This is a genomic window from Sphingomonas eleionomae (genome assembly GCF_049889035.1).
Taxonomy (GTDB): domain Bacteria; phylum Pseudomonadota; class Alphaproteobacteria; order Sphingomonadales; family Sphingomonadaceae; genus Sphingomonas.
The window spans coordinates 726,217-782,931 of sequence record NZ_JBLTWP010000002.1; the positions used below are offsets into that span (position 1 = coordinate 726,217).

Genomic DNA, 56,715 nt, shown 5'->3' on the forward strand with positions numbered 1-56,715 from the left:
ACACCTTGTATAACCAGTATTTCAAGCAGGCGGTCAATTCGCGGACCGATTACCTGTACAGCCTGCACGGCGATTTCGAGCTGACCCCCGGATTTACGTTCAGCCCGACGCTCTATTACGAGGACAAGCAGGGATATGGCGTGTCGCCAGAGGCCTATGCCACTTCGCTCAGCGCGTATAACGCGCAGCGGCTGATCGTACCCGGCCTGACCGCGCCGAAGGGGTTGCAATACGGCCTGTCGACGATCGAGGGCGAGCGGTACGGCATGGTCGGCAATTTCAATGCAGAGCTGGGCGTTCATGCGCTGCAATTCGGTTTCTGGGCCGAGAATGACGATTATCACCGGACGCAGGACCGGTTCAATCACGCCGACGGCAATCCCGATGGTGACCCGTTGCTGAACGAGCCCGTCCATCGCCAGCGCGATTACCGGTCAAAGCGCGAGACGTTCCAATATCATGCCAAGCTGACGTTCAAGCTGCTGGACGAGGCGCTGAAGCTCGACATGGGGTTCAAGGGCACGATGATCGATTATGCCATCGCCGGATATCGCAACCCCGGCGATTATATCGCCCGCCGGACGCCGCGGATTACCGACAATTACGAGGACCTGTTCCTGCCGCAGGTTGGCCTGGTGTTCGATATCACCGACCGCGAACAGATCTTTGCCAGCTATTCCGAGAACCTGGCGTTACCGCGCGGCGCGGACGACATCTTTTCCGCCGCCAGCCCGCTGGCCCCCGGCCCGTTGCCGGAAACCGCAAAGAACGCGGAACTGGGGTTCCGCACCAACCGGCAGATGTTCAACGCATCGCTGGCGCTGTTCTATACCCGGTTCGACAATCGGCTGCAGTCCTTTGCAGCGCCAGTGCCGGGATCGCCGCAGCTGGAGACGTTTTTCCAGAATGTCGGCGCAGTCGAAAGCTATGGCGCGGAGCTTTCCGGCATCGTGAAGCCGTCGAGCTTTTTCTATGTCAACGCCAACGTCACGTATAACATCGCCAAGTTCAAGGACAGCTATTCAAGCCTGGCCATCGCGGGCAACCGGGTGCCGGACAATGCCGACTGGCTGATCCAGGCGGGCGTGACGGTGGAGCCTGCCGACTGGATCGTCGCCAATTTCAGCGGGCGTTATCTGTCCAGTCGCTACACCAACTTCATCAACACACAGGAACTGCCCGGCTACACGATCTTCAACGCCTATGTTGACTTGGGCGAGGGCATCGATGTCGGGCCGTTCAAGGCGATCCGGTTGCGCGCCAATGTCGATAACATCTTCAACAAGGATTATCTGGGCACGATCAACGTATCGACCAACGGGCTGGCGACGTTCCGGCCCGGCCCCGACCGGACGTGGCAGCTGAGCTTGCGCGCCGCAATCTGACCCATCATGCTGGCAGTCGGGGGAGCGATCCTCCGGCTGCCCGATGTTTTCCGGAGGTTCCCCGATGCCACCCATTCGCGCGCTTGCCCTGTTCCTGCTGGCCGGCACGGCGGTGCCGCTGCATGCGCAGGACGCGCCCCGTGTCGATCGCAAGGCGGCGGCGTTGCACCAGCGCATCCTGACGCTCGATTCGCACCTGGATACGCCCGCCAGCCTCGACCTGCCCGGCTGGTCGATCCTGGACGAGCATGAGGTGCATGACGATTATACCCAGGTCGATCTGCCGCGGATGAAGGCGGGCGGCCTGGATGGCGGGTTGTGGGCGATCTATACCCCGCAAGGGCCGCTGACGCCGGAGGGGTATCAGCAATCGCGCAATTTCGCGGTGATGCGCGGGCTTTCAATTCACAAGATGGTCGCGGCCAGCCCCGGCGATTTTGCGCTGGCGATCAAGGCCTCCGATGCCGCGCCGATCACGAAGGCCGGCAAGCGCGTCGTCTATCTGTCGATGGAAAACGCCTATCCGCTGGGCGAGGACCTGAGCCTCATTGACCTGTTCCAGAAGATGGACGTGCGGGTGATCGGGTTCACCCATTTCGCGCACAACCAGTTCGGCGACAGTTCCACTGATCCGTCCAGGGCGCCCAAATGGGGCGGGCTGTCACCGCTGGGCAAGCAGCTGCTGGCGGAAATGAACAGGCGCGGGATCGTGCCCGACCTGTCGCACAGCGCCGATTCGACGCTGGACGATGCGCTGGCCCTGTCGACCACGCCGCTGATCCTGACCCATTCGGGGTGCAAGGCGATTTACGATCATCCCCGCAATGTCGACGATGCGCGGCTGAAGGCGCTGGCGGCCAAGGGCGGGGTCATTCAGATGAACGCTTATGGCGGGTATCTGCGCGCGCTGAAGCCCAATCCTGAGCGGGACGCGGCGCTCCGCGCGCTGCGGGAGGCGATGCCGCGCGGCGAGATGACGGCGGCGCAGCGGACGGAGATGCTGGCCAAGCGGCGGGAGATCGACGCGAAATATCCGGCGGATGAGGCGAGTTTCGAGGATTTCCTGGCGCATCTGTTCCACGCGTTGAAGCTGGTTGGGCCGGACCATGTCGGCATCGGCCTCGACTGGGACGGGGGCGGCGGCACCAGGGGGATGGAGGATATCCGCGCGCTGCCCCGCATTACCGAGGCGCTGGTCAAGGCCGGTTACGGCGAGGCGGATATCGAGAAGATCTGGTCGGGCAACATGCTGCGCGTGCTGAAGGCGGCCGAGGACGCGGCGGCAAAATGACCGGTCAGGGGTGCAGGGCGGCCCAGGCTGCCCGCACCTGATCGGCGAACCACGCCTCGCCGCCCAGCGTGCCGAACACCGGCTGAATGGCGAGCGCAGCGGCGACCGGATCGGCGCTGGTCCCGGCATCGCGAAGCTGATCCGCCAGCGGATCGTTGACGAACGGGCCGGACAGATGGGCGATCCATGCCGCGACGCCCAGCGAACAGGCGGGAGAGGGCTGGCCCGCATCGCGGCGATCCACGATGGTGCCGACCAGCCGCTGGGGCAGTTTCTGCGATCCGTCCATCGCGATCTGCGCCAGCCGGTGCTGAAGCGCGCTGTTGTCGAACCGGTCCCGCAATGCGGCGGCATAGGCGACGGGATCAAGGCTGGGCACGGCGCCGATGGTCGCTGCCGCTTCTGCCATCTGCGCCTCCACCGTCGCGCGGATCGTGGGGTCGGCCATCGCCTCGTGAACGAACGTCAGCCCCTTGGCTAGGCCCAGATAGGCCAGGGTCGAATGTGCGCCGTTCAGCATCCGCAGCTTGGCGAACTCGAACGGGCGGACATCGACGACCATTTGTGCGCCATGCGCTTCATAAGGCGGGCGGCCCGCGGCGAACGCATCTTCGATCACCCATTGGGTAAAGGGTTCCGCCTTCACCATCGCGCGGTCATCGGCGCCGATCCGGTCGGCCAGTGCCGCGATGTCGGCATCGGTCGTTGCCGGCACGATGCGGTCGACCATCGTCGCTGGAAACGCGCAGGTTCCGGCGATCCAGTCGGCAAGCGCGGGATCGGTCAGCGCGGCCAGGGCCGTTACCGCACCGCGCAGCACCGCGCCATTATGCGGCAGATTGTCGCAGCTCATCAGCGTGAGCGGCCCCGTCCCTGCGGCACAGCGGCGGGCCAGGCCAGCCACGATGAAACCGATGGCGCTGCGCGGCCGGTCCGGATGCGCCAGGTCATGGACGATATCGGGATGATCGCGGTTGAGTTCGCCAGAGGCGGGATCGTGGCAATAGCCCTTTTCCGTGATGGTCAGGCTGACGATTCGCGTGGCGGGTGCGGCGATGGCGGCGATGACCGATTCGGGGTCCTCCGGCGCGACGAGCACGCCTGCGACCGATCCGACGATGCGATCCGCCGTCCGGTCCCCATCCCGCACCACCAGGGTGAACAGGCCGTCCTGCGGCGCCAGTTGATCCCTGACGCCTGCCGAGCGGAGCGAAACGCCAAGGATGCGCCAGTCACCGGCACCGGCGGCGATGGCATCATCGGCATAGACCGCCTGATGCGCCCGGTGGAACGCACCGATGCCCAGATGGACGATGCCGACCCCGATGGTGCCGGGATCATAGCCGGGGCGGCGAACGGCGGCGGGCAGGGTGGCAAGCGCGGCGAGCGACAGACGGCTGGTCATACCACGCGCTTAGTCAGCATGGTTTGGCATTACCAGCAAGGATGGGGCAAAAATGGTGCCCGAGGGCGGGATCGAACCACCGACACTACGATTTTCAGTCGTATGCTCTACCAACTGAGCTACTCGGGCACGCCGGGCTTTCGACCGGAGAGCGGGCCTCTTAGTCGGGGTCGTCGCCCCTGTCCAGCCCGCTTCGTTCATTCGCGATTTCATCCGGATCGGCAAGGCGGCCGGGCAGGCGATACCCTTCGCCCAACCAGTTGAGCAGATCGCGGTCCTTGCATCCGCGCGAGCAGAACGGCCCGTGTGCGCGGGTGAGGACAGGCTTGCCGCAAAGCGGGCAGGGATCAGGCGTGGCGGGGCTGGACATGGCCGCCGGATATGCGCAGCGCCGGATCGGGTTGCAAGGTCACCGGCGCGCCCAGCCGCGCGGCGAGGCGGTCGGTCCAGCCCGGATTGGCGGCGATGGCGGCCACGACATCGGGATGCGCGGCGATCAGCCGTTCGCCATGGCCGATGCTGCGTTCGGCACGGCGAATCAGCGCGCGCGCAGCCCAGGCGGCAGGATCGAGCGCGTAAAGTTCGGGCAGGGACAGCCGCTCGCGCCGCCGGACGATCTGGACAAAGCCGAACCCGTTGACGGCGGTTCGTTCGAACGGCGGGGGTACGGATTGATCCAGCGCCTCTGCCATGGCGATGCGGGCGGCCTTGTCCTCGACAGTGGGCAGGTCGATGCCGATTGACCCGGCGATGTCGAGCCGCCGGATCGCCGCGCCGGCGGCGCGCGCAGCGGCCATGCCAAGGTCAAGCGGGGCAAGTTCACCATCGGCATCGAACAGCGTCATGGCAGGGGTCGGGTGGATCGACAGGGACCCGCCGGCAAAGCGGATCAGGCCGGTTTCCGCTTCCTCCAGCACCTCGCTCCAGCCCGCCTGCTCGAACGGGTCCGGCCCGAATCGGGGCGGCACGCGCGCGCCGGGCAGCCGATCGGCAAGGGCGGGGGCGGGGCCGATCACGGCGTCATGGGCCGCCGGGCGCGCACGGGCACGCTTTGGCTTGCCGGGTTCGGGCGTGGCGGGGCGCGTGATTTCGATGCGGCACATCGCGCCCTGTGTGATGCCGGGGGGCAGTGGGCTGACCAGCGCCTGACCATCCGCCAATTCGACGATCCCCTGATTGCGGGCGGTGATGCGGCGGACCAGCCGGGCGTCGAGCACCGTCCCGGCGGTCAGCCCGCCGTCCGGTTCGATGCGTGCTTCTAGGATGCGGTCGCCGCCGATCAGGATCGCGCGGGTTTCCCCGATCCCGCGTTCGACCCACCAGTCAGCCAAAGCGATAGCCGCTGGCTTCCAGCAAGGCGCGGGTTTCGAACAGGGGCAGGCCGACGACGCCGGAATGGCTGCCCGACAGGAAGCGGACCAGCGCCTCTGCCCGTCCCTGAATGGCGTAGCCACCTGCCTTGCCCCAGCCTTCCCCACTGGCGAGATACCAGTCGATTTCGGCTGCGCTCAGCCGCTTGAAGGCAACGATGCTGTCGGTCAGCCGCGTGCGGGCGCGGCCGTCGCGGTCGATCACGCAGACGCCCGACCAGACATGATGGCGGCGGCCGGACATCAATTCCAGCATCCGGCGATGATCGTCGGCATCGGCAGGCTTGTTAAGGATGCGGCGACCGACGGAGACGGTGGTGTCGCCGGCGATGACGATTTCATCCGCCTCACGCGGGACGGCGCGGGCCTTTTCCTCGGCAAGACGGGTTGCATAGACGCGAGGAAGCTCGCCCTTTCGCGGTTCCTCGTCAATATCGGGTCCGACGACCCGGTCCGGCGTCACGCCGATGCGCTCAAGCAGCTGCAACCGGCGGGGCGAAGTGGAGGCGAGCACAAGCCGCACGGGACCGAAGCCTCAGGCGGAAATCAGGAGGACGGGCCGGGGCCGCCGCGACCGGGCATGAAGCGATAGGTGATGCGGCCCTTGGTCAGGTCATACGGCGTCAGTTCGACCAGCACCTCGTCACCGACCAGCACGCGGATGCGATTCTTGCGCATCTTGCCGGCGGTGTGGCCCAGAATCTCGTGATCGTTTTCCAGGCGGACCCGGAACATGGCGTTGGGCAACAGCTCAACGACCTGTCCGCGCATCTCAAGCAGTTCTTCCTTGGCCAAAAATCGTCCTCAGTCGTTCGAAAATAAAGGTGGACGGCCCATAAGCCCGAATCGGGCAAAAGGAAAGCCGTCCACCGGGCGGTTTGCCTCAAGCCATTCGAACCCGCCGCCAGAGCGGCAGCGCCAGTCGGTCGATCAGCGCCAGCACGACCAGCGATGCGCCGAGCAGCGGCAGAAAGATTGCCAGCACCAGCGTGATGGCAGCGACGCCGCGCATCCGCACCGGATTGCGCGGGGCGGGCGGCGCGCCAAGCTGGCCCGTCGGGCGCCTGCGCCACCACATCAGCGTGCCGGATACCGCCAGCACGATCAGGGCAAGCGCGGTCAGGACGCCGATCGCCTGGTTGATCCAGCCCAGCCATTGCCCCTCATGCCAGGCGATGCCGATGCTGACCGCGCGGTCGATGGGGTGCTGATCGGCAAAGTCGCTGTGCGCGACGACCGTGCCGGTGGCGGCATCATATTCGACGGTGCGGATTTCCGGCCGATCCTGCGTTTCGCTGGTCAGGCGCCAGTTGGGGCCGTTGGGCGGGCCAAAGCGCATCGGCGCGTTGGGGGGCAACAGGATGGCGGGATGGGGCATCCCCTCCCCCCGGGCGCGGGCGACGATGGCGGTCAGCGATTGCTGTTTGACAGGGGCCTTTGCCGGGGCCGCGGCGGCGCGCAGCATCGCTTCATGGTCATGATCGCCGTGCAGGTCCGCGCCCCCTTCCCATTGCTGGGCCTGTTTCACCCATCCCATTTCCGCCCGCACCGCCCGGAACGCCGTCGCCCAGGCCTCTGTCCAGGGCAGGGCAGTGAACAGGAGGATGAGGGCAAGGCCAGCCACCCAGAATCCGGTAACAGCGTGCAGATCGCGCAGCAGCGTGCGGCCGCCCAGATGCAGGCGCGGCCAGACGACGCCCGCCGCTCCGCGTCCGCGCGGCCACCACAGGTAGAGGCCCGTCAGGACCATGACGATTGCCCAGCTGCCCGCCAGTTCGACGAGCAGCCGGCCGCCCGTGCCGATCATCAGCGTGCCGTGAATGCGCGACACGATGGCGCTGATCCGGTCGGCCGGGGCCATCGCGCCCGCCACGCGTCCGTCCGGCGCGACATAGACGTTGCGGATGCCGCCGCCCGCCAGGTCGATCTGGATCATGGCAGCATCGCCCGGTGTCTGGGGCAGGCGATAATGGCGGATCCGCGCGCCCGGATTGGCGGCCAGCGCGGCGCGGGCCTGATCGTCCGGGCTGGCGGTTTGCGGGACCGGCATCGCCAGCCATTCGCGTTCCTGCCACCGGTCCAGCTGCGGCTTGAACAGAAAGACCGCGCCCGTGACCGACAGCATCAGGATGAAGGGCACGACGAACAGCCCGGCATAGAAATGCCAGCGCCAGATCGTGCGATAGAGGCCCGCGCCCATCAGAAGCGGGTCCGGATGCCGCCGAACAGGGCGCGCCGCTCAACCGGCTGATAGATGGCCGACCCGGAAGTTGCCAGCACGACCGCACTGATATCGCCGATCGCGCGCTTGTTCGTCAGGTTGCGGGCATCGAGAAACACATCGACGCCGCGCGTTACGCTGGCCCCCGCCGTCACGCCCAGCAGAGCATAGGCCGGTGCGCGGGTGGTGTTGCGATAATCGGCGAACGCGCCCCTTGGCACCCATTCGACATTGGGTGCGACATGCAGCGCATCGGTTCCGATCCGCACCTCCCCGCGCAGCATATGGACGGGCACCACGGGCAGGCGGTTGTCGCCGTATTGACGATCGCCATCGAAGCGGAAATCCGACCACAAATAGGTGCCGCGCAGGCGCAACCAGTCGCTGGGCGCGATGGTCAGCCCCGCCTCAACCCCCTGATGCACGGTCTGGTCGGCGTTGAACGTGCTGGCCGGGATGCTTTGATCCACCGTGAATTGCAGCAGTTCGCCGGTCAGGTCGGCGCGATAATAGCTGACGTCCCATTCGACGCCGTTCAGGTTGCCACGAGTGCCCACTTCCTTGGTCCAGCCGCGCTGGGCATCCAGATTGACGAAGGTTGTGATCTGACCCAGCTCGCTGAACCCCGGCAATTCGGCCGAGCGGCTGATGTTGCCATAGAGCTGGATACCCTCGCCGACATCGAACAGGACGCCCAGCTTTGGGCTGACCTGGCTGAATTCGGCCCGGCCGAACTGGCTGGTGAACCCGCGGCTGAAGTTGATCTGCTGTTCGCGCCAGCCATCCGTCCAGACGACCCCGGCGATCAGGCTGAGCGGATCGACGGGGCGGAAGCGCAGCTCGCCATAGACATTGCTGGTCCGCGCCCGCTGATCCGCCTGGAACGTCGGCGCGCCGCGACGGCCATTGACGTTGACGTATCGTTTGGCGTCCGTGTCGCCGATGCGGAACTCGCCGCCGATGGTCAGTTCGAACGGCCCGCGCGCCCATTCCATGCGGGCATAGGCACCGCGATCGAAGCTGTCGTTGTCGATCACTTCGAAGATGGGGTGATACAGTTGCTTGTCGTTCATGAAGATGCCGACATTCAGCTCGCCATCGGGCAGCGTCAGCGTGGTGCGGTTCTGGATGCGGATCGACGCAATGTCGCGGCGCTGGTCGCCGACGAAATTGCCGCGCGTCGGATCGGTCAGCGCAACCGAGCGGGTCAGCGCGCCGGGCAGCTGCTGGTAAATGGCATTGGCCGAACCATAGAAGCGAGTAGTCAGGCCGGGTGCGACCTCGATCCCCGCATTGCCGTTGAACCGGACGGATCGCCGCCGGGCATGATCGCGGTCGCCGTCCGATGTGTCGCCGCTGACCCCTACCCAGAAGTCGCCGGGGCCGGACGTGCCGCCAGCGGTCAGCAGCAGGCGCGCGGTATTGAAGCTGCCGCCATCGGCGCGGGCATAAAAGCCCTGCGTCTGCGTGCCGCGCGGCGTGATGCCGTTGACCGCGCCGCCCAGCGTGGAAGCGCCATAGCGCAGCGCGTTCGATCCGCGAAACACCTGAAGGCTGGAAAAGAACACCGGGTCCAGTTCCTGGAAATCGCCATTGTCGTCGGCAAGGTTGATTGGCACGCCGTCCTGAAGCAGCGTCAGCCCGCGCATGTGAAAGCCGCGCGAGATGCCCGAGCCGCGGATGCTGATCCGCACTTCCTGGCCATAGCGCGGCTGAAGATAGACGCCGGGCGAAAAGGCGAGCGCATCGCGCAGCGAGATGACCGTCCGGTCGGCATAATCCTGATAGCCGACGGTATCCGCGCCGCCGGGCGTGCGGGCGGTTTCGCGCTCGGCCTGATCACGGGCATCTGGCGCGGTGACGATGATGACCTGAGTGTCGGTATTTTCGACCGCGACGGGATCTGTGGCGGGCGCGGCCAGCGCGGCCGCCAGCGCAAGGGTGGAGAAGGACATTGGGTGTTCCTGAACTGAAAAAGCCAGTGGCTTCGTTCATGCCGCGCCCGGGCGTGCCCGATGGTGCGGCATGGAAATCCGCCCTGCCGGATGCCGCCTGGCAGCACCCGGAGGACAAGCGATAAGGGCTCAGTTCAGGATGGGCGGTGCGTGGCTGGGCGGCAGGACGCGCGGACTTGCGGCAAGGCGCAGGACCGGAAGCGCGGCAAAGCCCAGGGCGATGATGAATGCGATGGCCAGCGCAAGCTGAACGGGATCGGTGCCCGGCAGCATCGGCTGGCCCAGCCCGGCAAAGGCGCAGGGCTTGTCCGCGGTCGTACCGTCCTGATCCGAGGGGTGCGGTTCGTCCATCGGGATCGTGACGGTCAGCGTCGATGGCCCCATGGCGTTGCAGACGCCGACGCTGAACGACAGGGCGCCCGCCTGTGACGGCATCACCATGTACCCGGCGGGGACCAGCAGCTTTGCGCCGAGCACAGCCAGCATCAGCGCGAGAAGGACGCGCGGGCTGGACGAAAAAAGGGCGCGAAGCGTTGCCACGTCCGCGCCCATAATTGTTTCGCCCCGGCTTGTCACCGTGGCGAAGCAACTCCACCGAACCGGGATTGTCATTGCGAGCCGCCAGGGGCGGCGCGGCAATCCATGGTCGGGACGTCCGCCGGATTGCCGCGCGCCTGCGCCGCTCGCAATGACGGGCCGATCAGGCGCCGCCGCCCGCCAGTGCCGCCAGCAGCAGCAGGGCGACGATATTGGTGATCTTGATCATCGGATTGACCGCCGGACCTGCCGTATCCTTGTACGGATCGCCCACCGTGTCGCCGGTCACCGCTGCCTTGTGCGCTTCGGAACCCTTGCCGCCATAATGGCCGTCCTCGATATATTTCTTGGCATTGTCCCATGCCCCGCCGCCCGAAGTCATCGAAATGGCGACGAACAGGCCGGACACGATCACGCCCAGCAGCATCGCGCCCAGCGAGGCAAAGCCGTTGGCCTGTCCGGCGACGGCGGTGATGATGAAATAGACCGCGATCGGGGACAGGACGGGCAACAGCGACGGGACGATCATCTCCTTGATCGCCGCACGCGTCACGATATCGACCGTGCGGGCATAATTGGGTCGGCTGGTCCCCGCCATGATGCCCGGATCCCGGGCGAACTGATCCCGCACATCCTCGACCACGCTGCCTGCCGCGCGGCCCACCGCCGTCATGCCGAACGCCCCGAACAGATAGGGCAGCAGCGCGCCGAGCAGCAGCCCGACGATGACATACGGGTTGGACAGGCTGAAATCGACCTCAACACCGCTGAAGTACCGCTTCAGATCCTCGGTATAGGCACCGAACAGCACCAGCGCGGCGAGGGCAGCGGAGCCGATGGCGTAGCCTTTGGTCACTGCCTTGGTCGTGTTGCCGACCGCGTCCAGCGCGTCCGTCCTTTCCCGCACGCTGTCGTCCAGGCCCGCCATTTCGGCGATGCCGCCGGCATTGTCGGTGACGGGGCCATAGGCATCGAGCGCGACGACCATGCCCGCCAGCGCCAGCAGCGAGGTGGCGGCAAAGGCGACGCCGATGATCCCGGCCAACTGATAGGTGGCGATGACCGCCACGACGATGACGAGCGTTGGCAGCGCGGTCGATTCAAGGCTGATGGCCAGCCCCTGAATGACGTTGGTGCCATGGCCGGTCTGGCTGGCATGGGCGATGGATTTGACCGGGCGGAAATTGGTGCCGGTGTAATATTCGGTGATCCAGACGAGTAGGCCGGTGACGGCCAGCCCGATCATCATGCACCAGAACAGGTCCCATCCGGTGAAGCTGGCGCCCGCATCCGCGACGCTGGTGCCCAGCGGTTCGGACGACAGCGTGTCGCTGGCCGCATCAAGGAATCCGGCGCTGCCGATGGTGGCGTTGAGGTCGCCCAGCGCATAGCTGGTGATCCACCAGATGGCGGGGACGGCCAGGATCGCGGTGGTCCAGAACCCCTTGTACAGCGCGCCCATGATATTGGTGCCGCCGCCCAACCGGACGGCATAGGTGCCAATGATCGAGGTGATGATGCACACCCCGCCGACGCCCAGGGGCAGGCTCATCAACGCGGTCAGCTCGGCATCGCTGCCCGTCACCAGCAGCGCGATCGACACCATGGTCAGGCCAAGGGTGACGACATAGGTTTCGAACAAATCGGCCGCCATGCCGGCGCAATCGCCGACATTGTCGCCCACATTGTCCGCGATGACGGCGGGGTTGCGGGGATCGTCCTCCGGAATGCCCGCCTCCACCTTGCCGACCAGGTCGGCGCCGACATCGGCGGCCTTGGTAAAGATGCCGCCCCCCAGCCGGGCAAAGATCGAGATGAGCGATGCGCCAAAGGCAAGCGCGGTCAGCGCCTCGATGATCTCGCGGTCATTGGGCGCATGGCCGCCGGGGCCGGTCAGATACCAGAAGATGCCGGTGATCGAGAGCAGCCCCAGCCCCGCGACCAGCATCCCCGTAATCGCGCCGGAACGGAAGGCGAGCGTCAACCCGCCCTGAAGGCTGCTGCGCGCCGCCTCTGCCGTGCGGACATTGGCGCGGACCGAGATGTTCATGCCGACATAGCCCGCGACGCCCGACAGGACCGCGCCGATGACAAAGCCGATGGCGGAAAGCGGCCCAAGGGCCGGAACAAGGATCACCGCGACGATCACGCCGACGATGGCAATGGTTCGATATTGCCGGCCCAGATAAGCCTGCGCCCCCTCCTGAATGGCGGCGGCAATATCGCGCATCCTGTCGTTGCCCGCCGATGCCCTGAGCACCTGCTGGCTGGTCAAAACCCCATAGAGTACGGCAATGACGCCGCACGTCAGGGCAATCATCACGATTGTCATTGGCATCCTTCCCCTGCTGTCCGGCCTGCCGGACTCTGTCGGTCCGTGCAGGGCCAGGAAGGGAAAAGGTATAGGCCGACGTCAGTGGCGTGCAAGCTGGGGTTTTAGGGGGTTATTCCGCCGCAGGGACGGTGTCGTATACGACGACCTTGCGCCACAGCGAGGCATTGTCCTTCACAAACTGAAGATGGACCGGATCGACCTGATAGGCGTCCTGATCCGCGGCGCTGGCAAAGCTGACGGTCCAGCTGACCTGATAGCTGTTGTCGACGACGTCGCGCGGCGTGCCGGCGGGCTGGCCGATCTGCCAGCTTTTGATCGTGGCGATGCCCGTCATCTTGCGCAGACCGGCGACCAGCTTCGCCTTGTCCTCGGCACTGTCGGGATTGTTCAGCCAGAAATAGACGTGATGGATGAACGGCGCCTGCGCCGGTGCGTCCGCCGATGCTGCGGCGGGAAACAGGGTGGCAGCAGCCAGTGCGGCGACGCCGGGCAGGGGGGATTTGGCCATGAAACGCTCCATCGTTCGGATGTGAGCGATCGCATAGCATTCCCCCCGTCCGGATAGCCAGCACTGTCACCAGCGCTGGCTGCCGACCGGATCAGCCTTGGGCGCGCTGCGGACGGCCGCCACCGCCGCCACGACGGCGATTGCCGCCGGGGCGACCGCCGCGATTGTCCCCCGCAGGCTTTGAACCCGCCGGCCGGGCGGCGTGGGTCGCCCGCGGACGGCGCGGCCCCTGTTCCTGGCGCGGACGCATCGGGCGATCGGGGCGTTCCGCAGGAACCGGGCCGACGCGGCTCGACTTGATCCGCTCCACCTCGGCCATGAAATTGGCAGGCAGCGGCACGATTTCGATCTTCTGACGGGTCAGCTTCTCGATACCGCGCAGATACGCCTTTTCATCATCGGCGACGAAGCTGAACGCAACGCCGTCCGCCCCGGCACGCGCGGTGCGCCCGATGCGGTGGACATATTGCTCCGCCACGTTGGGCAGTTCGAAATTGATGACATGGCTGACCCCGGAGACGTCGATGCCGCGTGCCGCGATATCGGTTGCGATCAGGATCTTGACTCGGCCGGCGCGGAAATCGGCCAGTGCCTTTTCCCGCTGCGGCTGGCTCTTGTTGCCGTGGATGGCGTGCGAAACGATGCCGTTCGATGCCAGCAACTTTACCACGCGGTCGGCGCCATGCTTGGTGCGGGTGAACACCAGCGCGCGGTCGATCTCGTTCTTCTGAAAGAACAGGGTCAGCAGCGCCTGCTTTTCCTGCTGATTGACGAAAGTGACGAACTGTTCGACGCGTTCGGCGGTGGAGGCGACTGGCGTCACCTGAACCGTGACCGGATCGGTCAGGAAGCCATCGGCAAGCGCCTTGATTTCCTTCGGCATGGTGGCCGAAAAGAACAGCGACTGGCGATCGACCGGCAGCATCTTGATGATGCGCTTCAGCGTGTGGATAAAGCCCAGGTCGAGCATCTGGTCCGCCTCGTCCAGGACGAGGATTTCCAGATCGGCCAAGCTCATGCACCGCTGATCGATCAGGTCCATCAGGCGGCCCGGCGTTGCGACCAGGATGTCGACACCGGCGGCGGTATCGCGGCGGTTACGGCCGATCGGCACGCCGCCGAACACGGTGGCGACGGTCAACTTGGTATGCTTGGCATAGGCGCGGGCGCTGTCGGCAATCTGGCTGGCCAGTTCGCGGGTCGGCGCAAGGACCAGCATCCGGCAGCGCATCGGCTTGCGACGGATGTTCGCCTTAACCAGATTGTCGATCGACGGCAGCATGAAGGCCGCCGTCTTGCCGGTGCCGGTCTGTGCGATGCCGAGCAGGTCGTTGCCATCGAGCAGGGCAGGAATGGCCTGTTGCTGGATCGGGGTCGGGGTGTCGTAATTCTTCTGCGCAAGCGCGTCGAGAACGGACCGCGAAAGCCCGAGCGATTGGAATGTCATGGGAATCCTAAAACAAGTTCGGCTTCCTTTCGCGTACGGCGCACGCAAAAGGGGCTGGGTCAAAAATGACGACCCGCGTGATTAGGGAAGCCGGTGGGGCAGCCGGGGCGAGCCAGGACGCCACACATGAACCCATGTCGACGGCCGATCACGCTGCAAAAAGCCTCGCTGCGAAGCGCGATATGGCAGGACTGCTGCCCGAAGTCAAGGACGACGCCCCGGATTTCCTTGACATTCCGGGCAAGGCGGCCTAGCCACCCGGCTTTCCCGAGACTCTAGATACAGGAAGCGTCCATGGCGCGCGTTACCGTCGAAGATTGCGTCGACAAGGTTCCGAACCGGTTCGATCTGGTGCTGCTTGCCGCTCAGCGCGCCCGCCAGATTTCGGGCGGTGCGGAGCTGACCCTGGATCGCGACCGCGATAAAAACCCGGTCGTCGCCCTGCGTGAAATTGCCGAGGAGACGGTGCGTCCGGATCATCTGGAAGATGCGCTGGTCGGTTCGCTGCAGCGCGTTCAGATCGACGATGAGGAAGCGCCGGACGAAATCGGCAACCTGGCCAGCACGGCAGAGGCGCTGCGCCTGACCGCCGCTGCCCCGGCGCGCAACCAAAATGTCGGCGGCGATTACGACGGCTGATTGCTGTCGATCGGGTCGAGACGCGAAGAACCCCCGCTCCGGCGGGGGTTTTTTGTTGGCCGGGCGGCCGGGCGGCAGGGCGGGCGGCGGGGCGGCGTCAGCCCTCCGCCGGATCGTCCCCGGCTTCCGTCCGTCCCTTGAACCCCTGCGCTACCAGATACCATTCGACCGATCCCTTGCGGCTGGCCGGGGGCTTGGCGTGTTTCACCGTGGCAAAGTTGCGCTTCATTTCCGCGACCAGCGACGAATCGGCACCGCCCGCAAACACCTTGGCAATGAACGCGCCGCCCGGTTCCAGCGTGCGGATCGCGAAATCGGCCGCCGCCTCGACCAGCGCCATCGTGCGGAGCGCATCCGTTTGCGGATGGCCGACAGTATTCGCCGCCATGTCGGAAACGATCAGATCGGGCGCGCCGCCCAGTGATTCGACCAGCCGGTCGGGCGCGGCATCGTCCATGAAATCCATCTGAAGGATGATCGCGCCATCGATCGGATCGACGGGCAGCAGGTCGATGCCGACCACGGCGGCCTTTGGCAGGCGCCGGCGCACGACCTGAGTCCAGCCGCCCGGCGCGATGCCCAGATCGACGACGCGTCGCGCGCCCTTCAGAAAGTCGAACTTTTCATCCAGCTCGATCAGCTTGTAGGCCGCGCGGCTGCGATAGCCCTCTGCCTTGGCGCGGCGGACATATGGGTCGTTGAGCTGCCGTTCCAGCCAGCGCGTGGACTGGGCCGACCGCCCGCGCGCGGTGCGAACCCGCTGATGACCGCCCCGTGATCCCCCGCGGCTCATGCCCGGTCTCCATCCATCAATCGCCGCAAGATGCCCTCGCGGATGCCGCGATCGGCAATGCCCAGTCGGGGCGCGGGCCACAAGTCTAGGATTGCCTCCAGAATCGCGCAGCCCGCCACGACCAGATCGGCCCGTTCCTGTCCGATACAGGGGACGGTCGCGCGCGCCGCCATGTCCATGTCGGCCAATCGCGCGCTAATCCCGCGCATGGCGGGCGCAGGAACGATCAGGCCGTCGACCTGTGCCCGGTCATAGGCGACAAGGCCCAGATGCACGCTGGCCAATGTGGTCACGGTGCCGCTGGTGCCGAGCAGCCGGACATCGGTATCGCCGGGCGGCATCCCGCGTTCCGCCAGCCGCCGGGCAAAAGCGTCGAAGCTTTCCGTCGCAACCGCGTACATCCGGTCATAGGCTGCGCGGTGCCCGCCGCCCGCCCGCTCGCCATGCGCCTCGGTCAGCGACACCACGCCCCAGGGGGCGGAATGCCAGTCAAGCACGCGGGGCACCGGTTCCGTCGCGTCGATCAGCACCAGTTCGGTCGATCCGCCGCCAATGTCGAACACCAGCGCGGGGCCTTCGCCCGGTTCCAGCAGCGCATGGCAGCCGAGCACCGCCAGCCGCGCCTCTTCCTCAGCAGAGATAATGTCCAGCCGGATGCCGGTTTCGGCGCGGACCCGGGCGATGAACTCGCTGCCATTGCTGGCGCGGCGGCACGCCTCTGTCGCGACGGATCGGGCCAGCGTGACCTGACGCCGTTTCAGCTTGTCCGCACAGACCCGAAGGGCGGCAATGGTGCGTTCAATCGCGGCATCGGACAGGCGGCCGCTCGCCGCCAGTCCCTCGCCCAGCCGGACGATCCGCGAAAAGGCGTCGACAACGGCAAACCCGTCGCCCTGCGGGCGGGCGATCAGCAGGCGACAGTTGTTGGTGCCAAGGTCAAGCGCGGCATACAGCCGGGGCTGGCCGCCCCGGCCACGCGCTTTGCCGGCATTGCGCGGCCCGGGCGGGCGTCGACGCGTCGCCATCTCCGGGGCACTTTGATCCCCCATGTAAACCCACTCGCTTATCGTTCTTCCGTCGCGGCGACACGCCGTTCGGTGCTTGGCGTTCAGGGTAGCGAAGCCGGGACAGGGCGGCAAGCCGGGCAGGTGAGTGCCGGGAAGGCGTTGACAGGCATGAACGCTGAACCTATCTGCCCCACACCATTGCCCGATCCTCTAATGGTAAGAGAGCGGACTCTGACTCCGTCAATCAAGGTTCGAATCCTTGTCGGGCATCCAATTCCCTCATCGTCAGCGCAAGTCTACTCGGCCTTAAGGGGCCATCGGGTGCGGACGTGCTTCGGCCAGGATCAGGCCGAACCAGCCGCGATCGTCCTGCCATTCGGCCATCGGGGTCCAGCCGCCGGCCAGCAACAGGGTGCGGGCATCGCGCGCGCCGTATTTGTGGCTGTTTTCCGTGTGGATCGTTTCGCCCGCCGTCATGTTGAACCGGCGGCCGGCGACGTGGAACGCCAGATCGTCCAGCGCCTCCAGATGCATTTCGATGCGGGCCAGCGAATCATTCCAGATCGCCCGGTGGCGGAACCGGTCGACGGGCAGCGTGCCGTCCAGTTCCCGGTTGATCCGCGTCAGCAAGTTGAGGTTAAAGTCGGCCGTGACGCCTGCGGCATCGTCATAGGCGGGGACAAGGACCGATTCGTCCTTGATCCGGTCAATCCCGATCAGCAGCCGCGCGCCGTCGCCCAACGACTGGCGCATGGTGCGCAGCAGGTCGGTGGCGGCCAGCGGGGTCAGATTGCCAATCGTGGAACCCGGGAAAAATCCCAATTTCGGCCTGCCCTGCACGGCGGAAGGCAGCGGCACGGGCGCCATGAAGTTCGCCTCGACCGGAAACACCGCCATGCCCGGAAAGGCGGAGGCGATGCCGCGCGCCGATTCGCGCAGGAAATCGCCGGAAATGTCGATCGGCACATAAGCCGCCGGTTCGATATGGCGCAGCAGGGTCGGCGTCTTGGCCGACGAGCCGGAGCCAAATTCGATCACCGCGCAGCCGGGATCGCATAGACCCGCAAGGTCATCGCCCGCGCATTCCAGCAGGGCCGCTTCGGTGCGGGTGGGATAATATTCGGGTAGGGCGGTAATCGCCTCGAACAGTTCCGAGCCGCGCCGGTCATAGAACCAGCGCGCCGGAATGGCCTTTGGACTGGCGGCAAGCCCGGCCAGCACATCGGCGAGAAACGCCGGATCGGCGTCCAGCGTCGAGATGGCGGGGGCGGCGACTGCCTGTTCCTGATCGGTCCACATGCGCTTACAGGTCCTTTGCGAGGCGGAGGCCGGTGAACTGCCAACGCTGATGCGGATGAAAGAAGTTGCGATAGCTTGCCCGGACATGGCCGCGCGGCGTCGCGCAGCTGCCGCCGCGCAGGACGAACTGCCCGCTCATGAACTTGCCATTATATTCGCCGACGGCCCCCTCGGCCGTGCGAAAGCCGGGATAGGGGCGATAGGCGCTGCCAGTCCATTCCCAGACATCGCCGAAAAAGGCGGGTCCCCCGCGTGCCGGGCGCGGTTCGACCGATCCGGCCCGGTCCAGGAAATTGCCCGCATGGGCATCGTGGCGCGCGGCAGCGGCCTCCCATTCGAACTCGGTTGGCAGGCGTGCGCCCGCCCATGCGGCATAGGCGTCCGCTTCGTACAAGCTGATATGCGTGACCGGCGCTGCGGGATCGAGCGGACGGCGGCCGTCCAGACCGAACCGGGTCCAGGTCCGCCTGTCGCGCCGCCAGTAGAGGGGGCCTTCGATCCGTTCAGCCTGCACCCACGCCCAGCCGTCGGACAGCCACCAGCGCGGCGTTGCATAGCCGCCATCGGCGATGAAATCGGCCCATTCGCCATTGGTGACCGTGCGGTCGGCCAGCGCATGGGGCGCCAGCAGGGCGGCATGGCGCGGCCCTTCGCAGTCAAAGCCAAATCCGGTGCCGTCATGGCCGATATCGATCGGGCCGGATGCACCCTCGATCCAGCGGACCGGGTCGGGCATGGCCACGGGCTGTTTCGGCTCACCGGGCCAGATCGCCGGTTCCAGCGGATTTTGCGCGAACAGGTGGAGGATATCGGTCAGCAGCAGCTCCTGATGCTGCTGTTCGTGATGACAGCCGAGTTCGATCAGTGCCCGTGCCTCGTCGGACAACATGTGCAGCGCATCGGCCAGCGCGGCATCGACGGCGCGGCGCCATTCGATGACCTGATCCAGTGTCGGACGCGTGACCATGCCGCGCCGGGGCCGGGCGTGCCGTTGGCCCTCCGCCTCGTAATAGCTGTTGAACAGATAGGGCAGGCGATCATCGTACAGGCGGTAGCCGGGCAGGTGATCGCGCAGGATGAATGTTTCGAAAAACCATGTCGTGTGCGCCAGATGCCATTTGGCAGGGCTGGCATCGTCCATCGACTGAACGGTGGCGTCCGCATCGCTGAGGCGCTCGACCAGCGCCTCGCTCAACCGGCGAACCCGAAGATAGTGATCGGTCAGATCCCGATCGTTGTTCTTGACCGCCCGTTCGTCGCGCATCGGCATTCCCCCTGACGGCTGGGGTTCGTTCGTGCCGGCCACGGTGTTACGGCCGGCATCGGGAAATGATGCGGCCGGTCGTCAGGTCGCCCGCGATGCCCCTGGTTGCCATAGAACGTCGCCGGACCCGTTTTGGTTCACTGTCCGGCACAGAACAAAAAGCAGGTCCGACAGCCGGTTCAGGTAACGGAGCGCATCAGGATTGATCGCGCAGTCGGCTGCGGCGGCAACAGCCGCGCGTTCGGCCCGGCGCGAAATCGCCCGTGCCAGGTGCAATGCCGCAGCAGCCGGCGTGCCGCCGGGCAGGATGAAGCTGGTCAGCGGGGCCAGATCGTCGTTCAGCCGGTCGATCCTGTCCTCGATCCACGATACCTGGTCCGGCACGATCCGCAGCGCAGCCGATGGCGCCTCATCGGCGACAATCGGTGTGGCAAGATCGGCACCCAGATCGAACAGGTCGTTCTGGATTCGGGTCAGCATCGCCTGAACCGGGGCGGACAGGCCGGGTGCGGCCAGAGCGACGCCGATCGCGCTGTTCGCCTCGTCCACCTCGCCGATCGCGTGAAGGCGCGGATCATGCTTGGCGACCCGCGAACCATCGACCAGCCCGGTCGTGCCGTCATCGCCGGTGCGGGTATAGATGCGGTTCAGCTTGACCATCGCAATGCCCCCGAAGCGCGGATCAGGTGCGCCCGGCGGCGAACAGGATCACGACGACGATCAGGATGGCCAGCGCCTGAAACATCACGCGCGCCTGCATCATCTTGTTCGATTTGACGCTGGATGCGGCAGGACCCTCCCCCTTCAGCTCCGCTTCCGTGGTCTGCAGGAATGCGATGATGCCGCGGATCAGCGCCACCAGCGTGGCGATCATGGCGGCGACGAGCAGGATGATGAGGAAGGTCTGCATGATGCTTATCTAGGGTGCGACCAGGCGAAATCCAAGCGGCAGTTGCCCCTGTCGCAACCCGTCGGCCAACACCGTGCCATCCATGCCGGCGGCGCGCAGATCGGCCAGCGATGCCGCCCGGTCCCGCTTGGCAAGCCGGTGCCCGTCCGCATCCCCGATCAGCGCGTGATGATGATAGTCCGGCACCGGCAGGCCGAGCAGCGATTGCAGCAGACGGTGGACATGGGTGGCGTGAAACAGGTCCTGTCCGCGCACCACCATCGTCACCCCCTGTGCCGCGTCATCCACCGTTACCGCCAGGTGATAGCTGGCCGGCGCATCCTTTCGCGCCAGCACGACGTCGCCGAACAGGTCGGGTCGGGCGTCGATCCTTCCCGTCCGGGCATCGCGCCACGTCAATGGGCCGGCACGGGCAATGGCGGCGGCCATGTCCAGCCGCCAACTGTGCGCATCGCCCGCGGCTAGGCGGGCGTGCCGTTCAGCGTCCGGCAGCGCACGGCACGTGCCGGGGTAGAGCGGACCATCCGGCCCATGCGGGGCGGACAGGCTGGCCGCAACCTCGCGCGCAATGTCGGCCCGGGTGCAGAAACAGGGATAGACCAGCCCATCGGTGCGCAGCCGGTCGAGCGCCGCGCCATAGGCAGTGTGCCGGCTCGACTGGAACCAGACGGGCAGCTCCCATTCAAGGCCGAGCCAGTCGAGATCGGCAAAGATCGCGTCAACGAATTCCGGCCGACTTCGCCCGGCGTCCAGATCCTCGATCCGCACCAGAAACCGGCCGCCCGCTTCCGCCGCCAACCGTGCCGCCGTCACCGCCGACAGCGCATGGCCCAGGTGGAGCGGCCCGGTGGGGCTGGGCGCAAAGCGGGTGACCACAAACTTATCCACAGATTCCTCAACATGTTCGGGTTGACCCGGCCAAAGCGGCCATGCTGTCATAGTGCCGTCATCCTTTCCGGCGAAAGGGTGGCGCGCATGGTGAGGGAGACAGGATGTTTCATCCCGATCTGATCCGGCATCCCGACGGGTGCCCCGCGCTGGTGCTGAATGCGGACTATACACCGCTCAGCTATTATCCGCTGAGCGTCTGGCCGTGGCAGACAGCGATCAAGGCCGTGTTCCTGGAACGCGTCGATATCGTCGCCCATTACGAGCGCGAGATTCGCAGCCCGACGGCGCGGATCAAGCTTCCCTCCGTCATTGCGCTCAAGCAATATGTGCGGCCGTCGCAATTCCCGGCGTTCACGCGGTTCAACCTGTTCCTGCGCGACAAGTTCGCCTGTCAGTATTGCGGCAGCCCGCGCGACCTGACGTTCGATCATGTCGTGCCGCGCGCCCAAGGTGGCCGGACCACTTGGGAAAATGTCGTCACCGCCTGTGCGCCGTGCAACCTGAAAAAAGGGGGGCGCACCCCGAAACAGGCCGCAATGCCGTTGCACATCGCGCCCATTCGCCCGACCAACTGGCAGTTGCAGGAACATGGGCGGCGGTTCCCGCCCAATTACCTGCACGATACATGGCACGACTGGCTGTACTGGGACATCGAACTGGAAGCATGACCCGCGCATGGCCGCGGTTGCGCCATCGTTTATTGCAGCGACAGGGTGTCGGGGATATCGATGCCCATGGCCCAGCCGTCCGTGCTTGCCGACGGCGTATTAGATAAGTAAAACACCACATCATGTTCAAATGGTTTCGCAAGGCGCCGACGCCCGATCCCCTTGCCCCCGGCGCGGAGTTCATGCCCGCCGGCCGCAGCGGTGCGGAGGCGGCGCTGCCCGCGATTGCGAAGCGGCGCTGGCTAACCTGGCGGATGGCCTCGCGGGTGACAGGCATCCTTCTGGTGCTGTTGATCCTGGCGATCGGCTGGCTGGCGCTGACGGCGCCGCTGTCCAAATCGCTGGAACCGCCCGTGCCGCCGTCGATCACGCTGCTGTCCGCAGAGGGCACGCCGATTGCCCGATCCGGTGCGCGGATCGAGGATCCGGTGGATGCCGCCAAGCTGCCCGACCATGTTGTCGAGGCGTTCCTGGCTATCGAGGATCGCCGGTTCCACTCGCACTGGGGCGTCGATCCGCGCGGCATCCTGCGCGCGGTATTCCACAACAGCTTCAGCGATGGCCGGTCGCAGGGCGCGAGCACGATCACGCAACAGCTGGCCAAGAACGCCTTCCTCAATTCCGACCGCACCTTTACCCGCAAGGCGCGGGAGGTACTGATCGCCTTCTGGCTGGAAGCGTGGCTGACCAAGGATGAGATCCTGTCGCGCTATCTGTCGAACGTCTATTTCGGCGATAATGTCTATGGCCTGCGCGCAGCCGCCCGGCATTATTTCAGCCGGGGGCCAGAGGACCTGACCACGGCGCAGGCGGCGATGCTGGCCGGGCTGGTCAAGGCGCCGTCGCGGCTGGCCCCCACGACCAACCTTGCCGGCGCACGGGCACGGCAGGCGCTGGTGGTGCAGGCGATGGTCGAGGCCGGGTTCCTGACCAAGGACGCGGCAGAGGTAGTTCGCCCCGCCAGCCTGCGCGTCGAAAAGAGCGATACGGTGCCGACCGGCACCTATTTCAGCGACTGGGTGCTGCCCGAGGCGCGCGACCGGGCCGGCGGCGTCGAAAACGGCGTGCAGATCCGCACCACGCTGGAAACCAGGATGCAGAAGGCGGCCGAGGGCGCGGTGAAATCCGCCCGCCTGACCAAGGCGCAGGTGGCGATCGTCGCCATGCGGCCCGACGGGCGGGTCATCGCCATGGTGGGTGGCAAGGATTACCGGCAGAACCAGTTCAACCGGGCAACGGCAGCCAACCGGCAGCCGGGATCGACGTTCAAGCTGTTCGTCTATCTGGCGGCGCTGCGTTCGGGGATGCGGCCCAGCGACCGGGTGGAGGATACACCGCTGACCATCGCGGGGTGGAGCCCCAAGAATGACGGCGGGCGTTATCGCGGCAGCATGAGCCTGGAGGGGGCCTTTGCCTGGTCCAGCAACGTCGCTGCCGCCCGGCTGACCAATGAAGTGGGGCCGCGCGCGGTGATTCGGGCGGCCCGCGACCTGGGCGTCACATCGCCCATTCCGGCCGAGGCGACGATTGCGCTTGGCACGCCATCGGTGTCGCTGCTGGAACTGACCGCCGCCTATGCCGCCATTGCGGCCGGCGAATATCCGGTGAAGCCGCGCGGCCTGGCCGAGGATGAGGGCGGCGATTCCAGCTGGCTGAGCCGCCTGACCAGCGGCCGGCGCAGCATCGGTTCGCGCGAGCTTGAGGACATGCGCCAGCTGCTGCGGGCGGTGGTGGACAAGGGCTCGGGCAGTGCCGCCCGGCTGCCCGTGCCCGTCTATGGCAAAACGGGCACGACGCAGGACAGCCGCGATGGCTGGTTCATCGGCTATGCCGAGGGTGTCGTGGTCGGTGTGTGGCTGGGCAATGACGACAATACGCCCAATCCCGGTCTGTCCGGCGGCGGCCTGCCCGCGCGGCTGTGGCGCGACGTGATGCGGCGCGCGATCGACCTGCCCGAGGATGAGCCGGTGCTGACCAACGAGACGGAGGGGCTCGACCTTGGCAATCTAATCGATGGGATCGGCGAGGACGGCGGCGAGCCGGAGCCGGGCGAACCGGTGTTCGATGCCCAGCTGGGCGACGGCACCAGCGTGGTGATCGACCGGGAGGGCGGCGTCGAGCTGGTCCGGCCGGAGGATCGACGCCAGCAGCGCCGCGATGCGCCGATCCAGCTCGACCTGCGCGGCCCGCGCGCGCCTGCGCCCCGTGCCGATCCGCCGGAGCCGCAGGGGGAGGGGGAATAACCGCGCGATTGACGGGCGGCCCGGCTGGGGCATAGGGCTGCGCGCAATATCCCCACCGGTCTTTGCAGCAGGGCTTCATGCGCTTTTTCTCCGACAATGCCGCGCCTGCCTGTCCGGCCGTGATCGATGCGATCCTGAGCGCGAACCGACAGGACACCGCCTATGACGGGGATGCGCTGAGCGGGGCGCTCGATGCCCGCTTCTCGGCGCTGTTCGAAACCGACGTTGCGGTGCTGTGGGTTGCGACAGGCACGGCTGCCAACTGCCTGGCGCTGGCGGCGATGTGCCCGCCCGATGGCGGCATCCTGTGCCATCGCGAGGCGCATATCATCGTCGACGAAGCAGGCGCGCCGGAGTTTTTCACCCATGGCGCGCGGCTGATGCCGCTGGAGGGCAAGGGCGCAAAGCTGACCCTGGACGTGCTGACCGCCGCCTTGGGGGCGATCCGGCCGGACGTGCATCAGGTGCAGGCCCACGCCATTTCGATCACCAACGCGACGGAATGGGGCCTGTCCTACACGCCGGACGAGGTGGCGGCGATCGGCGCGGTTGCGCGCGCTCATGGCCTTGGCCTGCACATGGATGGCGCCCGCTTTGCCAATGCGGTGGCGCATCGCGGCTGTACCCCGGCAGAGATCACCTGGCGCGCGGGCGTCGATGCGCTGAGTTTCGGCTTCATCAAGAATGGCGGGATGGGCGCGGAGGCGCTGGTCTTTTTCCGGCCCGAACTGGCGGCTGGCGCACGGCGGCGGCGCAAGCGGGCAGGCCAGCTTCAGTCGAAGGGCCGGTACCTGGCGGCGCAGCTCCTGGCGATGCTGGACGGCGATGTCTGGCTGGCCAATGCGCGCGCGGCCAATGCGGGCGCGGCGATGCTGGCCGATGCAGCCGGCGCTCGGCTGATCCATCCGGTCGAGGCGAACGAGGTATTTCTGCGGGTGACGGCGGACGAGGCCGCATCGCTGCGCGGACAGGGATTTGATTTCTACGACTGGGGGCCGGGCGAGGCGCGGCTTGTCGTCAGCTGGGATCAGGACGCGGCGGCGGTGCGGCCGCTGGCCGATGCGATCCGCGCCCTGTGAACGCAGAAGGTTCCGTCCCGGCGGCGTCGCGCGCCTCTGTCCTTATCCCCTTTGCCATCGTCACGCTGATCTGGGGATCGACCTGGATCGTCATCCGAGATCAGTTGAGCGTCGTTCCCGCCAACTGGTCAGTCGCTTATCGCTTTGCCATTGCCGGGGTCGCCATGCTGGCCTGGGCCGCGATCCGGCGGGAGCCGATGCGGCTGGACGCGCGCGGCTGGCGCTTTGCCGCGATGCTGGGCGTCACTCAGTTCGTGCTGAATTTCAACTTCGTCTATCAGGCGGAACGGTTCATCACCTCCGGCCTGGTCGCGGTCGTGTTTGCGCTGCTGATCGTGCCCAATGCCGTCCTGTCGTGGCGGTTTCTGGGTCAGCGGGTGACGCGCGGGTTCCTGATCGGATCGGCGATCGCCATGGCGGGCACCGCGCTGCTTTTCATCCACGAACTGCGCGCTGATCCCAATGGCGCCGGCGATGTCGCGCTGGGCATCGGGATCACCCTGTTGGGTGTGATGAGCGCATCCAGCGCCAATGTGCTGCAGGGAACGCAGACGGCGCGCGCTTATCCCATGGCGACGATGCTGGGCCATGCGATGCTGATCGGTGCGGTGATCGACGCGCTTGCGGCGCTGGCGCTGGTCGGGCCGCCGGTGTTCGACTGGCGACCGGGCTATATCGCCGGGCTGCTGTTCCTGGGGATTGCCGGATCGGCGGTTGCATTCCCCCTTTATTACGGGGTCATCCGGGCGATCGGCCCGGCGCGGGCGGCCTATAACGGCGTGGTCGTGCCCGTCATCGCGATGCTGCTGTCGACGCTGTTCGAAGGCTATCGCTGGTCGGTGCTGGCCGCGCTGGGCGGCGTGCTGGTGCTGGTCGGGCTGGTGGTTGCGTTAAGGGCGCGCAAACCGGCGCGATAATCGGGGTAGTCGGGCCGCCAGCCGAGCACCCGCCGGGCGCGGTCATTGGCGATCCGGCGGTTTTCCGCATAGAAATCGCGGGCCATTGGGGACAGCTTTGCCTGTTCAAGCGTCAAAAGGGGCGGCAGCGGCAGGCCGGTCAGCAGACAGGCATAAGCGATCACGTCATTCTGGCTGCACGGATGATCGTCGGCCAGGTTGTAGATGCCGGCAGGCGCGGACATGCCGGCCAGCACGCCCGATGCGATGTCGTCGACATGGACGCGGCTGAATACCTGACCCGGCAGGTCGATGCGGTTGGCCCGCCCTTCGCGCACCCGGTCGATCGCCGAACGGCCGGGGCCATAGATGCCGGGCAGGCGAAAGATGCTGGCCCCCAGCGCCTGCCATGCCAGATCGGCGGCCGCCCGCGCGCTGCGCCGTCCGGCACCGATGGGCGCGCATTCATCGACCCACGCCCCGCCGGTGTCGCCATAAACGCCGGTTGCGGACAGATAGCCCAGCCAGCCGCCATGCACCCGCAGCGCATCGCCATACCGATCGATTACCGGATCGCCTCCGGTCGCCGGATCGGGCGGGACAGAGGAAAGAAGGTGCGTCGCCGCCGCCATCGCCGCCGATACGGCATGGGCATCGTCAAACCGGATCGTCCCGTCCCGCCCGTCGCGCGTGGTCCCCATCACCACCGTGCCATGGGTCGATGCAAGCGCGGCGATCCGCGCCGAGGTATAGCCCATGCCGAAGATCAAGAGGCGCATGTCACTTCGCCCCGAGACCTCCGTACAGCAGGCCGAAATAATCCCCCTTTTTCCAGGTGGGCCGCGCATCGCCATTGGCGAGATCCAGCGCGATATCGGCGTTGACGCGGACAAAGGCGCTGGCCGCGGTCCAGTCGAACGGCTGTTTCATGTCGTCCGACACCTGGTGATAATGTTCGTCCAGGAACAGCTTGGTCGCGGCCTGACCCGCCCCGCCGGGGCCGGGTTCCAGGGAAACCGACGGCACACCCTGCCGGACGAAGCTGTAATGATCCGTGCGCACGAAACTGGCCTGGCCCGGATCGGGATCGGGCACCAGCGCAAAGCCGCCGGCGCGCGCCGCCCGGTCCACCGCCGCCCCGATGCTGGACCGATCCGCGCCATAGGCGACCAGATCCTGAAAGCGATAGGTCAGGATCGGCATGTCCAGATTGATGTTGGCAACGATCCGGTCCCTGGCGATGGTCGGAAACCGAGCGAAGTAATCGGAACCGATCAGCCCTTTTTCCTCGGCCGTAACGGCGACGACCAGGATCGACCGGCGCGGCGGCGTGGGGGATGCCCGCAGGGTGCGGGCCACCTCCAGCATCGCGGCGATGCCGATGGCATTGTCCATCGCGCCATTGCTGATCCTGTCGCCCTCGCCCGTCGCCTTGGTCCCGACATGGTCGAGATGCGCGGTCAGCACGACGGCTTCCGCTGCCAGCGACGGATCGCTGCCCGGAATACGGCCGACGACATTCGGGCTGGTCGTTCGCTCCACCGTGAAGCGTTGATCGGTGGCGATCGCCGCGTCCAGTGCGCCGCGATGCGGCAGCGGCTGGCCCGCATCGTCGGCAGCGCGGATCGCCGCCCATCGCTTTGCCCCAAACAGCTTGTCCGCTCCGGCAAAGCTGATGACGCCCAGCGCGGGCGCGCCCAGATCGCGCGGAGTGCCGTCGGCATTGGCCCAGGCCATGGCGCGCGATTGCCATGCCCGCTTCATCTGATCAAAGGGATAGGCGCCCTCGATCTGGCTGGTCATCAGATAGAGGATGCCGGCCGCGCCCTTGCGCCCCGCCGTCACCGCGCGGTCGGCCCGGCTGCCCAGATGGGCGCTGATCTCGCTGTTCAGCCCCTTTGGCCCAGAATAGAGGATCGCGACGATCTTGCCGCGCACGTCCAGCCCGGCATAATCGTCGCGTCCGATTGCCGGATCGCTGATGCCGTATCCGGCAAAGACGACGGGCGCGGAAACCTGCACCCGTTCCGGCCCGGCGACAGCGCGCAGGGTAAAGTCCGTGCCGAACGCAAGCGGCGTCGCAGTGCCGCCGCGCGTCAGCGTCATTTCCGGTTCGGCGGCCGCGCTGGCAGTCACCAGTGGCACGGGTTGATACCAGTTGCCGTCCGTCCCCGCAGGTTCCAGCCCGATGGCCAGCATCTGGGCCGCCACATAGGCGGCGGCGACGTCGTAATCCGGGGTCCCCGCCTCACGCCCGCGCAGGGCGTCGTCGGCCAGGAAGGTGACATGGCCGCGCAGTTGCGATTCCTGCGCGGGATCGGGGGCGGATCGGGCAGGGGTGGCGGCGATCATCGCAATCGCCGCCCCGGCCAGCAACAGGTTCATACGCATCGGATTATTGTGCGCCGATGCCGCCATAGAGCGTGCCGAAGAAATCGCCCTTGTTCCAGCGCGGCCGTTCCGGTGCGTCGGCGATTTCGCGCGCGATCTGATAATTCACGTCGATGAAGCGCACGCCCGACGACCAGTTGATCGTCGGCACCTGATCCAGCTGGTCGCTGGCCTGATGGTAATGAGTCGACAGGAATGTATCGACCGCCGCCTTGCCCGGCCCCTTGGTGCCCGGCCACAGGAATACCGACGGAATACCCTGCTGCACGAAGCGGTAATGGTCGGACCGGACGAACAGGCCCTGTTCCGGCATGGGGTCGGGCGAGAAGGAGGCACCGGCATTGGCCGCGGCCTGGCGGACCATCGGCCCCAGCGTCGTGCGGTCGGAGCCAAAGGCGATCACGTCTTCGAACTTGTACGTGATGATCGGCATGTCGAGATTGACGTTCGCGACCAGCTTGTCCTTGGGCAGGGTCGGGTTATTGGCGAAATAGTCGGAGCCGACCAGCCCCTTTTCCTCTGCCGTGACGGCCAGGAACAGGATCGACCGGCGCGGCGGCTTGCCCGATGCCTTGAACCGCTTTGCCTCTTCGATCAGCGACGCGATGCCGACGGCATTGTCCATCGCGCCGTTATAGATGGTGTCGCCATCCTTGGCCCGGCCCACGCCGACATGGTCAAGATGCGCGGTCAGCACCACGACCTCGTCCTTTACCGCCGGATCGCTGCCGGGCAGCAGGCCCGCGACGTTCGAGCTTTCCAGCTTGGACAGCGTCGTCTTGGTCGCCGCCTTGAGCCGCGTCTTCAGCGCAAAGGGCTTGAACACCGCATTGGCGTCCGCTGCCTTGGCCGAAATCTGTTCCCATGGCGTGCGCGATCCGACGAACAGCTTGGCGGCGCCCGCCTGGCTCAGCACGCCAAGGCTGGGGGTCGATGCGGCGGCGCTGGCCCCGCTGCCGTCCGGGCGGCCCCAGGTGACGCGCAGCGCGTCATAGCTTTGCGCCTGACGGTCGAACGGCCGGACCTGCTCGGCCGCGGCAGTTTGCAGGACGATGACGCCGATCGCGCCCTTTTTCGCTGCGACCGCGATCTTGTTGGCCACCGAACCGAAATGTGCCCGCTCTTCGCCATCGAAGCTGGCCGGCGCGCCGCTGAACAGCGCCACGATCTTGCCGCGCACATCGACGCCCGCATAATCATCGCGCTTGCGATGCGGGGCGACGACGCCCTGGCCGACGAACACGACATCGCCCTCTGTCACGCGCTCGGCCTTTTCGGAATCCGGGCTGGGGATGTAATCCTTGCCGAACTCCAGCGTCATGCTGCCCGCAGGGCCGGTCAGGACATAATTTCCCTTGTCGGCCGTCTTGTAGCCGATCAGCGGCACGCGCTGGAAATAGCTGCCCTTGTCACCGGCCGGCTGCAACCCGGCGGCAAAAAACTGCGATGCGACATATTGCGCGGCCACCTCATAATCCGCCGTCCCCGCTTCGCGCCCCTTCAGCTGGTCGGAGGCGAGGAACATGACATGCGCCTTCATCGCCGCTTCCGCGTCCGTCAGAGGCTGGACGGCGGGCACCTGTTGTTCCGGCGGTGCGGCAGGCCCGGTCTGGGCGAGCGCAACTGCGGGCAGGCTGGCAGAAAACAGAAGCAACGAAGCAGCAGCACGGATCATGGACAACCTCGGCAAAAGTAAGGATAGCCAAAGCCTAGCAGGCTTGCCGTCTTGCACAAGTTATGCACTCGGCCCAAATCGCCGTTCAGGACGGACGCATCGCGCCGTCACCCATGTTCAGGCCCAAAAGGTAGCGCAGATGCTCGACGCCATGTCCGCCCCAGCCAGCCCGCCGGTGATCCGCCGCGACGCCTATCGCTCGCCCGACTGGCTGGTGCCGGAAGTGGCGCTGGATTTCGCGCTGGATGCGGATCGGACGATCGTGACGGCGACGCTCAGCGTGACACGCAGCGGCGCGCATGACCGGCCGCTGGTGCTGGATGCCGATGCGCTGGAGCTGTTGTCCGTATCCATCGACGGCACGGATCATCCCGCGACGATCGAGGACGGCCGGCTGACCCTGCCGCTGACCGGCGACAGCCACCGCGTCACGACCAGCGTCGCGATTGCCCCGGCCAGCAACACCCAGCTGATGGGGCTCTATGCCTCTGGCGGCAATCTGTGCACCCAGTGCGAGGCAGAGGGGTTTCGCCGGATCACGCCATTCCCGGACCGTCCCGACATCCTTGCCCGGTACACGGTGCGGATGACGGCGGACAAGGCGCGGTATCCTGTCCTGCTGTCCAACGGCGATCCGGTGGGTTCGGGTGAGTTGCCGGACGGGCGGCACTGGGCCGAATGGAACGATCCCTTTCCCAAGCCCAGCTATCTGTTCGCGCTGGTCGCCGGCGATCTGGCCGCCGCGCGGGACAGCTTCACCACGATGAGCGGACGGGTCGTCCAGCTGGGCATCTGGGTGCGCGAGCGCGATCTGGACAAGACGGGCCATGCGCTGGCCGCGCTGAAGACCGCGATGCGCTGGGACGAGCAGGTCTATGGCCGCGAATACGACCTTGATGTGTTCAACATCGTCGCGGTCGACGATTTCAATTTCGGCGCGATGGAGAACAAGGGGCTGAACGTCTTTAACAGCCGCTACATCCTGGCCGACTCCGAAACCGCAACCGATTATGATTACGACGCAGTGGCGGCGGTCGTCGCCCACGAATATTTCCATAACTGGTCGGGCAACCGGGTCACGTGCCGCGACTGGTTCCAGCTGAGCCTGAAAGAAGGCTTTACCGTTTATCGCGATCAGAGCTTTTCGGCCGATCAGGGCAGCGCCGCCGTGAAGCGGATCGAGGATGTCCGGTCGCTGCGCGCGGCGCAGTTTCCCGAAGATGCCGGGCCGCTGGCGCATCCGGTGCGCCCGGAAAGCTATCTGGAAATCTCGAACTTCTACACGGCGACCATTTACAACAAGGGCGCGGAGCTGATCCGGATGATGGCCGCGATCCTGGGTCCGGATCGGTTCCGGGCGGGCAGCGACCTGTATTTCGACCGGTATGACGGTACTGCCGCGACGTGCGAGGATTTCGTCGCGTGCATGGAGGAGGCGGGCGGCGTCGACCTTGGCCAGTTCCGCCTTTGGTATTCGCAGGCCGGAACGCCGCGCGTGTCGGCGCGGCTCGACCACGATCCCGCCACGGCCACCGCGACGCTGACCCTGCGCCAGAGCGTGCCGCCGACACCGGGCCAGCCGTCGAAGCAGCCGATGCACCTGCCGCTGCGCACCCGCCTGTTCGGATCGGAAAGTGCCGGTCCGCTTGGCCCGGAACAGCTGATCGAGCTGCGCGACGAGCAGACGGTGGTGACGTTCGCCAACATTGCCGAGCGGCCGGTGCTGTCGATCAATCGCGGCTTTTCCGCTCCGGTGGTGGTGGAGGGCAACCGGTCGCCCCGCGACCTGGCCTTTCTGTCCGCGCATGACGACGATCCGTTCGCGCGGTACGAGGCGATGCAGCAGCTGATGCTGGAAACGCTGGTAACGGCGGTGGCCGACGGTCGCGCGGATCATCAGCCGGTGGTGGAGGCGGTGCGCGGCACGCTGACCAATGCCGCGCTTGATCCTGCGTTCGTGGCAGAGGCGGTGCTGCTGCCGTCCGAGGCGTTCATCGGCGATCAGATGGCGACGGTCGATCCCGAAGCGATCTTTCGCGCGCGCGAATCGCTGCGCCGGGATATCGGGCGGGCGATGGAGGGCGAATGGCGGGCCGCCTATGACCGCGCGCAGGTCAACCGATTCGAATATTCGCCGGCGGCCAAGGGGCTGCGACGGATCAAGACCGTGGCGCTGGGCTATATTTCCGCATCGGGCGCGCCGGATGCCGCCGATCTGGCCTTTGCCCAGTTCGATCGTGCCGACAACATGACCGACCGGCAGGGTGCGTTGTCCACGCTGACCAATTCCCAGTCGGACAAGCGGATCGCCGCGCTGGACATTTTCTATCAGCGGTATCGCGACAATGCGCTGGTGCTCGACAAATGGTTTACCACCCAGGCGCTGTCGTCGCGCGACGATGCGCTGGAGGGGGTGATGGCACTGGCCGTGCACCCCGATTTCTCGCTGGCCAATCCCAACCGGGCGCGATCGCTGGTCGGGGCGTTCGGGGTCAATCAGCGGGCGTTCCACCGCGCCGATGGCAGCGGCTATCGGTTCCTTGCCGATCAGCTGATCGCGCTTGACCGCATCAACCCGCAGACTGCCGCCAAGCTGTTGCCGCCGCTGGGTCGTTGGCGCCGGTTCGATGCGGCGCGCGGCGAACTGATGCGAGCGGAACTGTCGCGCATCCTTGCCCAGCCCGGGCTGAGCAAGGACCTGTTCGAACAGGCGTCAAAAAGCGTCGAGGGATAAGGCGGGCCGGCCGTCCGCCGCGATCCGGGGCCAGGCGCAGGACGGGTTGGCCGGTACGCCGTTCAACGCGGCGCTGACAGGATCAGCCATAGGCGCGGGCGAAAAAGACGATCGTCGTCGCGGCGGTCACGGCCAGCGTCCATAGCCGGACCGCACCAGGTGGCAGCCGCTTTCCCAGATGCGCGCCGCCCCATCCGCCCAGGATCGCGCCTGCCAGCATCGGCAGGCAGCTTTTCCAGTCGATCATCGCAAAACCGATGAACACAATGGCCGCCGCCATGTTGGCCGCAGCCAGCATCAGCGTGCGCGGCGCGAACAGGCTGCGCGGATCAAGCCCGGCGAGCAGGCCATAGGTCGCCGTCATCATCATGCCGACACCGCCGCCGAAATAGCCGCCGTAAATGCCCAGCACGCCCTGTGCCGTCAGCAGCGTTCGTCGCCCAATGGTCGTCCGAGCGCGCAGCCAGTCTGCCGCCCGCTTGCCAAAGGCGATGACGACGAACGCCAGCAGCAGCAGCCAGGGGATGATCACATCGAACGTGCGGGTCGGCGTCAGGACCAGCAACAGGCTCCCCAGCAGGCCCCCGATAAAGCAGATCGCAACGAGCAGCGGGACGGCGACCCCGCCCAGCGGGCGCAGCTCGCGGCGAAAGCTCCAGGCGCTGGTGATCGCGCCGGGCAGCAGGGCCATGTTGGATGTGGCATTGGCGACGGTCGCCGGCAGGCCGAGCGCGATCAGCGCGGGCAGGGTGGCAAAGGTGCCGCCGCCCGCCAGCGCGTTCATCGCACCGCCCAGCATCCCGGCACCCGCGGCCAGCAGAAGTGTTTCCGTCATCGCCCGGTCCTAGCCGCTTTGAACAAGGGTGCGAAGCGGCAGTGCTTGGACGATGGCGGCATCGTTCCTATCTGGACGCCAGCATCAGGGAGCCTGTTACCCGTGAATTACCTGCATACCATGATCCGCGTCACCGATCCCGACGCAACCGTCCGCTTTTTCAACCTGCTCGGCCTTCAGGAAACCAGGCGGATGGACAGCCAGGGCGGACGCTTCACGCTCATCTTCCTTGCCGCGCCGGGCGATATCGACCCCGCAACCGGGCGGGGCAAGGCCGAGGTCGAGCTGACCTATAACTGGCCGCCCGAGGATGGCAGCGCGCCGGAAACCTATTCCGGCGGTCGCAATTTCGGGCACCTCGCCTATCGCGTCGACAATATCTACGACACCTGCCAGCGGCTGATGGATGCCGGCGTGACGATCAACCGGCCGCCGCGCGACGGGCACATGGCGTTCGTGCGCACGCCGGACAATATCTCCGTCGAGCTGCTTCAGGCGGGCGATGCCCTTGCCCCGGCCGAACCCTGGGCGTCGATGCCCAATACCGGCGTCTGGTAAGGTCATGACTGCGCCGCTGGAGATCGTCCGGATCCCGGTGCTCAGCGACAATTATGTCTGGCTGGTCCACGAACCGGTGTCGGGAGAGACGATCGTGGTCGATCCCGCGGTGGCGGAACCCGTGCTGGCGGCGGCGGATGCGCGCGGCTGGCGGATCGGGGCGGTGTGGAACACGCACTGGCACCCGGATCACACCGGCGGCAATCAGGGGATCAAGGACGCGACCGGCGCAACGGTGATCGCGCCGGCGGCAGAAGCGGCAAAGATCCCCACCGCCGATCGTCTGGTGTCCGAGGGCGACGGGGTGATGCTTGGCGCAGTGTCGGCACAGGTGCTGGCGGTGCCGGCCCATACGGCCGGTCACATCGCCTATCATCTGCCCGATGCCGCCACGATTTTCGTTGGCGACACGCTGTTTGCCATGGGTTGCGGGCGGCTGTTCGAGGGGACGGCGGCGCAGATGTTCGGCAATATGCAGCGGCTGGCGCAGCTGCCCCCGGATACCGCCGTTTACTGTGCCCACGAATATACCCTGTCCAATGGCCGCTTTGCCGCGCATGTGGAGCCCGATAACGGGGCAATTGCCGCGCGGCTGGCCGACGTGGCGGCGATGCGCGAGCGGGGCGAGGCGACCGTGCCGACCAGCATCGCGGCGGAACTGGCGACCAATCCGTTCATGCGGGCGGCAACGGCGGAGCAGCTTGGCGAACTGCGTGCCGTAAAGGACGCGTTCAGGGGATAGGGCCGACGCTGAAGATCGGGTATGTTGCTGCATCAAAACCGGGAGAGGGCATGTCATGAGATCAGCCATCGTCACCGCAGCCGCGCTGCTGATTGCCGGATGCGCCGCAACCCCCGAACAGATGGCCAGCGAACAGGCCGAGGCGGCGAAGGATTTTGCCACGGCGACCAAGGGCCGCGTTGCCGGCAAGCCGCAGCAGTGCATCGAGAATATCGGCGTGGACGGGCCGCAGATCATCGGCAACGACCGGCTGATCTATCGCCAGGGCGGCCGGCGCATTTGGGTGACCCAGCTGCGCAGCGAATGCCCGGGTCTTCGCCCGCAGGACAGCATCATCATCGCCGAGGTGTTCGGCGGCCAAACCTGTCGCAACGACCGGTTCCGCGTGGTGCAGCGCGGAAACACCATCCCCGGCGCCTATTGCTTCTTCGGCGATTTCGTCCCCTATGACCGGGCGGAGTGAACCCCGCCCGGCCGGAGGGCATTACAGCACATAGCGGCTGAGATCGGTGTTGCGGGCAATGCCAGACAGCTGTTTTTCAACATAAGCGGCATCGACCGTCAGCGTCTGACCGGCGCGATCCTCTGCATCGAAGCTGACTTCCTCCAGCAGCTTTTCCATCACCGTCTGAAGCCGCCGCGCGCCGATATTCTCGACGCTGTCATTCACGTCCGCCGCGATGCGGGCGATGGCGAGGATGCCGTCATCGGTAAAGCTGACGCTGACCCGTTCGGTGCCGAGCAGGGCGACATATTGCTGAAGCAGCGATGCCTTGGTGTCCGACAGGATCGCCACGAAATCCTCGACCGTCAGCGCCTTCAGCTCAACGCGGATCGGCAGGCGGCCCTGAAGTTCGGGCAACAGGTCGCTCGGCTTGGCGACGTGGAAGGCGCCCGACGCGATGAAGAGCACGTGATCGGTCTTCATCGGCCCATATTTGGTGGCGACCGTCGTCCCCTCGATCAGGGGCAGCAGATCGCGCTGCACGCCTTCGCGGCTGACCGATCCGCCGCGCACGTCGCTGACCGCGATCTTGTCGATCTCGTCAAGGAACACGATCCCGTTCGCCTCTGCATCCGCGAGCGCGACGCGGGCCACATCGTCCTGGTCGAGGCGCTTGTCGGCCTCTTCCTCGATCAGCTTGGCCCAGGCGGCGGAGACGGCGAGTTTGCGGCGCTTCAGGTTGTTCTGACCGAACGCCTTGCCCATCATTTCGCTGAGGTTGATCATGCCAACATTGGCACCGCCGGGGATTTCGAACGGCATCTGCGGCGCCGCCTCCACCTCGATCTCGATTTCCTTGTCATCCAGATGGCCGTCGCGGAACCGCTGGGCAAAGGCCTCCCGCGTTGCCTGGGAACTGTCCTTGCCGGTCAGCGCGTCGAGCAGGCGCGCCATGGCGGCCTCTTCTGCCTTGTCCTTCACCGCGACGCGGCGGCGTTCCTTTTCAAGGCGGATCGATTCTTCGACAAGGTCGCGGGCGATCTGTTCGACGTCGCGGCCGACATAGCCGACTTCGGTGAACTTGGTCGCTTCGACCTTGACGAACGGGGCGTCGGCCAGCTTGGCCAGACGGCGGCTGATCTCTGTCTTGCCGCAGCCGGTCGGGCCGATCATCAGGATGTTCTTCGGGCTGACCTCGTCGCGCAGATCGGGGCTGAGCTGTTGCCGGCGCCAGCGATTGCGCAGCGCGACGGCAACGGCGCGCTTGGCATCCGCCTGGCCGATGATGTGGTCGTCCAGCGCACGGACGATCGTCTTGGGGGTGAGGGTGTCGTTCATGGGTCGCTTTCGTCCCGCCGGCTGCGGCGGAGGGGGAAGGGTCAGGCGGCGCTGTCCAGCGTTTCCACGGTCAGGCGGTCGTTGGTGTAGACGCACAGGTCGGCGGCGATCGCCATTGCCTTGCGCGCCAGCACTTCCGGATCCGGCTCGTAATCGGCAAGTGCCCGGGCGGCGGCGAGTGCGAAGTTGCCGCCGGAACCGATCGCGGCGATCCCCGCTTCCGGTTCCAGCACATCGCCATTGCCGGTGATGACCAGTGTCACATCCTTGTCCGCGACGATCAGCATCGCCTCAAGATTGCGCAGATACTTGTCCGTCCGCCAGTCCTTGGCCAGTTCAACGGCGGCGCGCAGCAACTGGCCCTGATGCCGTTCCAGCTTGCCCTCCAGCCGTTCGAACAGGGTGAAGGCATCGGCGGTCGCCCCGGCGAACCCGGCGATCACCTTGCCATCGCCCAGCGGCCGCACCTTGCGCGCGTTGGGCTTCATCACGGTCTGGCCGGCGGACACCTGGCCATCGCCGGCGATCACCACCTTGCCGGATTTGCGCACGGAAAGGATGGTTGTGCCGTGCCACTGGATCTTGTCGCTCATGCCCCGGGATATGGGATGTGGCGGATGGGGTGTTCAAGGGCGGCCGGGTTCACAGGCCGATGCAGAGATATTTCGTCTCCAGATAGTCATCGAGGCCGTAATGCGATCCCTCGCGCCCCATGCCGGATTGCTTGACGCCGCCGAACGGGGCGACTTCGGTGGAGATCAGGCCGGTGTTGATGCCGATCATTCCCGCCTCGATCGCCTCTGCCACGCGCCAGACGCGGCTGAGGTCGCGGGCGTAGAAATAGGCGGACAGGCCGAAGGGGCTGTCATTTGCGGCCGCGATCACCTGTTCTTCCGTTTCGAACTTCAGCACCGGGGCGACGGGGCCGAACGTTTCTTCCCGTGTGGCGATCATGTCGGCGGTGACGCCGGTCAGCACGGTGGGTTCGTAGAACAGCGGCCCGGCATCGGCGCGCCTGCCGCCGGTCACCAGCGTTGCGCCCTTTTCCAGCGCATCGGCGACGTGCGCCTCCACCTTTTCCAGCGCCTTTTTGTCGATCAGCGGACCCAGTTTCGCATCGGGATCAGTGCCCGGCGCGGGTTTCAGTTTCGACGCGGCGGCGGCGAGTTTTTCGACAAAGGCGTCGTGGATGCCCGCCTGGGCATAGAGACGGTTGGCGCAGACGCAGGTCTGCCCATTGTTGCGATATTTGGACTGGATCGCGCCCTCCACGGCCGCATCCAGATCGGCATCGTCGAACACGATGAAGGGCGCGTTGCCGCCCAGTTCCAGGCTGAGCTTCTTGATGGTCGGGGCGCATTGCGCCATCAGTTTCGCCCCCGTCGCGGTCGAGCCGGTGAAGCTGAGTTTCGCTACGCGCGGGTCGTTGGTCAGCTTGCCGCCGATGGTCGCCGAATCGCCCGTGACGATGTTGAACAGCCCCTTGGGCAGCCCCGCCTCCAGTGCCAGTGCGCCGATGGCCAGCGCGCTGAACGGCGTTTGCAGCGCGGGTTTCAGGACCATGCCACAGCCAGCCGCCAGCGCGGGCGCCAGTTTCCGCGCAATCATCGCGGCCGGGAAATTCCACGGCGTGATTGCGGCGACGACGCCGACCGGCTGTTTCAGGACGACGATCCGCTTGTCCCGCTGATGCCCCGGAATCACATCGCCATAGGCCCGCTTGCCCTCTTCGGCGAACCATTCGAAGAAGCTGGCGGCATAGGCGATCTCGCCCTTTGCCTCCGCCAGCGGCTTGCCCTGTTCCAGCGTCATCAGTTCGCCCAGCGTGTCCTGATGCTGCATCATCAGATCGAAGATGCGGCGGATGACGCGGGCACGCTCTGCCGCCGACCATTGCCGCCATTCGGCCATGGCATGGGCGGCGGCGGCGATCGCCCGGTCCGTTTCCGCCTCCCCCAGATCGGGGACGCGGCCGATGATCCGCCCGGTGGCGGGATCATCGACATCGATCCATCCCCGGCCTGTCACCCATTCGCCATCGATCAGGGCAGCTTCGCGGATGAGGTCGGACATGGAGCGGTTCCTTGGCAAAAAGGGTCGTGCCCCGACCGTAACAGGGCCGGGGCATGGCGCGTCAACGCAGAACGCCCCGGACCGCTCCCTCGATCAACGGTCCACCCCCTTTGCCTTTCCCCATTGGCGGGCGGCGGTGTAGCCGAGATAGCCGGTGGCAAAGAGCGCATAGAGCGGTTCGGGCAGGCCGTTGAGATAGGCGTTCATGGCAGCCGCGATGCCCAATGCCATTTCGGGCCGGACCGCCCCGAGCAAGCCCATGGGGATGGAAAACAAGAGGATCGCATACATCACATAGAGGAAGCTGGGCCGGGCGCGGCTGGTCCAGGGATCGGTCGATTGCGCCTCTGCAATGATGGCGGACAGTTGCGTCCGAACCCCCTCCAGCTCATGCGCTGCCTCCAGCTTCAGCAGTTCCAGCTTGGCCGCGTCGCGTGCCTTTGGGTCGGGAATGATCTTGTCGATAAGACCGGCGACGGGGCCGATCAGGGTGCCGAGAATGCTCATGAAGGATCCTTTCGCTTGACAGTCCGGATGACAGTTTTGACAAAGCTGCAGGGTTTCCAGCGTCAGCTTGTCGAACCGATCCGGTTCGCCAGCCAGCCGTAGAGGAATGCCTTGTTCAGCGGACGCTGTTCGGTGAGCGCGACATAGCGTTCGCCCTGAAGCGCATCGCAGGCGCGGGTCAGCACCGTTTCGCCAAGCGTCGGACGCTGGGCGAGAAAGGCGTCGAGCGCCGCCAGGGTGCGCGGTCCGACCTGTCCGTCGGGCAGCAGCAGCGTGCCGTCGCGGTCCAGCGCGTTGAGCGCGCGTTGCAGGAACCCGATGGCAACGGATGGCCCCATATTGACGCCGGTGTCGAACAATTCCGCCGCCAGTGCCGGGGCGCGCTCGGCGATCTGATCCAGCCGCGGGCGTGTCCAGTAGAGCCGTCGATAGATGGCCTCCGCAACCGTGCGGGGTAGGTGGCGCATCGGGCCATGATAGCCCTCTGCCCGCGCCACCCGCTGCGTGATGCCATAGCGGGTGGCGCCGCCGCGATCGGCGGGGTGATCGGCATAGCCCCCTTCCCGGTCGATGACGTCGTCGATCAGCGTGTCGATGTCCATGGGTCGTTCCTCCGGTTGGATGGCGAAGGAATAACCCATATGGTTATGTGTAGGACAGGGTATGGCGGGGAGGAAAAGACCCTCACCCTTCCGGGGCTACGCCCCTCCCTCCCTCTCCCGCAAGCGGGAGAGGGAAGGGGCCGGCCGCGAAGCGGTGGGAAGGGTGAGGGTCATTCGTGATGGACGGGTTTAAACCGGAGTCAGGGGTCCACTTCGGTATGGACGCGGCGCTTGACCAGGGTGAGGCCCAGCCAGACCAGGGCGAGGACGGCGGGCGTGGCCAGCGCCATCCAATAGGCAGCGCTGTGATCCTTGTCGCCGAACGGTTTCAGGACATAGCCGAGCAGGCCGAGGACATAATAGCTGAGCGCGAAGACCGAAAAGCCCTCGACCAGCTGTTGCAGGCGGACCTGAAGATCGGCGCGCCGGTTCATGTTGGTCAGGATCGCCTGATTCTGCCGTTCCAGCGCGAGACCCTGACGCAGACTGATGAGGTTGCAGGTGCGGGCGATCCGTTCGGACAGGTCGGTCAGGCGGCGCTCCGCCACTTCGCAGGTGCGGATCGCGGGCAGAAGGCGGCGTTCGATGAACTCGGTCGGGCCGGAATAGCCGGCAATGCGGGTTTCGCGGAGCGAATGGAGCCGGTCGAGCGTCAGCCGCTGATAGGCGAAGGTCGCGCCCATGCGGAACCGGATGGCGGCGGCGCGATCCTCCACTTCCGTCGCCAGCCGGGTGAGCGCGCCGAGCAGCGCCTCGTCATCGCCATCGGGCGCGGTGAGCGCGCGGGCGAGGGAGGCGTGGCGATCCTCCGCCTCGCTGAGCCAGGGGAGGAGGCCGCGCGCTTCGGGAAAGCCGAGCAGGGCGAGTTTCCGGTAATTGCCGACCTCAAGCAGCGTCTGGACAAGGCGCGCCGGCTCGTCATTGGCAAGGGCCAGATCCTCGATCCAGATGCGGCCCGCGCCTTCTGCCTTCAGCGAATAGTCGCTCCACACCCGCGCCGCGCCGTCAAAGACAAAGGCGCTGACCAGGCGCGATGGGTCGAATTGTGCAGGGTCGGGCGCCGGCGCGCCGCGCGGGGCGACCACCACCTCGATCGAGCGGAACACGGCGCCGGGCAGGCCATCCAGCCAGGGCGAATCGGGGATCAGGTCGTCGGCATCGTCCGACTGCAATTCGGTGATCGTCGCAAATTCGGTATGCTGTTCCCAGATGCGGGTGGCATCGCCGTCGCGCCGTTCGAACCGGCCCTTGTCCAGCGCCTCGGCAGGGGCGTCGATTCCGGCCAGCCAGTCGCGGGTCGCATCGCGCACCGGCCCGTTTTGCAACAGCAGCCATTGCCGCACGCGAAAGGGCGGTGCGACCAGGGGCAGCATGCGAAGGTGCATGAGTTCCGAAAAGGTGCGGCGCAGCGGATGTTCGGCATTGCCCCCGGTCATGCTGGCCGATCCCCCTGTGCCGCGCCCGGCCATGCCGGTCGTTTCGCCGTTGCCCTGTCTCCCCCTTTTGACACGGAAAGCCAAGCGGCGAATCCATCGGCGGGGCGAAGTTCGGGTTTGTCGCAGGGAAGGGGGCGGGCTATCCTGCCCGCCGCGCGGAATACAGGGAGCAGCGGCATGGCGACGCAATTCAGGCTGAACGGCAAATCCGTGGCGTGGGAGGGCGATCCCGATACGCCGCTGCTGTGGGTGCTGCGCGACGAGCTGGCGCTGACCGGCACCAAATATGGCTGCGGTATCGCCCAGTGCGGGGCGTGCACCGTGCATCTGGACGGCAAGCCGAAGCGGTCGTGCGTCACCCCGGTCAAGTTCGTCGGCGGGCATGACGTGACGACGATCGAGGGCGTTGCCGGGCCAGTGGCCGAAGCGGTGAAGGCGGCATGGACCGCAATCGACGTGCCGCAATGCGGGTTCTGCCAGTCGGGCCAGGTGATGAGCGCCATCGGCCTGTTGGCCGCCAAGCCCAAGGTGACGGACGAGGATATCGACGGGGCGATGGCGGGCAATATCTGCCGCTGCGCCACCTATGTCCGCATCCGTCAGGCGATCAAGGACGCCTCGGCAAAGCTGGGCGAAGGAGCGGCGGCATGAACGCGGTGACACCGACAAGGCGCGGGTTCCTGACCGGCGGGGCGCTGGTCTTTGGCATGACCCTGCCGATCGGCGGCAAGGCAGCGCGGGCAGCCGCTGGCCCTGCAGCGGCAGGGGCGATCCAGCCCAATGCGTTCGTCAAGATCGCCCCCGACAACAGCGTCACCGTCATCATCAAGCATATCGAATTCGGTCAGGGCCCGGCAACCGGGCTGGCGACGCTGGTGGCGGACGAGATGGATGCCGATTGGGGCCAGATGCGCGTCGAAATGGCCCCGGCCAACGACCCGCTCTACAAGAACCTGATGTTCGGTACGATGGGTACGGGCGGGTCGACCGCCATGGCCAATAGCTGGACGCAGATGCGCACCGCAGGCGCGTCGGCCCGCGCGATGCTGGTCGAGGCGGCGGCGCGGCGCTGGGGCGTGAAGGCGGACGCGGTCAGCGTGGCGAAGGGCGTGGTGAGCGCAGGGGCCAGGCGAGCGACGTTCGGCGAACTGGTGGCGGATGCGGCGAAGCTGACCCCGCCGGAAAAGCCGGTGCTGAAGACGCCGGAGCAATGGACGCTGATCGGCACCGACGTGCCTAAGATCGATACCGCGATCAAGACCGACGGGTCGGCGCGGTTCACCATGGACCTGAAACCCGGCGGCACGGTGCAGACGGCGATCCTGCATCCGCCCGCGTTCGGCGCGACGCTGAAATCCATGGACGATGCCGCCGCGCTGGCCGTGCCGGGCGTGCGCGCGGTCAAGGCAATTGCCAAGGGCGTCGTCGTCTATGCCGACAGCTTTCATGCAGCACAGCTGGGCCGCGCCGCGCTGACCGCCGAATGGGACATGGCCAAGGCCGAGACCCGGTCGAGCGAGGCGATGGCGCAAAGCTATATCTCGGCTGCCGCCAAGCCCGGCCGGGTGGTGGCCAAGGATACGCGCGGCGACCTGAACCAGACGGGCGTGCGCACGGTCGAGGCGACCTATGTCTTTCCGTTCCTGGCCCATGCACCGATGGAGCCGCTGGACGTGATCATCCACGCACAGGACGGCAAGGCCGATGTGTGGATGGGCAGCCAGTTCCAGGTCGGCGAGATGAAGGCGATCGGCGGCGTCCTTGGCCTGTCCCCCGACAAGGTGACGTTGCACCAGCAATATGCGGGCGGCAGTTTCGGGCGGCGGGCCGAGCCGGACAACGGCTTTGTCGTCGAGGCGGCAATGGCGGCCAAGGCATTTGGCCAGCCGGTGCCGGTCAAGCATGTCTGGACGCGCGAGAATGACATTCGCGGCGGGCGGTACCGGCCGCTGACCGTCCACAGGCTGACCGGCATGGTCGATGCCGCCGGCAATGTGGTGGGATGGGATCAGGTGATCGCTGCCCAGTCGTTCATGCTGCCGCCGCCGACCGAGGGTCAGGCCCAGGAGCGCGACGATGCCAGCATGTACGAGGGATCCGGCCCGGAAAACTATGCCATCCCGAACACGCGCCTGTCCTGTCACGTGATGCAGAACGGCGTGCCGACCCTGTGGTGGCGGTCGGTGGGTCATACCCATACCGCCTATGCCGGAGAGACGTTCATCGACGAATTGCTTGCCATCGGTGGCAAGGATGCGGTCGAGGGGCGGCTGGCCCTGCTGAAGGATGCGCGGGCAAAGGGCGTGCTGCTGCGGGTTGCCGAACGGTCCGGCTGGGGCCGGGCGCGGGGCGAGGGCCGGGCGCTGGGCGTTGCCGTGCACAAGAGTTTCGGCACCTATGTCGCTCAGGTGGCCGAGGTGTCGAAGGGCCAGAACGGCCTGCCCCGCGTGCACAAGGTGTGGTGCGCGGTCGATTGCGGCGTGCCGGTGAACCCCAATGTCATCCGCGCGCAGATGGAGGGCGGCATCGGGTTCGGCATCGGCCATGCCCTGTATGCCGAAGTGACGATTGCCGAGGGCGGCATGGTCGACCAGGGCAATTTCAACGACTACCGGAGCCTGCGCATCCACGAGATGCCGGAGGTGGAGGTGGATATCATCAAGTCCGGCGCCGATCCGACCGGAGTGGGCGAACCGGGCGTGCCGCCATCGGCCCCGGCGGTCGCCAATGCGTGGCGCAAGCTGACCGGACGGGCGGTGCGGCGGCTGCCCTTCATTCACAAGGATAATGCGGGAAGCGTGGCATGATGGGCGGGGCGAACAAGGCAGGCTGGGCCGTGCTGGCACTGGCGGCGATGACGGTGCCGGCGGCGATCTGGGCCAGCGGGGCGGCAGACGGCGAAGCGACCCTGAAACCGGCGGCGTCCTTTGCCGGCATCGCCAACCGGAACGCGCGTTCGGCGGCGATCTTTACCGAAATGGGCAAGGTGCTGCAGCACCCGCGCTGTGTGAACTGTCACCCGCGCACCGATTCGCCGCTGCAGGGCGATGAGGGCCGGTACCATATGCCGCCGGTCGAGCGCGGCAAGGACGGGCATGGCGTGGCCGGGATGGAATGTTCGACCTGTCACGGCCCGGAAAATGTCGCCTATGCCAATGGCACGGGCAGCATCCCCGGCTATCCCGAATGGCATCTGGCCCCGGCCAGCATGGCATGGGAGGGCAAGAGCCTGCGCGAGATCTGCGAGCAGTTGAAGGACCGGACGCGAAACGGCGGCAAGACGCTGGACCAGATCGTGACGCACAATGCCGAGGACGGGTTGGTCGGCTGGGGCTGGAACCCCGGCAAGGGCCGCACCCCCGCGCCGGGCACGCAGGCGCAGTTCGGCGAACTGACGCGGGCCTGGGTGGAAAGCGGCGCGAAGTGCCCGTCGTAAGGATCGCCCCTTACGCTGCGGTGCGGACCCGGTTCCGGCCCTCGCGCTTGGCAGCGTAGAGGGCGCTGTCGGCTTCGCGCACCAGATCGACCGGGGTCTGGCCCGGATGATGGGTGGCGAGGCCGCAGCTGATCGAGCAGAGCACCGCCGTGCCGCTGTCGTCATGGACGGGCGTGCGGGCAATGGCGGCGGCGATGCGTTCGCAGGCCATGCGTGCCGCCGACGGACCGCAGGCAAAGAGGATGACGAATTCGTCGCCGCCCAGCCGCCCGACCAGATCGTCGGGCCGGGTGCCGAGTTTCAGGCGATGGGCGATTTCCTGTAGCACCATGTCGCCGACCTGATGGCCGAAACTGTCGTTCACGCCCTTGAACCGGTCGACATCGATCAGGGCGAGGGTGAGCGGACCATCGGCATAGGCGGCCATGCGGTGCGTCAATTGCCGTTCGAATCCGGCGCGGTTGGCGATGCCGGTCAGGCCATCGGTTTCCGCCGCCTGGGCCAGCGCCAGTTCGCGGGCCTTGCGGTCCGAAATATCGCGGATGGTGGCGACGACGCCGAGCAGCACCGACTGTTCGCCGCGCACCGCCTTGAACGCGATTTCCGCCGTCGTCCCGGGCTGACCCGGCGGCATGATCTCGACATGCTGGACCTGATCGCTGGCCAGCGCGCGGGCCCAGGCATGACCAAGCAGGCGGCTGCGGTCAGGATCGAGCGCCATCACCGGCACGCCGGCAAGCGCATCGGCGGACAGGCCGAGCAACCCCTCTGTCGCGCCATGAGCCGACTGGCAGCGGCCGGTGGCATCGAAATCGAGCAGCACGTCGACCGCGTTCGCCATCACCAGTTTCAGGCTTTCCTTGCGCTGATACAGGTCGGCCAGCGTATCGGCGCGCGATCCGACAACCGCCGCGACGGGCAGGGTGGTGAGCGACAGGCAGAGCAGATAGACCTGAAGCGCGAACACCTGAAACCCCGGATTGCCGGAAATCGCCGGCAGCGGGCCATGGCCCCACAGGGTCGCCAGCGCGCCGATCACCGCGACGATCATGACGCCCGATTGCGCGCCCAGCCGCCCGGTGCGGAACGCGATCAGCAACAGCGGCACGAACGGCAGGAACAGGAGCGGGATGGGCGAGACGAAGAACACGCCATAGCTGACCGCCGCCATCAGCAGCATCAGACCCGCCCGGATGGCCTGTTCGCGCGCGCTGACCCACCATTCGCGGAACAGGTCGCCGGCAAACAGCCCCTGTGCAAAGGGTGTCAGTACGAGCAGGCCGAGCCCGTTGCTGAGGAACCATCGCTGGAATTGCAGCCAGAAGGCCTCGCCAAAGGCCAGGCTGGTCAGGCAGGCACCTGCCAGCGCGCCGAAGAATGGAGCGACAAGGCCCGCCCAGAGGACGAAGTGGCCGAGCATCCGGGCATCGGCCAGAAGCCCGCCCGCCCGCATCCGCCGCGACAGCATCAGCGCCGCAAACAGCACCTGTGCCATGTTGATGGCACCATAACAGGGGAGGACCGGCGCCCAGCCGCGCATGATCCAGTTGGCGACAAGATTGCCCAGCCATCCCGCGATCAGCAGGGCAGGCCATTTGGCCCGGCGGTGATTGAGCAGTAGCGCAAGGATGACTGCATCGGCCAGCCAGAGCGCAGCATGATCGCGCCCGTTGCTGGTCAGCCAGATGGTGCCGGCAGCGAGCAGGCAATAGGCCGCTCCGCCGCCAATCGCGACCATCATGTCCCGTGCCGAAAACCGAAACATCCCCATCCCGGCATTGGTTAGCGCAGCCGCAGTAAATGCATCGCTAAGCCCGTTGCGTATTTTCCCGTATCAGGCGGCCAGCGTTGCCTGTTCCCGTGCCGCCGTGTCGCGCCATTTCACCGGACGGAAGATCACTGTCAGCACCAGTGGCTCCTTGATGGCGGGTGCCGGGGCGAGCAGAAAGGCGTCGGGCGTGCAGCGATAGAGATCGTCATCCATTTCGCCCATCCCCTCTGTGATCGTGGTGGCGGGGGCGCCCTTTGGCAGGCCGTTATCGTCGAAATCGCTGACCCGGTGCCAGCTTGCATCCTCGATCTGCACCCATTCGGCGATGGCGCCAAGCTGAATGGCGGGGCTGAATTTGCCCGCCCCGATCGGCACGGCGATCCGGTACCAGCCATCGGCAGTGGGCCGGGCGGTAAAGGGCATCACCAGCTGTCCATCGGCGCTGGTCATGATGACGGGGATGTCCACGCCGCCCACCTCGAAATCCGAATTGCGGATGTCGAGCGCAAAGCGGCTGGCGGCGAACAGCGACAGGTTGAGCGGCAGGCCGAAGCTTTGCAGCTCGCCCGGAATGTACATCCGGCTGGTTTCGTTGATGTAGGAAAGGCCGCGACGGCGCAGGCCGGTTTCGGCATGGGTCCGGTCGACGAACTTCAGCATCTGATTGGTGCCCAGATTGACGTCCTGATCAAAGCTTTCGAACAGCTTTGCCTCTTCGCTCGTCGGCATGAAGAACAGGCGGGTCATCGCGGCGGCGGCCATGCGGGTGCGGGCATCGACCGTGTCGGATGCGGCGGGCGCGCGCTGGCCCAGCGACTGGTTCGCGGCATGGGCAAAGGCAAGCGCCCCGGCCTGAACCGCGTCGCGGGTGGCGTTCTGCTGCCCCTTGATATCCGCCTTTTCGCGGATCGGCGTGCCGTCGGCCTGGTAATCGATGGTCGATCCCTGCGCCACGTTGCACAGCTGTTCGGCGACCGCGACACAGGTGCCCAGCGCCTGGACCAGACGGAAATCATAGTTGCGGATGTCGACCATCCCGCGCTTGTCATAGCCGGTGAGCTGCTCCTCGCGCATGAACAGATAGCGTCCGGCGATGGTCAGTCCCATGCGGCTGGTCAGCATCGGCGTCAGGATGTTCTGGACCGTGCCGTTATAGCCGACATCGATCATCATCACCGCATCGCCATGTTCGACGCCGGCCCGCGCAAGGTGCGCGATCAGCTTGTCCGCGAACTTGTGCGTGCGGGTCAGGATTTTCCTACGCAGGGCGGGATTGCGGATCGCTTCGACGAAGGCGGGGCGCGGATCGACCCCCTTGACCAGTTTGGTGAAGGAACGGTGCTCGTTATCGAACAGGAGCAGGTTCCGCGCCACCGCCTCTGGCGGGATGCGGTTCAGCCATTCATGGACATAGGTGTCGATGGACGCATCGTCATGGATGCCAGCGCGCATCGAGACGAAGCGGCTGGTTTCGATGGGCTGGGCGCCATAATCGGGGAAGGTCGCGTCAAAGATCTTCCACGGCAGAAAGCCGTCGCGCATCAGGAACAGCGGCTTGACCCGCTTGCCGGTGCGGGCCGCCATCTCGTCAATCTCCTGCCGCAGCCACAGGGCAAAGGCGTGGAGCGAGGGGCCGAACACGTCGTGGCCAAGCGAATAGGCCGGGTCGGTTTCCTGGCGCATCGCAATGGCGGCGCGGTGCGGCTGAAGGATGGGGCGGCTGACGCGCATGGTCGGATCGACCATGGTGGCCGCCGCGCTTTCGAGGCGCAGGCGCTGTTCGGCCTGCTTGTCGAACTGGACGAGATGGGCGGCATGGATCCCGCGCTTGATCGCCGGGGCATAATCGGCGCGGGGATTGTCGCCGATGTGGAACATCTGGTCCGGGCGCAGGCCCAGTTCATCGAGCACGATGTCGAACAGCGTGCCCGCCTTGTGCGTGCCATAGGCGGACGAGACGAAGACGCGATCGACCAGCGCCAGCACGTCGTCTCCGGCGGCATGCGCGACCAGGCGGCGCAGCTGATCCTCGGTCAGGTACATGTCGGAGACAAGGATGACCCGAAGCCCGCGCGCCTTTGCCGCGCGCATCAGGTCGATGGTGGGGGCAAAGGCCCAGACATGGCGTTCCTCGGCCTGAAGCTCCGCCTCGATCAGCGCGTCGATCCGGTCCGGCGCGGCGTTGGGGAGCATCCGGCCGTAAATGTCGGGCATCACGATTTCGTCGCGCCCCTCGGCATTCTTCACGATCTGGCGACAGGCGGTTTCAGCCCAGAAGCGGGGCTCCAGCCCGCCGGCGATGCCCAGATCGGCCATCACGTCGCGCGGGGCATGGGTGTTGCGCCAAACCAGCGTATCCCAGCAATCGAGCGACAGCGTGGTCACGCCGTCCGGTATCCGGTCGATCAGGCCCGGCAGTTCATATCCGCGCACCTGAAGCTTCATTGCCATGGCCAAAAATCCCCTGTTGGCACACCAAGATCATGGTTGACGGTTTATTGACCGGAAGGGTTGGCAAATGGTTAACGCTGGCGGGCGCTTGTGGCGCGGGCGCCTGATGCTAGGATCGCGGGCATGAAATGGACGATGTTGGTGATGGCCGGCGCGCTGGCGCTGTTTCCCCGCCCCGCCGCAGCGCAGGATGCCGCGCCCGTCGCGCCGCCCGCGCCGACAGCCGGGGCGGACACCCGCCTGTTCGAACTGCGCATCTATTATCCCGAATCCGGCAAGCTGGCTGCGCTGAACGCCCGGTTCCGGGGCCATACGACCAAGCTGTTCGCTCGGCACGGCATGACCAACATCGCCTATTGGAACGATGCGCCGTCGGCAGACGCGCCAGAGGGCCGGGTCGTTTACGTGCTGGCCTATGCCGATCGGGCCAGCCGCGATGCAGCCTGGGTCGCGTTTGTCGCCGATCCCGAATGGCAGGCCGTGGCCAGGGCATCGGAAGCGAACGGCAAGCTGGTCCGCAGGGTCGACAGCATCTTCATGACGGCAACGGATTATTCGCCGCCGATCCGGCCGGAAAACTGACGCCGGGAACGGCGCAGCGGCTTGGCGGCCGCGGTCCGGATGGGTAGGACGCCCGCCGACCCACGGAAGGAAATTGGCATGAGCGGCTGGACGATCGGGATCATCGGCGGATCGGGGCTGTACGGCGTCGAGGGGGTCGAGGACGGCCATTGGGTGGAGGTGCATTCGCCCTGGGGCCAGCCGTCGGATGAGCTGTTCGTCGGTCGCATCGGCCATGTGAAGGTCGTGTTCCTGCCCCGGCACGGGCGCGGGCACCGGATCAGCCCGTCGGAGCTGAATGCGCGGGCGAATGTCGATGTGCTGAAGCGGCTGGGCGTGACGGACGTGCTGTCCATTTCGTCCGTCGGATCGCTGGCCGAGGACCGTGCGCCCGGCACGTTCACCATCGTCGACCAGTTCATCGACCGGACGCGGGGGCGTCTGTCGAGCTTCTATGGATCGGGCATGGTCGCCCATGTGTCGATGGCCGATCCGGTCTGTCCGCGCCTGTCCACGCTGGCCCGCGACGCAGCCATCGCGGCGGGCGCGACCGTGCATGACGGTGGCACGTGCCTGGTGATGGAAGGGCCGCAATTCTCGACGCGGGCGGAAAGCAACCTGTATCGCCAATGGGGTTGCCACGTCATCGGCATGACCGCGATGCCGGAGGCGAAGCTGTGCCGCGAGGCAGAGCTGCCCTATGCACTGGTCGGGATGGTCACCGATTATGACTGCTGGCGCGAGGGCGAGGAGGCGGTGGATGTCGCCGCCGTCATCCGCCAGTTGTCGGCCAATGCGGAAAAGGCACGGGCGCTGGTCGTGAACCTGATCCGCGCGCTGCCGGAGGTGCGGCCCGCCAGTCCCATCGACACCTGTCTGGACGCGGCGCTGATCACCGCACCGGAGGTGCGCGATCCGGAATTGCTGGGCAAGCTGGACGCGGTGGCGGGGCGGGCGCTGCGCTGAGGCTGTATTGCGGGGTTCGCTCGTCCTTCGACAGGCTCAGGACGAGCGGTTGCGGGCTGGATGCCTGACTGAGGCTGCGGGCCGGGGGCGTTACTTCGCCGGGGTCCAGATCTGGCTCTGGCAGAAGGGGCCCCAGCATCCCTTGACCTCAAGCCCGGCATTGGTGCGCTTGACGATCGACCGATAGGTCTTGCCGCTGCGCGGATCATAGATCTGGCCGCGCCAGTCGGCCTTGGCCGCGGTAAAGCCGGTCAGGATGTTCATCCCCTCGATCGGCCGGGTGCGCTTGGCCGGATCGGGATTATTGGTGTCCTTGGCGTTTTTCGGCGCCTTGGGATCAAGGATTTTGGCGATGCGGCCGCACAGCGACGTGCCGCAGGGCGCGATTTCGACCATGGCGTTGTTGCCCGGGGTCAGCCAGCGCCCCGTGATTGCCTGCGGGGCCGCCGCGACGGCCGGCGTGGTCAGAAGGATCGTCGCCGTCAGAATCGCCATGGCCCGCATGATGCACTCCCCAGAAGTTTCAGCGGGTTAGGCCAGCGGCTTGGGGCGGAATTGTGGCCGGGCGGGGAAAAATCGGCGCGGCCGGCGGTGCATCCTTCGACAGGTTCAGGATGAGCGGCACCGGGCCTGCTGCCAATCATCCGTGCTCCCGCTTTGGCGGAAGCACGGGGAGCGCCGCCCCGGCCCGAAGACCGGGGCGACAGCGTCAGCGATCAGGCCGCCAGCTTGCGCAGGACGTAGTGCAGGATGCCGCCGTTCAGGAAATAATCCAGTTCGTTGGCGGTATCGATGCGGCACTTGGCATGGAAGGTCGCGTTGGTGCCGTCCGCGCGGGTGACGATCACCTCGACATCCTGACGCGGCGACAGGGTGGCGACGCCGCGGATGGTGAAGCGTTCATCGCCCTTCAGCCCCAGCGTCTCGCGGCTGGTGCCCTCAGCGAACTGAAGCGGCAGGACGCCCATGCCGACCAGGTTCGAGCGGTGGATGCGCTCGAAGCTCTCCGCGATGACGGCGCGCACGCCCAGCAGGTTCGTGCCCTTTGCCGCCCAGTCGCGCGACGAACCGGTGCCATATTCCTTGCCAGCGATCACGACCAGCGGCGTGCCGTCGGCCTTGTGCCGCATGGCGGCGTCATAGATCGGCATGACCTCGCCATTGTAATGCGTCATGCCGCCTTCGATGCCGGGCACCATTTCGTTCTTGATGCGGATATTGGCAAAGGTGCCGCGCATCATCACTTCATGGTTGCCGCGGCGCGCGCCATAGGAGTTGAAGTCCGCCTTGGCCACCTGATGCGACTGAAGGAACAGGCCCGCCGGGCTGTCCGCCTTGATGCTGCCCGCCGGGCTGATGTGATCGGTGGTGATCGAATCGGCCAGGATGGCGAGCGGCTTTGCCTCGATGATGTCCGCGACCGGCGCCGGGGTCATCGTCATCCCTTCGAAATAAGGCGGGTTGGCGATGTAGGTCGAACCGGCGCGCCAGTTATAGGTGCCCGATCCTTCGACACTGATCTTCTGCCAGTGCGCGTCGCCGGCATAGACATTGCCATAGCGATTGCGGAACATCGCATCGTCGATGTTCGCAGCGACGGTCAGCGCGACCTCTTCATTGGTCGGCCAGATGTCCTTCAGATAGACGGGGCCGTTGGTGCCTTCGCCGATCGGGGTTTCGGTAATGTCCTCGGTCACCGTGCCCTTCAACGCATAGGCGACGACCAGCGGCGGCGATGCGAGGAAGTTGGCGCGCACGTCGGGCGACACGCGCCCTTCGAAATTGCGGTTGCCCGACAGGACGCTGGCGGCGACGATGTTGTTGCCGTTGATCGCCCGGCTGATCGGTTCGGCCAGCGGGCCGGAATTGCCGATACAGGTGGTGCAGCCATAGCCGACCAGGTTGAAGCCGACCGCGTCCAGTTCCGCCTGAAGCCCGGACTTGACCAGATAGTCGGTCACGACCTGCGACCCCGGTGCCAGCGAGGTCTTGACCCACGGCATCGGCTTCAGCCCCAGCGCGTTCGCCTTTTTCGCGACCAGGCCGGCGGCGACCAGCACCGACGGGTTGGACGTGTTGGTGCACGAGGTGATCGCGGCGATGACGACGTCGCCGTCGCCGATGTCATGGTCGCGGCCCTCGACCGGCGTGCGTTCGGCAGCGGCCTTTTTGTAGACGGCCGACAGGTCGCCGTTGAACACGTCATCGACATTTTCCAGGCTGACCCGGTCCTGCGGACGCTTTGGCCCGGCAAGGCTGGCGGTGACGGTGCCCATGTCGAGTTCGAGCGTATCAGTGAAGACGGGGTCCACCGCATCCGCCTCGCGCCACAGGCCCTGCGCCTTGGCATAACCTTCGACCAGCGCCACGGTCGCTTCGTCACGGCCGGTGAGGCGCAGATAGTCCATCGTCTTGCCGTCGATCGGGAAGAAGCCGCAGGTGGCGCCATATTCCGGTGCCATGTTGGCGATGGTCGCACGGTCGGCGAGGCTCATCGAATCGAGGCCGGGGCCGTAAAATTCGACGAAGCGGCCGACCACGCCCTTGGCGCGCAGCATCTGCGTGACGGTCAGCACCAGATCGGTGGCGGTGATGCCTTCGCGCAGCTTGCCAGTCAGCTTGAAGCCGACGACTTCGGGGATCAGCATCGAAACGGGCTGGCCCAGCATCGCGGCCTCTGCCTCGATCCCGCCGACGCCCCAGCCGAGCACGCCCAACCCGTTGATCATCGTGGTGTGGCTGTCGGTGCCGACACAGGTGTCCGGATAGGCGATGATCGCACCATCAGTGGCGGTGGAGGACCAGACGGCGTCCGCGATATATTCCAGGTTCACCTGATGGCAGATGCCGGTGCCGGGGGGCACGACCTTGAAATTGTCGAGCGCCTTCGACCCCCATTTCAGGAATTCGTAGCGTTCGGAATTGCGGCTGTATTCCAGCTCGACATTGTCCTCGAACGCCTTGGGCGTGCCGAATTCGTCGACCATCACCGAATGGTCGATGACCAGGTGGACGGGGACCAGCGGATTGATCTTGGCCGCATCGCCGCCCAGTTTGGTGATCGCATCGCGCATCGCCGCCAGATCGACGACGCAGGGCACGCCGGTGAAATCCTGCATCAGCACGCGGGCCGGGCGATACTGTATTTCCCGTTCCGGCGCGTTGGGGTTCTGCTGCCAGTCGACGATCGCCTGCGCATCGTCGGTCGTGACGGTCACGCCGTCTTCGAAGCGGAGCATGTTTTCCAGCAGCACCTTCATCGAAAAGGGCAGCCGGCTGATATCGCCCAGCTTTGCCGCCGCCTTGGGCAGCGAGAAATAGGTGTAGGTCTTGCCTGCGACAGTCAGGCTGTCACGGGTGCCGAGCGTATCCTGGCCGATGGCGGTCATGCGCGTCCTTCCAAAGTTCATTGTGCCGGGCGGCAGGGGGCGGCGGCTGGCCACCCGGTCCCTTGTCATCCACCGCCCGTGCAGATGGAGTCCTGTCTATGCCGGGCGGCGGATAGCAAGGGTTGGGGCGGCGGAAAAGCCCGTGATGGTGCATTGCGTTATTCATTCTGCCGTTCGCCCATCGAGCGCTGGATTTTCAAGTCGATTCGCGGCAGTCTTTGCAGCCGGGAGGTGGGATGTGGCCAGCTGGATCGACCGGATTACCGGCGCCAACCGCATCACGCGTGTCCTCGACGTGTGCCGGGAAGAAATCCTGGCGCGCGGGGCGGCGATGATCAGCTATCATTTTGCCGCCGCGTTCGGATCGCAGACCGGGGACAAGGTGATCCTTTCCCAGTTCGGGTTCCCCGAACCCTGGATCGAACGCTATCGCGACGCCGATTTCCGGCGTCACGATCCGGTGACCGAGTTCATCATGCAGGCCGGCCGGCCGATGCGGTGGGATGCGGCAACCGCGGCCCAGACGCTGGATGCGGATCAGCAGGCGTTTCTTGACGCATTCAGGGCGCTGGGGGTGCCCGCAGGCGTCGGCATCCCGCTGTTCGGGCCGAATGGCCGCGATGCCTATTGCGGGATCGGGTTCGACCGGGACCTGGTGCCGGATGACCGGATGATGATCGGCCGGATGGTGGCCATCGCCCAGATGGGCCATCGCCGTGTCGTCGAACTGCTGACCGACCGGGGCGAGGAGCCGGTGCGGGTATCCGCGCGGGAAAGCGAAGTGTTGCACTGGATGGCGCGGGGCAAATCCAATGCCGACATCGCGGTCATCCTGGGCCTGTCCCCCGCCACGGTCGATACGTTCGTCCGGCGCCTTTATGACAAGCTGGGCGTCAACGACCGGATCAGCGCGATCGTCCGCGCACTAAGCGAGGGGCTGGTGCGGGTCTGACGGCGCAGATCAATCCGCGAACGGATCGCGGACCAGGATCGTGTCCTGCCGTTCCGGGCTGGTCGAGACGAGCGCCACGGGGCATTGGATCAGTTCCTCGATCCGGCGGACATATTTGATCGCCTGCGCCGGCAGCTGTGCCCAGCTGCGCGCACCGGCGGTCGATTCGTGCCAGCCGGGCATGGTTTCATAGACCGGCTCCACCGCCGCCTGATCCGCGGCATGGGCGGGGAAATGGTCCAGCACTTCGCCATTCAGGCGATAGCCGGTGCAGATGCGGATTTCATCGAAGCCGTCGAGCACGTCGAGCTTGGTCAGCGCGATGCCGGTCACGCCGCTGACCGCGACGGATTGACGGACCAGCACGGCGTCGAACCAGCCGCAGCGGCGCTTGCGCCCGGTGACGGTCCCGAATTCGTGCCCGCGCACGCCCAGCCGCTCGCCGGTTTCATCCTCAAGCTCGGTGGGGAAGGGGCCGGAGCCGACGCGCGTCGTATATGCCTTTGCGATGCCCAGCACGAAGCCGACGGCCGACGGGCCAAGGCCCGATCCGCCCGCCGCCGTACCGGCGATGGTGTTGGAGGAGGTGACGAAGGGATAGGTGCCGTGGTCGATGTCGAGCAGTACGCCCTGTGCCCCCTCGAACAGGATCCGCTTGCCCGCCGCCCGCGCCTCGGCCAGCATTTTCCATACCGGACGGGCATAGGGCAGGACGAACCCGGCGATTTCCTTGAGCGCGGCGATCAGTTCGGCCCGGTCGACGGGCGCGACGCCAAACCCGGCGCGCAGTGCGTCGTGATGCGCGCACAGCCGGTCGAGCTGGGGATCCAGGCTGTCCAGATGGGCCAGATCGCACACCCGGATCGCGCGGCGGCCGACCTTGTCCTCATAGGCCGGGCCGATGCCGCGCCGGGTGGTGCCGATCTTGCCAGCGCCGCTCGCATCCTCGCGCATCGCATCCAGATCGCGGTGGAACGGCAGGATCAGCGCGCAATTGTCAGCGATCATCAGCGTATCGGGCGAAATCGCCACGCCCTGTCCGCGCAGCTTTTCCACCTCTGCCTTCAGCGCCCAGGGATCGAGCACGACGCCGTTGCCGATGACACTGGGCGTGCCGCGCACGATGCCGGAGGGGAGCAGCGACAGCTTGTACACGCTGTCGCCGACGACCAGGGTGTGGCCGGCATTGTGCCCGCCCTGAAACCGAACGACGACATCGGCGCGTTCCGCCAGCCAGTCGACGATCTTGCCCTTGCCCTCGTCGCCCCATTGAGCGCCGATCACTGCGACATTGGCCACGGCTGAGAACCCTTGTTCAGATGAAGGAAAACCGGGTGCGCCCTAGGCGCTGGGCGCGCTGGCGTCCACCCCCCGTTCGGCAGCGGCGTCCAGCGTGGCGCGAAGGGCGCGGGCCAGTTCGACAATGCCGAAGGGTTTGGCCAGCAGCCGCGTCTCGCCCCAGGGGCCGTCACCGCCCGGTTCGACGGCATCCCGGTCATAGCCGCTGGTGAACAGCACGGGCAGGCCCGGCAGATGTTCTACCGCAGCGGCAGCGAGCGCGCGGCCGCCCATGTCGGGCATCACCATGTCGGTGAACAGCAGCGATGGCCGCAGGCCCGATTCGATCAGCGCCAGCGCAGTGCGTCCGTCGGTTGCCTCGTGCACCCGGTAGCCCAGCGAGACGAGCGCATCGAGCGAAAGCGAGCGCAC

The 56,715-nt window shown here is 66.3% G+C and carries 52 protein-coding genes and 2 tRNA genes (2 of these 54 cut by a window edge); 19 read left to right on the forward strand and 35 right to left on the reverse strand.

Going from position 1 to position 56,715, the window contains the following annotated elements; translation table 11 throughout:
- A protein-coding gene (locus ACNI3Q_RS07730; protein WP_426275459.1) for a TonB-dependent receptor crosses the window boundary here: on the forward strand, positions 1-1,385 show its 3' portion. The gene continues 934 nt to the left of window position 1, outside the view; the window shows 1,385 of its 2,319 coding nt (coding positions 935-2,319); its start codon lies beyond the left edge, outside the window; it ends in the stop codon at positions 1,383-1,385.
- Between the two features lie 64 nt (positions 1,386-1,449).
- Positions 1,450-2,676 (forward strand): dipeptidase, encoded by a 1,227-nt coding sequence (locus ACNI3Q_RS07735; RefSeq protein WP_426275461.1) that lies wholly within the window; start codon positions 1,450-1,452, stop codon positions 2,674-2,676.
- 4 nt (positions 2,677-2,680) lie between these two features.
- Here ACNI3Q_RS07735 and ACNI3Q_RS07740 read toward each other — a convergent pair whose 3' ends face one another.
- The 12 genes from ACNI3Q_RS07740 to ACNI3Q_RS07795 all read right to left on the reverse strand — a co-directional run bounded on the left by ACNI3Q_RS07740 (position 2,681) and on the right by ACNI3Q_RS07795 (position 14,454).
- Positions 2,681-4,081: a mannitol dehydrogenase family protein gene (locus tag ACNI3Q_RS07740; RefSeq protein WP_426275463.1), complete on the reverse strand. Its 1,401-nt coding sequence runs from the start codon at positions 4,079-4,081 to the stop codon at positions 2,681-2,683.
- Between the two features lie 53 nt (positions 4,082-4,134).
- A tRNA-Phe gene (locus ACNI3Q_RS07745) sits at positions 4,135-4,210 on the reverse strand.
- Between the two features lie 31 nt (positions 4,211-4,241).
- Positions 4,242-4,451, reverse strand: coding sequence for a DNA gyrase inhibitor YacG (locus tag ACNI3Q_RS07750; protein ID WP_426275465.1), 210 nt, complete (start codon positions 4,449-4,451; stop codon positions 4,242-4,244).
- Positions 4,429-5,412: a ribonuclease gene (locus ACNI3Q_RS07755; protein WP_426275467.1), complete on the reverse strand. Its 984-nt coding sequence runs from the start codon at positions 5,410-5,412 to the stop codon at positions 4,429-4,431. Before ACNI3Q_RS07755 ends, ACNI3Q_RS07750 begins: the two co-directional genes overlap by 23 nt.
- On the reverse strand, positions 5,405-5,974 hold the full coding sequence (locus tag ACNI3Q_RS07760) for a Maf family protein (protein ID WP_260021189.1): 570 nt from the start codon (positions 5,972-5,974) through the stop codon (positions 5,405-5,407). Before ACNI3Q_RS07760 ends, ACNI3Q_RS07755 begins: the two co-directional genes overlap by 8 nt.
- 23 nt (positions 5,975-5,997) lie before the next feature.
- Complete coding sequence (infA, locus tag ACNI3Q_RS07765; RefSeq protein WP_260021190.1) at positions 5,998-6,246, reverse strand: translation initiation factor IF-1; 249 nt, start codon at positions 6,244-6,246, stop codon at positions 5,998-6,000.
- An 88-nt stretch (positions 6,247-6,334) separates the two neighbouring features.
- On the reverse strand, positions 6,335-7,651 hold the full coding sequence (locus tag ACNI3Q_RS07770) for a PepSY-associated TM helix domain-containing protein (protein ID WP_426275470.1): 1,317 nt from the start codon (positions 7,649-7,651) through the stop codon (positions 6,335-6,337).
- Positions 7,651-9,627 carry a TonB-dependent receptor family protein gene (locus tag ACNI3Q_RS07775; RefSeq protein WP_426275472.1) on the reverse strand — a complete coding sequence of 659 codons (1,977 nt, stop codon included), beginning with the start codon at positions 9,625-9,627 and terminating at the stop codon, positions 7,651-7,653. Before ACNI3Q_RS07775 ends, ACNI3Q_RS07770 begins: the two co-directional genes overlap by 1 nt.
- 129 nt (positions 9,628-9,756) lie before the next feature.
- Complete coding sequence (locus tag ACNI3Q_RS07780; RefSeq protein ID WP_426275474.1) at positions 9,757-10,167, reverse strand: hypothetical protein; 411 nt, start codon at positions 10,165-10,167, stop codon at positions 9,757-9,759.
- 160 nt (positions 10,168-10,327) lie between these two features.
- A complete protein-coding gene (locus ACNI3Q_RS07785) occupies positions 10,328-12,496 on the reverse strand; it encodes a sodium-translocating pyrophosphatase (protein WP_426275476.1) in 2,169 nt (722 codons plus the stop codon).
- Between the two features lie 112 nt (positions 12,497-12,608).
- Positions 12,609-13,007: a Dabb family protein gene (locus ACNI3Q_RS07790; RefSeq protein ID WP_426275478.1), complete on the reverse strand. Its 399-nt coding sequence runs from the start codon at positions 13,005-13,007 to the stop codon at positions 12,609-12,611.
- Between the two features lie 91 nt (positions 13,008-13,098).
- Positions 13,099-14,454, reverse strand: a complete 1,356-nt coding sequence (locus tag ACNI3Q_RS07795; protein ID WP_260021196.1) for a DEAD/DEAH box helicase — start codon at positions 14,452-14,454, stop codon at positions 13,099-13,101.
- 65 nt (positions 14,455-14,519) lie between these two features.
- On the opposite strand from ACNI3Q_RS07795, the gene ACNI3Q_RS07800 reads away from it, so the two are divergent.
- The gene (locus ACNI3Q_RS07800; protein ID WP_426275480.1) at positions 14,520-14,708 is read left to right on the forward strand and encodes a hypothetical protein; all 189 of its coding nucleotides are present in this window, start codon (positions 14,520-14,522) and stop codon (positions 14,706-14,708) included.
- Positions 14,709-14,748: 40 nt separating this feature from the next.
- The gene (rpoZ, locus tag ACNI3Q_RS07805) at positions 14,749-15,093 is read left to right on the forward strand and encodes a DNA-directed RNA polymerase subunit omega (RefSeq protein ID WP_260021201.1); all 345 of its coding nucleotides are present in this window, start codon (positions 14,749-14,751) and stop codon (positions 15,091-15,093) included.
- 97 nt (positions 15,094-15,190) lie between these two features.
- On the opposite strand, the gene ACNI3Q_RS07810 is transcribed toward rpoZ, so the two are convergent.
- Positions 15,191-15,886, reverse strand: coding sequence for an RlmE family RNA methyltransferase (locus ACNI3Q_RS07810; protein WP_426275482.1), 696 nt, complete (start codon positions 15,884-15,886; stop codon positions 15,191-15,193).
- A complete protein-coding gene (locus ACNI3Q_RS07815) occupies positions 15,883-16,911 on the reverse strand; it encodes a Ppx/GppA phosphatase family protein (protein WP_426275484.1) in 1,029 nt (342 codons plus the stop codon). The genes ACNI3Q_RS07810 and ACNI3Q_RS07815 overlap by 4 nt, the downstream gene beginning before the upstream one ends.
- A gap of 181 nt (positions 16,912-17,092) precedes the next feature.
- Between ACNI3Q_RS07815 and ACNI3Q_RS07820 the strand changes: the two genes are divergently transcribed.
- Positions 17,093-17,166 (forward strand) — tRNA-Gln (locus ACNI3Q_RS07820).
- A 33-nt stretch (positions 17,167-17,199) separates the two neighbouring features.
- On the opposite strand, the gene egtD is transcribed toward ACNI3Q_RS07820, so the two are convergent.
- From egtD to gluQRS, 5 genes are all read right to left on the reverse strand, one after another.
- Positions 17,200-18,192: an L-histidine N(alpha)-methyltransferase gene (egtD, locus tag ACNI3Q_RS07825; protein WP_426275486.1), complete on the reverse strand. Its 993-nt coding sequence runs from the start codon at positions 18,190-18,192 to the stop codon at positions 17,200-17,202.
- 4 nt (positions 18,193-18,196) lie between these two features.
- Positions 18,197-19,456: an ergothioneine biosynthesis protein EgtB gene (egtB, locus tag ACNI3Q_RS07830; protein ID WP_426275488.1), complete on the reverse strand. Its 1,260-nt coding sequence runs from the start codon at positions 19,454-19,456 to the stop codon at positions 18,197-18,199.
- Between the two features lie 81 nt (positions 19,457-19,537).
- Positions 19,538-20,116: a cob(I)yrinic acid a,c-diamide adenosyltransferase gene (locus ACNI3Q_RS07835; protein WP_426275490.1), complete on the reverse strand. Its 579-nt coding sequence runs from the start codon at positions 20,114-20,116 to the stop codon at positions 19,538-19,540.
- Positions 20,117-20,138: 22 nt separating this feature from the next.
- Positions 20,139-20,366 (reverse strand): twin transmembrane helix small protein, encoded by a 228-nt coding sequence (locus ACNI3Q_RS07840; protein WP_426275492.1) that lies wholly within the window; start codon positions 20,364-20,366, stop codon positions 20,139-20,141.
- Positions 20,367-20,375: 9 nt separating this feature from the next.
- Positions 20,376-21,254: a tRNA glutamyl-Q(34) synthetase GluQRS gene (gene gluQRS, locus ACNI3Q_RS07845; RefSeq protein WP_426275494.1), complete on the reverse strand. Its 879-nt coding sequence runs from the start codon at positions 21,252-21,254 to the stop codon at positions 20,376-20,378.
- Positions 21,255-21,358: 104 nt separating this feature from the next.
- Here gluQRS and ACNI3Q_RS07850 point away from each other — a divergent pair, with 104 nt between their 5' ends.
- From ACNI3Q_RS07850 to ACNI3Q_RS07865, 4 genes are all read left to right on the forward strand, one after another.
- Positions 21,359-21,925, forward strand: coding sequence for an HNH endonuclease (locus ACNI3Q_RS07850; protein WP_260021211.1), 567 nt, complete (start codon positions 21,359-21,361; stop codon positions 21,923-21,925).
- Positions 21,926-22,047: 122 nt separating this feature from the next.
- On the forward strand, positions 22,048-24,168 hold the full coding sequence (locus ACNI3Q_RS07855; RefSeq protein WP_426275496.1) for a transglycosylase domain-containing protein: 2,121 nt from the start codon (positions 22,048-22,050) through the stop codon (positions 24,166-24,168).
- 77 nt (positions 24,169-24,245) lie between these two features.
- Positions 24,246-25,247, forward strand: a complete 1,002-nt coding sequence (locus ACNI3Q_RS07860) for a threonine aldolase family protein (RefSeq protein WP_426275498.1) — start codon at positions 24,246-24,248, stop codon at positions 25,245-25,247.
- Positions 25,244-26,164, forward strand: coding sequence for a DMT family transporter (locus ACNI3Q_RS07865; RefSeq protein WP_426275500.1), 921 nt, complete (start codon positions 25,244-25,246; stop codon positions 26,162-26,164). The genes ACNI3Q_RS07860 and ACNI3Q_RS07865 overlap by 4 nt, the downstream gene beginning before the upstream one ends.
- On the opposite strand, the gene ACNI3Q_RS07870 is transcribed toward ACNI3Q_RS07865, so the two are convergent.
- Genes ACNI3Q_RS07870 through ACNI3Q_RS07880 form a run of 3 tightly spaced genes read right to left on the reverse strand, consistent with a single transcriptional unit; the run spans position 26,074 to position 30,188 of the window.
- The gene (locus ACNI3Q_RS07870; RefSeq protein ID WP_426275502.1) at positions 26,074-26,922 is read right to left on the reverse strand and encodes a Rossmann-fold NAD(P)-binding domain-containing protein; all 849 of its coding nucleotides are present in this window, start codon (positions 26,920-26,922) and stop codon (positions 26,074-26,076) included. The two genes, ACNI3Q_RS07865 and ACNI3Q_RS07870, sit on opposite strands and share 91 nt — an antisense overlap.
- A 1-nt stretch (position 26,923) precedes the next feature.
- Positions 26,924-28,534, reverse strand: coding sequence for a M28 family metallopeptidase (locus ACNI3Q_RS07875; RefSeq protein ID WP_426275504.1), 1,611 nt, complete (start codon positions 28,532-28,534; stop codon positions 26,924-26,926).
- Between the two features lie 4 nt (positions 28,535-28,538).
- Positions 28,539-30,188: a M28 family metallopeptidase gene (locus ACNI3Q_RS07880; RefSeq protein WP_426275506.1), complete on the reverse strand. Its 1,650-nt coding sequence runs from the start codon at positions 30,186-30,188 to the stop codon at positions 28,539-28,541.
- Positions 30,189-30,348: 160 nt separating this feature from the next.
- On the opposite strand from ACNI3Q_RS07880, the gene pepN reads away from it, so the two are divergent.
- Positions 30,349-32,943, forward strand: coding sequence for an aminopeptidase N (gene pepN / locus ACNI3Q_RS07885; RefSeq protein WP_426275508.1), 2,595 nt, complete (start codon positions 30,349-30,351; stop codon positions 32,941-32,943).
- Positions 32,944-33,025: 82 nt separating this feature from the next.
- Here the strand turns inward: pepN and ACNI3Q_RS07890 are convergent, their stop codons facing one another.
- The gene (locus ACNI3Q_RS07890; protein ID WP_426275510.1) at positions 33,026-33,778 is read right to left on the reverse strand and encodes a sulfite exporter TauE/SafE family protein; all 753 of its coding nucleotides are present in this window, start codon (positions 33,776-33,778) and stop codon (positions 33,026-33,028) included.
- Positions 33,779-33,898: 120 nt separating this feature from the next.
- On the opposite strand from ACNI3Q_RS07890, the gene ACNI3Q_RS07895 reads away from it, so the two are divergent.
- Genes ACNI3Q_RS07895 through ACNI3Q_RS07905 form a run of 3 tightly spaced genes read left to right on the forward strand, consistent with a single transcriptional unit; the run spans position 33,899 to position 35,541 of the window.
- A complete protein-coding gene (locus ACNI3Q_RS07895) occupies positions 33,899-34,336 on the forward strand; it encodes a VOC family protein (protein ID WP_426275659.1) in 438 nt (145 codons plus the stop codon).
- 4 nt (positions 34,337-34,340) lie between these two features.
- Entirely contained in the window at positions 34,341-35,078 is a 738-nt protein-coding gene (gloB, locus tag ACNI3Q_RS07900; protein ID WP_426275512.1) for a hydroxyacylglutathione hydrolase, read from the forward strand.
- Between the two features lie 55 nt (positions 35,079-35,133).
- Positions 35,134-35,541, forward strand: a complete 408-nt coding sequence (locus ACNI3Q_RS07905; RefSeq protein WP_426275514.1) for a DUF6491 family protein — start codon at positions 35,134-35,136, stop codon at positions 35,539-35,541.
- 21 nt (positions 35,542-35,562) lie between these two features.
- Here the strand turns inward: ACNI3Q_RS07905 and hslU are convergent, their stop codons facing one another.
- From hslU to ACNI3Q_RS07935, 6 genes are all read right to left on the reverse strand, one after another.
- Positions 35,563-36,861, reverse strand: coding sequence for an ATP-dependent protease ATPase subunit HslU (gene hslU / locus ACNI3Q_RS07910; RefSeq protein ID WP_426275516.1), 1,299 nt, complete (start codon positions 36,859-36,861; stop codon positions 35,563-35,565).
- 41 nt (positions 36,862-36,902) lie between these two features.
- Positions 36,903-37,454: an ATP-dependent protease subunit HslV gene (hslV, locus tag ACNI3Q_RS07915; protein ID WP_426275518.1), complete on the reverse strand. Its 552-nt coding sequence runs from the start codon at positions 37,452-37,454 to the stop codon at positions 36,903-36,905.
- 49 nt (positions 37,455-37,503) lie between these two features.
- Positions 37,504-38,934 carry an NAD-dependent succinate-semialdehyde dehydrogenase gene (locus ACNI3Q_RS07920; RefSeq protein ID WP_426275520.1) on the reverse strand — a complete coding sequence of 477 codons (1,431 nt, stop codon included), beginning with the start codon at positions 38,932-38,934 and terminating at the stop codon, positions 37,504-37,506.
- Positions 38,935-39,027: 93 nt separating this feature from the next.
- A complete protein-coding gene (locus ACNI3Q_RS07925) occupies positions 39,028-39,441 on the reverse strand; it encodes a holin family protein (protein ID WP_426275522.1) in 414 nt (137 codons plus the stop codon).
- 62 nt (positions 39,442-39,503) lie between these two features.
- A complete protein-coding gene (locus ACNI3Q_RS07930) occupies positions 39,504-40,043 on the reverse strand; it encodes a glycoside hydrolase family 108 protein (RefSeq protein ID WP_426275524.1) in 540 nt (179 codons plus the stop codon).
- A 200-nt stretch (positions 40,044-40,243) separates the two neighbouring features.
- On the reverse strand, positions 40,244-41,563 hold the full coding sequence (locus ACNI3Q_RS07935; protein WP_426275526.1) for a DUF3422 family protein: 1,320 nt from the start codon (positions 41,561-41,563) through the stop codon (positions 40,244-40,246).
- A 93-nt stretch (positions 41,564-41,656) separates the two neighbouring features.
- Here ACNI3Q_RS07935 and ACNI3Q_RS07940 point away from each other — a divergent pair, with 93 nt between their 5' ends.
- The 3 genes from ACNI3Q_RS07940 to ACNI3Q_RS07950 are packed head-to-tail and all read left to right on the forward strand — an operon-like array spanning position 41,657 to position 44,915.
- Positions 41,657-42,130, forward strand: coding sequence for a (2Fe-2S)-binding protein (locus tag ACNI3Q_RS07940; protein WP_426275528.1), 474 nt, complete (start codon positions 41,657-41,659; stop codon positions 42,128-42,130).
- Entirely contained in the window at positions 42,127-44,286 is a 2,160-nt protein-coding gene (locus ACNI3Q_RS07945) for a xanthine dehydrogenase family protein molybdopterin-binding subunit (protein ID WP_426275529.1), read from the forward strand. Before ACNI3Q_RS07940 ends, ACNI3Q_RS07945 begins: the two co-directional genes overlap by 4 nt.
- Positions 44,283-44,915 carry an Isoquinoline 1-oxidoreductase subunit gene (locus ACNI3Q_RS07950; RefSeq protein WP_426275531.1) on the forward strand — a complete coding sequence of 211 codons (633 nt, stop codon included), beginning with the start codon at positions 44,283-44,285 and terminating at the stop codon, positions 44,913-44,915. The genes ACNI3Q_RS07945 and ACNI3Q_RS07950 overlap by 4 nt, the downstream gene beginning before the upstream one ends.
- 10 nt (positions 44,916-44,925) lie before the next feature.
- On the opposite strand, the gene ACNI3Q_RS07955 is transcribed toward ACNI3Q_RS07950, so the two are convergent.
- Positions 44,926-46,686, reverse strand: a complete 1,761-nt coding sequence (locus tag ACNI3Q_RS07955; RefSeq protein WP_426275533.1) for a sensor domain-containing diguanylate cyclase — start codon at positions 46,684-46,686, stop codon at positions 44,926-44,928.
- Between the two features lie 63 nt (positions 46,687-46,749).
- Entirely contained in the window at positions 46,750-49,137 is a 2,388-nt protein-coding gene (locus ACNI3Q_RS07960) for an HAD family hydrolase (protein ID WP_426275535.1), read from the reverse strand.
- Between the two features lie 123 nt (positions 49,138-49,260).
- Between ACNI3Q_RS07960 and ACNI3Q_RS07965 the strand changes: the two genes are divergently transcribed.
- A complete protein-coding gene (locus tag ACNI3Q_RS07965) occupies positions 49,261-49,719 on the forward strand; it encodes an NIPSNAP family protein (RefSeq protein WP_426275537.1) in 459 nt (152 codons plus the stop codon).
- A 78-nt stretch (positions 49,720-49,797) separates the two neighbouring features.
- Entirely contained in the window at positions 49,798-50,664 is an 867-nt protein-coding gene (mtnP, locus tag ACNI3Q_RS07970) for an S-methyl-5'-thioadenosine phosphorylase (protein ID WP_426275539.1), read from the forward strand.
- 90 nt (positions 50,665-50,754) lie between these two features.
- On the opposite strand, the gene ACNI3Q_RS07975 is transcribed toward mtnP, so the two are convergent.
- Positions 50,755-51,159, reverse strand: a complete 405-nt coding sequence (locus ACNI3Q_RS07975; protein ID WP_426275541.1) for a DUF2147 domain-containing protein — start codon at positions 51,157-51,159, stop codon at positions 50,755-50,757.
- Between the two features lie 221 nt (positions 51,160-51,380).
- Positions 51,381-54,053, reverse strand: coding sequence for an aconitate hydratase AcnA (gene acnA, locus ACNI3Q_RS07980; RefSeq protein ID WP_426275543.1), 2,673 nt, complete (start codon positions 54,051-54,053; stop codon positions 51,381-51,383).
- A gap of 238 nt (positions 54,054-54,291) precedes the next feature.
- Between acnA and ACNI3Q_RS07985 the strand changes: the two genes are divergently transcribed.
- On the forward strand, positions 54,292-55,005 hold the full coding sequence (locus tag ACNI3Q_RS07985) for a helix-turn-helix transcriptional regulator (RefSeq protein ID WP_426275545.1): 714 nt from the start codon (positions 54,292-54,294) through the stop codon (positions 55,003-55,005).
- Positions 55,006-55,014: 9 nt separating this feature from the next.
- On the opposite strand, the gene ACNI3Q_RS07990 is transcribed toward ACNI3Q_RS07985, so the two are convergent.
- The gene (locus tag ACNI3Q_RS07990; RefSeq protein ID WP_426275547.1) at positions 55,015-56,304 is read right to left on the reverse strand and encodes an adenylosuccinate synthase; all 1,290 of its coding nucleotides are present in this window, start codon (positions 56,302-56,304) and stop codon (positions 55,015-55,017) included.
- Between the two features lie 42 nt (positions 56,305-56,346).
- A protein-coding gene (locus ACNI3Q_RS07995) for a hybrid sensor histidine kinase/response regulator (protein ID WP_426275549.1) crosses the window boundary here: on the reverse strand, positions 56,347-56,715 show its 3' end. The gene runs 2,664 nt beyond the window's last position; only the last 369 of its 3,033 coding nucleotides appear in the window; the start codon falls outside the window, past its right edge — the gene reads right to left on this strand; it ends in the stop codon at positions 56,347-56,349.

Coding starts and splice junctions, on each gene's coding strand:
- ACNI3Q_RS07960 (WP_426275535.1), bottom strand. CDS start 49,137: ATGGCAATGAAGCTTCAGGTGCGCGGATATGAACTGCCGGGCCTGATC.
- ACNI3Q_RS07775 (WP_426275472.1), bottom strand. CDS start 9,627: ATGTCCTTCTCCACCCTTGCGCTGGCGGCCGCGCTGGCCGCGCCCGCC.
- ACNI3Q_RS07785 (WP_426275476.1), bottom strand. CDS start 12,496: ATGACAATCGTGATGATTGCCCTGACGTGCGGCGTCATTGCCGTACTC.
- ACNI3Q_RS07815 (WP_426275484.1), bottom strand. CDS start 16,911: ATGGCGACGCGTCGACGCCCGCCCGGGCCGCGCAATGCCGGCAAAGCG.
- ACNI3Q_RS07950 (WP_426275531.1), top strand. CDS start 44,283: ATGATGGGCGGGGCGAACAAGGCAGGCTGGGCCGTGCTGGCACTGGCG.
- ACNI3Q_RS07855 (WP_426275496.1), top strand. CDS start 22,048: ATGTTCAAATGGTTTCGCAAGGCGCCGACGCCCGATCCCCTTGCCCCC.
- ACNI3Q_RS07870 (WP_426275502.1), bottom strand. CDS start 26,922: ATGCGCCTCTTGATCTTCGGCATGGGCTATACCTCGGCGCGGATCGCC.
- ACNI3Q_RS07875 (WP_426275504.1), bottom strand. CDS start 28,534: ATGCGTATGAACCTGTTGCTGGCCGGGGCGGCGATTGCGATGATCGCC.
- ACNI3Q_RS07920 (WP_426275520.1), bottom strand. CDS start 38,934: ATGTCCGACCTCATCCGCGAAGCTGCCCTGATCGATGGCGAATGGGTG.
- ACNI3Q_RS07790 (WP_426275478.1), bottom strand. CDS start 13,007: ATGGCCAAATCCCCCCTGCCCGGCGTCGCCGCACTGGCTGCTGCCACC.
- ACNI3Q_RS07945 (WP_426275529.1), top strand. CDS start 42,127: ATGAACGCGGTGACACCGACAAGGCGCGGGTTCCTGACCGGCGGGGCG.
- ACNI3Q_RS07810 (WP_426275482.1), bottom strand. CDS start 15,886: ATGAGCCGCGGGGGATCACGGGGCGGTCATCAGCGGGTTCGCACCGCG.
- ACNI3Q_RS07975 (WP_426275541.1), bottom strand. CDS start 51,159: ATGGCGATTCTGACGGCGACGATCCTTCTGACCACGCCGGCCGTCGCG.
- ACNI3Q_RS07895 (WP_426275659.1), top strand. CDS start 33,899: ATGATCCGCGTCACCGATCCCGACGCAACCGTCCGCTTTTTCAACCTG.
- egtB (WP_426275488.1), bottom strand. CDS start 19,456: ATGCGCGACGAACGGGCGGTCAAGAACAACGATCGGGATCTGACCGAT.
- ACNI3Q_RS07905 (WP_426275514.1), top strand. CDS start 35,134: ATGAGATCAGCCATCGTCACCGCAGCCGCGCTGCTGATTGCCGGATGC.
- ACNI3Q_RS07795 (WP_260021196.1), bottom strand. CDS start 14,454: ATGACATTCCAATCGCTCGGGCTTTCGCGGTCCGTTCTCGACGCGCTT.
- mtnP (WP_426275539.1), top strand. CDS start 49,798: ATGAGCGGCTGGACGATCGGGATCATCGGCGGATCGGGGCTGTACGGC.
- ACNI3Q_RS07955 (WP_426275533.1), bottom strand. CDS start 46,686: ATGGGGATGTTTCGGTTTTCGGCACGGGACATGATGGTCGCGATTGGC.
- hslV (WP_426275518.1), bottom strand. CDS start 37,454: ATGAGCGACAAGATCCAGTGGCACGGCACAACCATCCTTTCCGTGCGC.
- ACNI3Q_RS07800 (WP_426275480.1), top strand. CDS start 14,520: ATGACGACCCGCGTGATTAGGGAAGCCGGTGGGGCAGCCGGGGCGAGC.
- egtD (WP_426275486.1), bottom strand. CDS start 18,192: ATGTGGACCGATCAGGAACAGGCAGTCGCCGCCCCCGCCATCTCGACG.
- gloB (WP_426275512.1), top strand. CDS start 34,341: ATGACTGCGCCGCTGGAGATCGTCCGGATCCCGGTGCTCAGCGACAAT.
- ACNI3Q_RS07890 (WP_426275510.1), bottom strand. CDS start 33,778: ATGACGGAAACACTTCTGCTGGCCGCGGGTGCCGGGATGCTGGGCGGT.
- rpoZ (WP_260021201.1), top strand. CDS start 14,749: ATGGCGCGCGTTACCGTCGAAGATTGCGTCGACAAGGTTCCGAACCGG.
- pepN (WP_426275508.1), top strand. CDS start 30,349: ATGCTCGACGCCATGTCCGCCCCAGCCAGCCCGCCGGTGATCCGCCGC.
- ACNI3Q_RS07750 (WP_426275465.1), bottom strand. CDS start 4,451: ATGTCCAGCCCCGCCACGCCTGATCCCTGCCCGCTTTGCGGCAAGCCT.
- ACNI3Q_RS07860 (WP_426275498.1), top strand. CDS start 24,246: ATGCGCTTTTTCTCCGACAATGCCGCGCCTGCCTGTCCGGCCGTGATC.
- ACNI3Q_RS07940 (WP_426275528.1), top strand. CDS start 41,657: ATGGCGACGCAATTCAGGCTGAACGGCAAATCCGTGGCGTGGGAGGGC.
- ACNI3Q_RS07930 (WP_426275524.1), bottom strand. CDS start 40,043: ATGGACATCGACACGCTGATCGACGACGTCATCGACCGGGAAGGGGGC.
- ACNI3Q_RS07840 (WP_426275492.1), bottom strand. CDS start 20,366: ATGCAGACCTTCCTCATCATCCTGCTCGTCGCCGCCATGATCGCCACG.
- hslU (WP_426275516.1), bottom strand. CDS start 36,861: ATGAACGACACCCTCACCCCCAAGACGATCGTCCGTGCGCTGGACGAC.
- ACNI3Q_RS07835 (WP_426275490.1), bottom strand. CDS start 20,116: ATGGTCAAGCTGAACCGCATCTATACCCGCACCGGCGATGACGGCACG.
- ACNI3Q_RS07850 (WP_260021211.1), top strand. CDS start 21,359: ATGTTTCATCCCGATCTGATCCGGCATCCCGACGGGTGCCCCGCGCTG.
- ACNI3Q_RS07965 (WP_426275537.1), top strand. CDS start 49,261: ATGAAATGGACGATGTTGGTGATGGCCGGCGCGCTGGCGCTGTTTCCC.
- ACNI3Q_RS07770 (WP_426275470.1), bottom strand. CDS start 7,651: ATGGGCGCGGGCCTCTATCGCACGATCTGGCGCTGGCATTTCTATGCC.
- ACNI3Q_RS07735 (WP_426275461.1), top strand. CDS start 1,450: ATGCCACCCATTCGCGCGCTTGCCCTGTTCCTGCTGGCCGGCACGGCG.
- ACNI3Q_RS07740 (WP_426275463.1), bottom strand. CDS start 4,081: ATGACCAGCCGTCTGTCGCTCGCCGCGCTTGCCACCCTGCCCGCCGCC.
- ACNI3Q_RS07925 (WP_426275522.1), bottom strand. CDS start 39,441: ATGAGCATTCTCGGCACCCTGATCGGCCCCGTCGCCGGTCTTATCGAC.
- acnA (WP_426275543.1), bottom strand. CDS start 54,053: ATGACCGCCATCGGCCAGGATACGCTCGGCACCCGTGACAGCCTGACT.